General features: G+C 56.2%; 49 protein-coding genes (1 of these 49 running past the window's edge). 37 read left to right on the forward strand and 12 right to left on the reverse strand.

The annotated features are described in order from the left end of the window. Positions 1-541: 541 nt before the first annotated feature. Positions 542-1,078, forward strand: coding sequence for a hypoxanthine phosphoribosyltransferase (hpt, locus tag U869_RS0102655; protein ID WP_029988257.1), 537 nt, complete (start codon positions 542-544; stop codon positions 1,076-1,078). Between the two features lie 41 nt (positions 1,079-1,119). On the opposite strand, the gene can is transcribed toward hpt, so the two are convergent. Beyond that, entirely contained in the window at positions 1,120-1,779 is a 660-nt protein-coding gene (gene can / locus U869_RS0102660; protein WP_025123047.1) for a carbonate dehydratase, read from the reverse strand. Positions 1,780-1,978: 199 nt separating this feature from the next. On the opposite strand from can, the gene U869_RS0102665 reads away from it, so the two are divergent. From U869_RS0102665 to U869_RS0102675, 3 genes are all read left to right on the forward strand, one after another. Further along, a complete protein-coding gene (locus tag U869_RS0102665) occupies positions 1,979-2,902 on the forward strand; it encodes an ABC transporter ATP-binding protein (protein ID WP_025123048.1) in 924 nt (307 codons plus the stop codon). Then, positions 2,899-3,669 carry an ABC transporter permease gene (locus U869_RS0102670; RefSeq protein ID WP_025123049.1) on the forward strand — a complete coding sequence of 257 codons (771 nt, stop codon included), beginning with the start codon at positions 2,899-2,901 and terminating at the stop codon, positions 3,667-3,669. The genes U869_RS0102665 and U869_RS0102670 overlap by 4 nt, the downstream gene beginning before the upstream one ends. A 247-nt stretch (positions 3,670-3,916) precedes the next feature. Next, positions 3,917-5,209, forward strand: coding sequence for a polysaccharide deacetylase family protein (locus U869_RS0102675; RefSeq protein WP_025123050.1), 1,293 nt, complete (start codon positions 3,917-3,919; stop codon positions 5,207-5,209). Positions 5,210-5,354: 145 nt separating this feature from the next. On the opposite strand, the gene panD is transcribed toward U869_RS0102675, so the two are convergent. The 3 genes from panD to panB all read right to left on the reverse strand — a co-directional run bounded on the left by panD (position 5,355) and on the right by panB (position 7,586). Then, positions 5,355-5,735 (reverse strand): aspartate 1-decarboxylase, encoded by a 381-nt coding sequence (gene panD / locus U869_RS0102680; RefSeq protein WP_025123051.1) that lies wholly within the window; start codon positions 5,733-5,735, stop codon positions 5,355-5,357. 136 nt (positions 5,736-5,871) lie between these two features. Continuing rightward, the gene (panC, locus tag U869_RS0102685; protein WP_025123052.1) at positions 5,872-6,726 is read right to left on the reverse strand and encodes a pantoate--beta-alanine ligase; all 855 of its coding nucleotides are present in this window, start codon (positions 6,724-6,726) and stop codon (positions 5,872-5,874) included. Positions 6,727-6,791: 65 nt separating this feature from the next. Beyond that, positions 6,792-7,586: a 3-methyl-2-oxobutanoate hydroxymethyltransferase gene (panB, locus tag U869_RS0102690; RefSeq protein WP_025123053.1), complete on the reverse strand. Its 795-nt coding sequence runs from the start codon at positions 7,584-7,586 to the stop codon at positions 6,792-6,794. A 162-nt stretch (positions 7,587-7,748) separates the two neighbouring features. Between panB and qseB the strand changes: the two genes are divergently transcribed. Together qseB and qseC are read left to right on the forward strand one after the other, a co-directional pair. Further along, positions 7,749-8,411 carry a quorum sensing response regulator transcription factor QseB gene (qseB, locus tag U869_RS0102695; protein WP_025123054.1) on the forward strand — a complete coding sequence of 221 codons (663 nt, stop codon included), beginning with the start codon at positions 7,749-7,751 and terminating at the stop codon, positions 8,409-8,411. Beyond that, entirely contained in the window at positions 8,408-9,766 is a 1,359-nt protein-coding gene (qseC, locus tag U869_RS0102700; RefSeq protein WP_025123055.1) for a quorum sensing histidine kinase QseC, read from the forward strand. Before qseB ends, qseC begins: the two co-directional genes overlap by 4 nt. A gap of 24 nt (positions 9,767-9,790) precedes the next feature. Here qseC and folK read toward each other — a convergent pair whose 3' ends face one another. The 6 genes from folK to thpR form a co-directional block, all read right to left on the reverse strand. Further along, positions 9,791-10,285, reverse strand: a complete 495-nt coding sequence (gene folK, locus U869_RS0102705; RefSeq protein WP_025123056.1) for a 2-amino-4-hydroxy-6-hydroxymethyldihydropteridine diphosphokinase — start codon at positions 10,283-10,285, stop codon at positions 9,791-9,793. After that, a complete protein-coding gene (gene pcnB / locus U869_RS0102710) occupies positions 10,285-11,601 on the reverse strand; it encodes a polynucleotide adenylyltransferase PcnB (RefSeq protein ID WP_025123057.1) in 1,317 nt (438 codons plus the stop codon). Before pcnB ends, folK begins: the two co-directional genes overlap by 1 nt. Positions 11,602-11,883: 282 nt before the next feature. Then, positions 11,884-12,795 carry a tRNA glutamyl-Q(34) synthetase GluQRS gene (gene gluQRS, locus U869_RS29165; protein ID WP_025123058.1) on the reverse strand — a complete coding sequence of 304 codons (912 nt, stop codon included), beginning with the start codon at positions 12,793-12,795 and terminating at the stop codon, positions 11,884-11,886. A 74-nt stretch (positions 12,796-12,869) separates the two neighbouring features. Beyond that, a complete protein-coding gene (dksA, locus tag U869_RS0102720; protein WP_021179742.1) occupies positions 12,870-13,325 on the reverse strand; it encodes an RNA polymerase-binding protein DksA in 456 nt (151 codons plus the stop codon). A gap of 207 nt (positions 13,326-13,532) precedes the next feature. Then, the gene (sfsA, locus tag U869_RS0102725; protein ID WP_025123059.1) at positions 13,533-14,240 is read right to left on the reverse strand and encodes a DNA/RNA nuclease SfsA; all 708 of its coding nucleotides are present in this window, start codon (positions 14,238-14,240) and stop codon (positions 13,533-13,535) included. Continuing rightward, on the reverse strand, positions 14,237-14,779 hold the full coding sequence (gene thpR, locus U869_RS0102730) for an RNA 2',3'-cyclic phosphodiesterase (RefSeq protein ID WP_025123060.1): 543 nt from the start codon (positions 14,777-14,779) through the stop codon (positions 14,237-14,239). The genes sfsA and thpR overlap by 4 nt, the downstream gene beginning before the upstream one ends. Before the next feature lie 67 nt (positions 14,780-14,846). Between thpR and hrpB the strand changes: the two genes are divergently transcribed. From hrpB to fhuB, 6 genes are all read left to right on the forward strand, one after another. Further along, positions 14,847-17,297 (forward strand): ATP-dependent helicase HrpB, encoded by a 2,451-nt coding sequence (gene hrpB / locus U869_RS0102735; protein WP_198530710.1) that lies wholly within the window; start codon positions 14,847-14,849, stop codon positions 17,295-17,297. 225 nt (positions 17,298-17,522) lie between these two features. After that, entirely contained in the window at positions 17,523-20,024 is a 2,502-nt protein-coding gene (mrcB, locus tag U869_RS0102740; protein WP_025123062.1) for a bifunctional glycosyl transferase/transpeptidase, read from the forward strand. A 256-nt stretch (positions 20,025-20,280) separates the two neighbouring features. Then, positions 20,281-22,488, forward strand: coding sequence for a ferrichrome porin FhuA (gene fhuA, locus U869_RS0102745; protein ID WP_025123063.1), 2,208 nt, complete (start codon positions 20,281-20,283; stop codon positions 22,486-22,488). A 47-nt stretch (positions 22,489-22,535) separates the two neighbouring features. After that, positions 22,536-23,333 carry a Fe3+-hydroxamate ABC transporter ATP-binding protein FhuC gene (gene fhuC, locus U869_RS0102750; protein ID WP_025123064.1) on the forward strand — a complete coding sequence of 266 codons (798 nt, stop codon included), beginning with the start codon at positions 22,536-22,538 and terminating at the stop codon, positions 23,331-23,333. After that, positions 23,333-24,238: a Fe(3+)-hydroxamate ABC transporter substrate-binding protein FhuD gene (gene fhuD, locus U869_RS0102755; protein ID WP_025123065.1), complete on the forward strand. Its 906-nt coding sequence runs from the start codon at positions 23,333-23,335 to the stop codon at positions 24,236-24,238. Before fhuC ends, fhuD begins: the two co-directional genes overlap by 1 nt. Then, positions 24,235-26,223, forward strand: coding sequence for a Fe(3+)-hydroxamate ABC transporter permease FhuB (gene fhuB / locus U869_RS0102760; protein WP_025123066.1), 1,989 nt, complete (start codon positions 24,235-24,237; stop codon positions 26,221-26,223). Before fhuD ends, fhuB begins: the two co-directional genes overlap by 4 nt. Positions 26,224-26,346: 123 nt before the next feature. Here the strand turns inward: fhuB and metK are convergent, their stop codons facing one another. After that, complete coding sequence (metK, locus tag U869_RS0102765) at positions 26,347-27,501, reverse strand: methionine adenosyltransferase (protein WP_025123067.1); 1,155 nt, start codon at positions 27,499-27,501, stop codon at positions 26,347-26,349. 894 nt (positions 27,502-28,395) lie between these two features. Between metK and speA the strand changes: the two genes are divergently transcribed. From speA to U869_RS0102875, 21 genes are all read left to right on the forward strand, one after another. Continuing rightward, complete coding sequence (speA, locus tag U869_RS0102775) at positions 28,396-30,372, forward strand: biosynthetic arginine decarboxylase (RefSeq protein ID WP_025123068.1); 1,977 nt, start codon at positions 28,396-28,398, stop codon at positions 30,370-30,372. Between the two features lie 211 nt (positions 30,373-30,583). After that, positions 30,584-31,081: a peptide-methionine (R)-S-oxide reductase MsrB gene (gene msrB / locus U869_RS0102780; RefSeq protein WP_232785317.1), complete on the forward strand. Its 498-nt coding sequence runs from the start codon at positions 30,584-30,586 to the stop codon at positions 31,079-31,081. 8 nt (positions 31,082-31,089) lie between these two features. Then, complete coding sequence (msrA, locus tag U869_RS0102785) at positions 31,090-31,812, forward strand: peptide-methionine (S)-S-oxide reductase MsrA (protein ID WP_025123070.1); 723 nt, start codon at positions 31,090-31,092, stop codon at positions 31,810-31,812. Between the two features lie 266 nt (positions 31,813-32,078). Beyond that, positions 32,079-33,347: an HlyD family secretion protein gene (locus U869_RS0102790; RefSeq protein ID WP_025123071.1), complete on the forward strand. Its 1,269-nt coding sequence runs from the start codon at positions 32,079-32,081 to the stop codon at positions 33,345-33,347. Between the two features lie 2 nt (positions 33,348-33,349). Beyond that, complete coding sequence (locus U869_RS0102795) at positions 33,350-35,500, forward strand: peptidase domain-containing ABC transporter (RefSeq protein WP_025123072.1); 2,151 nt, start codon at positions 33,350-33,352, stop codon at positions 35,498-35,500. Between the two features lie 142 nt (positions 35,501-35,642). After that, positions 35,643-36,563, forward strand: coding sequence for an agmatinase (speB, locus tag U869_RS0102800; RefSeq protein ID WP_025123073.1), 921 nt, complete (start codon positions 35,643-35,645; stop codon positions 36,561-36,563). A 97-nt stretch (positions 36,564-36,660) separates the two neighbouring features. Further along, positions 36,661-37,527, forward strand: a complete 867-nt coding sequence (gene rluF, locus U869_RS0102805) for a 23S rRNA pseudouridine(2604) synthase RluF (RefSeq protein WP_025123074.1) — start codon at positions 36,661-36,663, stop codon at positions 37,525-37,527. 428 nt (positions 37,528-37,955) lie between these two features. Then, positions 37,956-38,273 (forward strand): non-heme iron oxygenase ferredoxin subunit, encoded by a 318-nt coding sequence (locus U869_RS0102810; RefSeq protein ID WP_025123075.1) that lies wholly within the window; start codon positions 37,956-37,958, stop codon positions 38,271-38,273. 2 nt (positions 38,274-38,275) lie between these two features. Next, on the forward strand, positions 38,276-38,584 hold the full coding sequence (locus U869_RS0102815; protein WP_025123076.1) for a recombinase-like helix-turn-helix domain-containing protein: 309 nt from the start codon (positions 38,276-38,278) through the stop codon (positions 38,582-38,584). A 20-nt stretch (positions 38,585-38,604) separates the two neighbouring features. Beyond that, positions 38,605-39,648: an aromatic ring-hydroxylating dioxygenase subunit alpha gene (locus U869_RS0102820; RefSeq protein ID WP_025123077.1), complete on the forward strand. Its 1,044-nt coding sequence runs from the start codon at positions 38,605-38,607 to the stop codon at positions 39,646-39,648. Continuing rightward, complete coding sequence (locus U869_RS0102825) at positions 39,645-40,400, forward strand: SDR family oxidoreductase (protein ID WP_025123078.1); 756 nt, start codon at positions 39,645-39,647, stop codon at positions 40,398-40,400. Before U869_RS0102820 ends, U869_RS0102825 begins: the two co-directional genes overlap by 4 nt. 36 nt (positions 40,401-40,436) lie before the next feature. Then, positions 40,437-41,231, forward strand: a complete 795-nt coding sequence (locus U869_RS0102830) for an IclR family transcriptional regulator (RefSeq protein WP_025123079.1) — start codon at positions 40,437-40,439, stop codon at positions 41,229-41,231. Positions 41,232-41,359: 128 nt separating this feature from the next. Beyond that, complete coding sequence (locus U869_RS0102835) at positions 41,360-42,301, forward strand: VOC family protein (RefSeq protein ID WP_025123080.1); 942 nt, start codon at positions 41,360-41,362, stop codon at positions 42,299-42,301. Further along, positions 42,298-43,509: an NAD(P)/FAD-dependent oxidoreductase gene (locus tag U869_RS0102840; protein WP_025123081.1), complete on the forward strand. Its 1,212-nt coding sequence runs from the start codon at positions 42,298-42,300 to the stop codon at positions 43,507-43,509. Before U869_RS0102835 ends, U869_RS0102840 begins: the two co-directional genes overlap by 4 nt. Positions 43,510-43,533: 24 nt before the next feature. Beyond that, on the forward strand, positions 43,534-44,796 hold the full coding sequence (locus U869_RS0102845; protein ID WP_025123082.1) for an MFS transporter: 1,263 nt from the start codon (positions 43,534-43,536) through the stop codon (positions 44,794-44,796). Positions 44,797-44,816: 20 nt separating this feature from the next. Then, positions 44,817-45,341: a cupin domain-containing protein gene (locus U869_RS0102850; RefSeq protein ID WP_025123083.1), complete on the forward strand. Its 525-nt coding sequence runs from the start codon at positions 44,817-44,819 to the stop codon at positions 45,339-45,341. After that, a complete protein-coding gene (locus U869_RS0102855) occupies positions 45,341-46,159 on the forward strand; it encodes an alpha/beta fold hydrolase (RefSeq protein ID WP_025123084.1) in 819 nt (272 codons plus the stop codon). The genes U869_RS0102850 and U869_RS0102855 overlap by 1 nt, the downstream gene beginning before the upstream one ends. Further along, positions 46,156-46,950 (forward strand): SDR family oxidoreductase, encoded by a 795-nt coding sequence (locus tag U869_RS0102860; RefSeq protein ID WP_025123085.1) that lies wholly within the window; start codon positions 46,156-46,158, stop codon positions 46,948-46,950. The genes U869_RS0102855 and U869_RS0102860 overlap by 4 nt, the downstream gene beginning before the upstream one ends. Positions 46,951-46,963: 13 nt before the next feature. Continuing rightward, positions 46,964-47,758 (forward strand): aspartate dehydrogenase, encoded by a 795-nt coding sequence (locus tag U869_RS0102865; protein ID WP_025123086.1) that lies wholly within the window; start codon positions 46,964-46,966, stop codon positions 47,756-47,758. A 16-nt stretch (positions 47,759-47,774) separates the two neighbouring features. Continuing rightward, positions 47,775-49,244, forward strand: coding sequence for an aldehyde dehydrogenase (locus U869_RS0102870; protein WP_025123087.1), 1,470 nt, complete (start codon positions 47,775-47,777; stop codon positions 49,242-49,244). A 32-nt stretch (positions 49,245-49,276) separates the two neighbouring features. Beyond that, the gene (locus U869_RS0102875; RefSeq protein WP_025123088.1) at positions 49,277-50,914 is read left to right on the forward strand and encodes a thiamine pyrophosphate-binding protein; all 1,638 of its coding nucleotides are present in this window, start codon (positions 49,277-49,279) and stop codon (positions 50,912-50,914) included. Positions 50,915-50,960: 46 nt separating this feature from the next. On the opposite strand, the gene U869_RS0102880 is transcribed toward U869_RS0102875, so the two are convergent. Beyond that, positions 50,961-51,713, reverse strand: a complete 753-nt coding sequence (locus U869_RS0102880; protein ID WP_025123089.1) for a M48 family metallopeptidase — start codon at positions 51,711-51,713, stop codon at positions 50,961-50,963. Positions 51,714-51,950: 237 nt separating this feature from the next. Here U869_RS0102880 and tkt point away from each other — a divergent pair, with 237 nt between their 5' ends. The 4 genes from tkt to U869_RS0102900 all read left to right on the forward strand — a co-directional run. After that, positions 51,951-53,945, forward strand: coding sequence for a transketolase (gene tkt / locus U869_RS0102885; RefSeq protein WP_025123090.1), 1,995 nt, complete (start codon positions 51,951-51,953; stop codon positions 53,943-53,945). A gap of 254 nt (positions 53,946-54,199) precedes the next feature. Next, positions 54,200-55,288, forward strand: coding sequence for an ABC transporter substrate-binding protein (locus U869_RS0102890; RefSeq protein WP_025123091.1), 1,089 nt, complete (start codon positions 54,200-54,202; stop codon positions 55,286-55,288). Between the two features lie 289 nt (positions 55,289-55,577). Next, a complete protein-coding gene (locus U869_RS0102895; RefSeq protein ID WP_025123092.1) occupies positions 55,578-57,347 on the forward strand; it encodes an iron ABC transporter permease in 1,770 nt (589 codons plus the stop codon). Continuing rightward, on the forward strand, positions 57,340-57,671 hold the 5' portion of the coding sequence (locus tag U869_RS0102900; protein WP_025123093.1) for an ABC transporter ATP-binding protein. It continues 739 nt past the right edge of the window; the window shows 332 of its 1,071 coding nt (coding positions 1-332); the start codon lies at positions 57,340-57,342; the stop codon falls past the right edge of the window. The genes U869_RS0102895 and U869_RS0102900 overlap by 8 nt, the downstream gene beginning before the upstream one ends.

Consider the following 57,671-nt stretch of genomic DNA (forward strand, 5'->3'; position numbering starts at 1 on the left):
ACACATTGAATACTTGACCGATAATTGAGCATAATGTGGGTAGATCCAACGCTTAATATTCAATGCTCCGTAATCAGGAGGCGGATTATAGGGAGGCAATCGGGGGGTGGTATATAGCATTGGGATTAAGTTTTTGCAGTCGATGGATTACCGCTGTCATCCTCCATTGTGGTTTAAATCGAATTATTAAGCCGTTGCCTAGGCGGTCAGAAAATACAATGGTGAGTCATGAACAGAAGCGGTAATGGCGTGTGTGAAACGCTTTATGAATGGAGGGTATCAACAAACAATGACAGTATTGTTCCACTCCTTTCACCTTGAGTCTATTCACACTGCGGATTTACCTGGTGACATTGATATTGTATGTTTTTACCATCAGGTGAAATCTGGTCTTGATGCGAGTACAATCCACCACCTTGTCCACAGCGGTCTGGTGCATGCGTATTTGTGCGGTAATCCGTATATCACTCGGTGTATCAACGTTAACCGGTTCGCATGATTAAATGTGAAATTTACCTAAAATCATATAGATAGACGCATTATGAAACACACTGTAGAAGTAATGATTTCCGAGCAGGAAGTTAAGACCCGTATTGCTGAACTTGGCCGCCAGATCACCGAAGATTACCGCGATAGCGGCAGTGACATGGTGCTGGTTGGGCTGCTGCGCGGTTCTTTCATGTTTATGGCTGACCTGTGCCGCACCATTGAGGTGTCGCATGAGGTCGATTTTATGACCGCCTCCAGCTACGGCAGCGGCATGTCTACCACCCGCGACGTGAAAATCCTTAAAGATCTGGATGAAGACATCCGGGGTAAGGACGTGTTGATCGTGGAAGACATTATCGATTCCGGCAACACCCTGAACAAGGTGCGCGAGATCCTGGCGCTGCGTGGGCCGAAGTCTCTGGCGATTTGTACGCTGCTGGACAAGCCTGAGCGCCGTGAAGTTGAAGTGCCGGTGGAATACGTCGGCTTCCCGATCCCGGATGAGTTCGTGGTGGGTTATGGCATCGATTACGCCCAACGTTATCGCCATCTGCCTTACATCGGCAAAGTCGTGATGCTGGACGAATAATCCGGCCGGGGTTCAGCAGGGTGCTGAACCCCGAACGGGCGCTAGAACAGGCCTTTTTCCTGCTGCAATGTGGCTATCGCTTTGCGGTAGCCCATCTCCAGGCTTTCACGGCTGGTGGCGGTGACTTCCAGATCGTGCAGACGACCGTCCTGGATACCGTAGACCCAACCGTGGATCATCACTTTCTGGCCACGTTTCCAGGCAGACTGCATGATGGTTGAGTGGCCCAGGTTATACACCTGCTCAATCACGTTAATCTCGCACAACACATCCAGGCGTTGTTCCGGTTCCAGCTCGCCGAGCAGGGAGCTGTGCTTGTACCACAGATCGCGAATGTGCAGCAGCCAGTTGTTAATCAGCCCCAGTTCCGGGTTCTCCACCGCCGCTTCAACACCACCGCAGCCCAGGTGGCCACAGATGATGATATGTTCCACCTCTAGCACGTCGACGGCATATTGCACCACAGACAGGCAGTTCAAATCGGTATGGATCACCAGGTTGGCGACGTTACGGTGAACGAACAGCTCACCCGGCTCCAGGCCGGTCAGGCGTTCGGCGGGGACGCGGCTGTCTGAGCAGCCGATCCATAAGAATCGCGGTTTTTGCGCTTGAGCCAAACGTTCAAAAAAGCCGGGATCTTCCTGGTTGATGTTAGCGGACCAGGCTTGGTTGTTGGCGATAAGCCTTTCGATTTCTTTCATGGCGGTTATTGGCCTGTTATGAACGAATTGCGTTGATGTAATATATGGCAAGCGTCACAATTTGGAAATCGGAACAGTTAAGCAATTTTCTGATCGCTGGATTGAGCACGGATTCAACTCGGTAATCAGACCACTGATGATAAACTTCCTGTCAAACAAGTTCGGCAGCCAACGCCATCACAAGGTACTCTCATAACTTATGAATTTTGCACTGGAAATAGCGCAGCTGACCAAAACCTACGCCGGTGGCGTCAAGGCATTGCGCGGTATCGATCTGAACGTGGAGGCGGGGGACTTTTATGCCCTGCTGGGGCCTAACGGCGCCGGGAAATCCACCACCATCGGCATTATCAGTTCGCTGGTCAACAAGTCCTCGGGCAGCGTGCGGGTGTTTGGTTACGATATCGATAAAGACATCGTCAACGCCAAGCGCCAGCTCGGGCTGGTGCCGCAGGAGTTCAACTTTAACCCGTTTGAGACCGTGTTACAGATTGTGGTCAACCAGGCCGGTTACTACGGCGTTGAACGCCGTGAGGCGATGGCACGGGCAGAGAAGTACCTCAACCAGCTCGATCTGTGGGGGAAACGCAATGAGCGGGCACGCATGCTGTCCGGCGGCATGAAACGTCGTCTGATGATTGCCCGTGCGCTGATGCATCAGCCTAAACTGCTGATCCTCGATGAACCGACCGCCGGGGTGGATATCGAGCTGCGTCGCTCGATGTGGGGTTTCCTCAAAGAGCTGAATGCCCAAGGCACCACCATCATTCTAACCACCCACTATCTGGAAGAGGCTGAAATGCTGTGCCGCAATATCGGTATCATCCAGAACGGTGAGCTGGTCGAAAATACCTCGATGAAGGGGCTGTTGGCCAAGCTGAAGTCCGAAACCTTCATCCTCGATCTGGCGGCGAAAAGCCCATTGCCTCATCTTGAGGGCTACCACAGCCGCTTGACGGATACCTCTACGCTGGAAGTGGAAGTGATGCGGGAGCAAGGGCTGAACGGCCTGTTTACCCAACTGAGTGCGCAGGGGATCCAGGTCCTGAGTATGCGTAACAAGGCCAACCGGCTGGAAGAGCTGTTCGTTAACCTGGTGAACGGCAACGGAGAACAAGCATGATGCATCTGTATTGGGTGGCCTTGAAAAGCATCTGGGCCAAAGAGATCAATCGCTTTGCCCGCATCTGGATCCAGACGCTGGTACCGCCAGTGATCACCATGACCCTGTATTTCATCATCTTTGGCAACCTGATTGGGTCGCGCATTGGTGAAATGCACGGTTTTGATTATATGCAGTTTATCGTGCCCGGCCTGATCATGATGGCGGTGATCACCAACTCCTACGCCAACGTGGCGGCGTCGTTCTTCAGCGCCAAATTCCAACGCAATATCGAAGAGTTGCTGGTGGCACCGGTGCCGACGCACGTGGTCATTGCTGGCTATGTTGGCGGTGGTGTGGCGCGGGGGATCTGCGTGGGGATCCTGGTAACGGTGATCTCGCTGTTCTTCGTTCCCTTGGTGGTCCATTCCTGGTGGGTGATCGCGGTGACGCTGCTGTTGACGGCGATCCTGTTCTCGCTGGGCGGCTTGCTCAATGCCGTATTTGCCAACACCTTTGACGATATCAGCCTGATCCCGACCTTTGTGCTGACGCCGCTGACCTATCTGGGCGGGGTATTTTACTCGCTGACGCTGTTACCGCCGTTCTGGCAGGCGGTGTCCAAACTGAACCCGATCGTCTATATGATCAGCGGCTTCCGCTTCGGCTTCCTGGGCATCTCCGACGTGCCGTTAGCGTTGACCATGCTGGTGCTGGTGGCGTTTATTGCGGTGTTCTACGCGCTGGCCTGGTATCTGATTGAGCGTGGGCGCGGCTTGCGTTCCTGATGCCTCCCCCCTCACCCTAACCCTCTCCCACAGGGAGAGGGGACTGAATGTGCCACAGATTAGCCCCCGCGTCTGACCTTTGCACGGGCGCAGCATGCAGCCCCCTACGCAGTAACTACCTACGACATAGGGGGAGGGGACTAGAATTACGGTAATAAGCCCTTTCTACCGGCGATTTAAATTGTGCTATGCTGGCCCTCCACATTTTCTTCATTTTTCCATCACGCACTCGTAAGCAGAACAAACCATGCAGCCTCAACATAAGATAGCAGCAGGGCTACTCGGCATAATTATGTCGTTGTTGGCACCGGCAGCGTTGGCGGATTTGCTGTCGCAGGACAGCGCGGTTCAAGCCGAATACATGGAAGTGCAGCGTAACAGCGAAGTCTATTCGTTGATCGGTGAACATGTCATACCGGTGGGCGAAGTGAAAAAAGGGCAACTGCTCCAGATGTTCCCGGCAGATGCGGAATATTACGAGCTTAAGTTTGGCTATGGCACCGGCTTTATCGATAAAGACGATGTTCGCGCCATCAGTAAGACCCGTAAGGTGAAGGACGATCTGGGGGATTTGAACAAGCCGCTGACCAATCAGAATCTGATCACTCAGCGTGCCATCAACGTCTACACGGCGGCCGATAACAAAAGCGAAATCTTTGGCGTACTGGAAGAGAACCTGCGCTATCCGATTATCGGCAAGCTGAAAGATCGGCTGAATAACACCTGGTATGAGGTCAATATCGGCGATCGTCTGGGATTTGTCAGCGATCTGGACTGTGAGATCGATAACGGCATTCCGGTGCTGACCTATCATCACCTGCTGAAAAACGAAGAAAATAAACGTTTCCGCAATACCTCGACGACCACCTCGGACGTGGCTTTCAGCAACCAGATGACCTACCTGAAGCAGACGGGCTACGACACCATCTCGATGTACCAGCTGGAAGCCTACCTGAATAATCAGATCAACCTGCCGGGCAAGGTGGTGCTGCTGACCTTTGATGATGGGCTGAAGTCGGTCTATCGTTATGCGTATCCGGTGCTGAAGGATTACGGATTCCGCGCCACGGCGTTTATTATCTCTTCACGCATTAAACGTCATCCGCAAAAGTGGAATCCGGACTCGTTGCAGTTTATGAGCATTTCGGAGCTGAAAGAAATCCAGGATGTGTTTGACGTCCAGTCACATACCCATTTCCTGCATCGTACCGATGGCAACCGCCAGCCGATCCTGCTCAGCCGTTCGCTGCATAATATCGAATTTGATTTTGAGCACTCGAGACGCGCGCTGGAGCAGTTTAATCCCCACGTGTTGTACCTTTCCTATCCGTTTGGCGGTTATAACCAAAAGGCGATCCAGGCGGCGAAAGATGCCGGGTTGCATATGGCCGTGACCACGGTGCAGGGGAAAGTGAAACCGGGGGATAATCCCTATACCTTGAAGCGGCTGTATATCCTGCGTACCGACTCCATTCCGACCATGGCGGAACGTATAGCCAACAAGTCAGGTGCGGTGCCAGGTGCAACGGTGACAGAATAACCCCTCTCCCAAAGGAGAGGGGACCGAACGTGCCACAGTTTAACACTTGCACCCGAATACGGCTCAGGACTAGCTCCCTCTCCCCCAAACAAGTGCTCATGAGATCACCGGTCTATACCGTGGGAGAGGGTTGGGGTGAGGGGCGTCAGGCAACCTGAACGGGCACGGCTTTTGCCTTGCGTTGCAGCTGGTTTTCGCCTTCGAAGTAGGCCACTTTCGGATGGTGCTGGCGGGCATCGGCATCGCTCATCTGTACGTAAGAACAGATGATCAGTTTGTCGCCCACGCAGGCACAGCGGGCGGCTGCACCGTTGACCGAGATAATGCGCGAACCGCGTTCGGCAGCGATGGCATAGGTGGAGAAACGTTGGCCGTTATCCACGTTATAAATATCGATTGCTTCATATTCCAGGATCCCGGCGGCTTCCAGGAAGTCCTGGTCAATGGCGCAGGAACCTTCATAGTGCAGGTCAGCCTGAGTCACTTTCACCCGATGCAGCTTGCCTTGCAACATAGTACGTATCATAGCGTTACCTAACTGAATATCGGCCTTTTCAGGCGGCTGAGTAAGAGCTGCATCCTTGCAATAATCATCATCACCGAAAACCCGATTAGTCTACCGCCAACCGGGTAAAAACGGCAACGACTGTACAACAAATGACTTACTGTGTCAGATCGACCTGCTGATTGTCGATCAGGCGGGCCTTGCCCAACCAGGCGGCCATCAGCACTACGGCACGGCGGCTTTCTACACTCAGCGGTTGCAGCGTGTCTGCATCGCGGATAAACAGCTCGTCCGGGGTGAAACCTGCCGCTTGCAGCTTCTCGGCCGTTTGCGTCAGCAGCTCTTCGATCTGGCGTTCGCCATTACCGAGCTGTTCTGCCAAGGCGTTCATGATTTTGCTCAACTGCGGCGCGATCTTGCGCTCTTCTGCGGTGAGATAACCGTTACGCGAGCTAAGCGCCAACCCGTCTTTGGCCCGTACCGTCGGCACGCCGACAATATCAATGTCATAGCCCATATCCGCCACCATTTTGCGGATCAACGCCAGTTGCTGATAATCCTTCTCGCCAAAGCAGGCCAGATCCGGTTGGATCAGGTTAAACAGTTTGCTGACGATAGTGGAGACACCACGGAAGTGGCCCGGGCGGCTGGCGCCTTCCAGCATGGTGGAGATCACCGGCACGTCGACGCTGGTGTGCTCATCCAGGCCTTTGGGATAAATTTCTGCCGGGGCAGGGGCGAAGACCAAATCGACATTGCGGCGATTCAGTTTCTCGCAGTCTTCTTGCAAGGTGCGTGGATAGCGCTCCAGATCGTCTGCGCGTTCGAACTGCAGCGGGTTAACGAAAATACTCACTACCACGACGTCGGCACGGGCGCGAGCTTCTTCGACCAGCGTCATATGGCCTTCATGCAGATTGCCCATGGTGGGTACCAGCGCGACGCGTTTGCCTTCTTGCCGCCAGCGGCGGATCTGTTGGCGCAGCAGTGGCAGGGTTTCGATAATTACCATTCCATAACTCCTCGGTGTCTCCCTCGGTATTCAGTCGTGAGGGATTATCAATCGTGGCCGATCACTCAGTTGAACGAGTGCGCTTCGTCGGGATAAATGCCTTGCTCGACTTCCTGGATATACAGCTGTACGGCACTGCGGATATCCCCGCTTTGCGCCAGAAAGTTCTTGGCAAACTTAGGGGTATGGCCGCCGGTGATCCCCAGGGCGTCATGCATCACCAATATCTGACCATCGGTGGCATTACCGGCACCAATACCGATCACCGGGATCGACAAGGCTTCCGTGACCTGGCGTGCCAATTCGGTCGGTACACATTCCAGCACCAGCAATTGCATACCGGCCAGTTCCAGATTCTGGGCGTCGATCAGCAGCTGCTTGGCCGCCAACTCATCACGGCCCTGCACCTTGTAGCCACCAAATACGTTGACGGATTGTGGTGTGAGACCCAGATGGCCACAAACGGGCACGGCGCGCTCCGCGAGCATTTTCACCGTTTCGCACAGCCAACTGCCGCCTTCCAGTTTGACCATGTTGGCCCCGGCGCGCATCAGCTCAGCCGAACTCTGGCAGGCTTGCTCAGGCGTGGCGTAACTCATGAAGGGCAGATCGGCCAACAGCAGGCAGGCTGGGGCACCACGGCGTACCGCGCGTGTGTGATAGGCCACGTCGGCAACGGTGACCGGGAGCGTTGAGTCATGCCCTTGCAGCGTCATCCCCAGCGAGTCTCCGACCAGCAGCACTTTAATACCTTGTTCTTCAAACAACTGGGCAAAGCTGGCATCGTAGGCGGTAATAGTCGCAAACTTGCGTTGTTCCTGTTTCCACTGGCGTAAATGGCTCACGGTGGTGGGTTTCATGACAACCTCTCCTGGAGTTACCGCGCGGTCTGAAGCTGTAGCACGGAGGTAAAAAGTGCTGTCATTCTACTGTAACCCTTCGGGGGTGGGTAGCTCCGATGCCGATGGTTAAGATGTTCTTAAGAAGCTTGTGATTTAATGGTCGACCTAAAGGGAGTGCACATGAGAATTCTGTTGATTGAAGACGATAAACTGATCGGCGATGGCATCAAGGCGGGCTTGACCAAACTGGGATTTAACCTCGATTGGTTCACCGATGGCATCGTCGGTAAGAACGCCCTGGATAGCGCGCCTTATGATGCGGTGATCCTCGATCTCAGCCTGCCGGGTTTGGATGGGTTGGATCTGCTGCGCCAGTGGCGTCAGGCCGGGCAGGACGTGCCGGTGTTGATCCTGACCGCGCGTGATGCGTTGGAACAGCGCGTCAGCGGATTGCAGAGCGGTGCCGATGACTATCTGTGTAAACCCTTTGCTCTGACAGAAGTGGCCGCACGCTTGCAGGCATTGATCCGCCGCCGCCACGGTCAGCTTACGCCTCAATTGGTTCATGGCAACGTCGTGTTTGATGCCGCGTCCCGTAGCGTGAGCTGTGGCGGTGAACCGGTTACGCTGACCCCGCGTGAGCTGGCAGTGCTGGAACTGTTTTTACACAACAAGGGGCGCGTACTGGCACGGCCGTTGATCCAGGAAAAGTTGTATAACTGGGACGATGACGTCAGCAGTAACGCAGTGGAGGTCCATATCCATCATCTGCGGCGCAAACTGGGTAACGGTTTTATCCGTACCGTACATGGCGTGGGCTACACGCTGGGGGATGAGCCGTGAGGCAGTTGAGTTTACGGTTGCGGCTGATCCTGATCTTCAGCCTGCTGGCATTGCTGACCTGGTGTTCCGCCAGCGTGGTGGCGTGGATGATGACGCGCCACAATATCAACGAAGTGTTCGACACCCAGCAGATGCTGTTTGCCAAGCGGTTGGCGACTACCGATCTGGGGGATTTGCTGGCTAATCAGCAGGCACGCAGTCTGCCGAAAACCAAGAAGATGCTCGACCACGGCAAACGCGGTGAACAGGAAGATGATGCGTTGGCGTTCGCCATCTTTTCCCACGATGGACGCATGCTGCTCAACGATGGTGAGAACGGCGAAGATTTTCTGTTTGACGGCGAGCGGCAAGGCTTTGTCGACGGTAAACGTAAAGGGGATAAAGACAGTTGGCGGCTGGTGTGGCTGACCAGCCCTGATGGGCGCTATCGCATTGTGGTCGGTCAGGAATGGGACTATCGCCACGATATGGCGCTGGGGATGGTCACCGGGCAGTTGGTGCCATGGTTGATTACGTTGCCCATTTTAATGTTGTTGATCGCCCTGATGGTGGGGCGAGAGCTAAAACCGTTGCGCGAAGTCGCCGCAAGCCTACGAAAACGAGCTCCAGACGACGCTACGCCACTCAATACCCGACAGGTACCCAGTGAGGTGCGTCCGTTGGTGGACGCGCTGAATACGCTGTTTACGCGCATTAATAGCCTGTTGGTGCGCGAGCGGCGTTTTACTTCGGATGCCGCGCATGAGTTACGCAGCCCGTTGGCCGCATTGCGGGTGCAGACCGAAGTGGTGCAACTGGCAGGGGACGATGTACCGATGCGCGAGCATGCGCTAAACAATCTGACGTTGGGTATCGATCGCGCGACGCGGCTGGTAGATCAACTGCTCACCTTGTCCCGGTTGGATTCGCTTGCCGATCTGCACGACCTGACCCAGGTCGATTGGTGCCAACTGGTGCCGACAGCCTTGGCAGAGTTGGATCGACAGGCGCACAGCTCCGGGATCACGCTGCGTTATCAACAGCAGGGCGAACCTCCTGCGTTAGCGGGCCAGCAATTGCTATTGTCGCTGTTAGTACGCAATCTGGTGGACAACGCGATACGTTATACGCCAGCCGGTGGCACGGTGACTGTCACGCTCAACCAGCGGCAACTTACGGTGGAGGACGATGGCCCTGGCGTGACGGCCGAGCATTTGGGCAGGTTGGGGGAACGTTTCTATCGCCCACCGGGGCAGGAGCAGACGGGGAGCGGGTTAGGCTTGTCGATTGTGCAACGGATTGCCAGCCTGCACGGGTTGCGGGTGAGTTTTGCCAATCGGCCAGAGGGCGGGTTTGTTGCTACGGTAGCTCTGTAGGGGCGCTGCATGCTGCGCCCGGGTTCAGACCTTGGGTTGATGCCATAGCGTCATGCCGTTCTTTGGCACGCGTTGCAGGCATTCCGTCAGGGTTTCGCCGTCTGGGAACACCAGGTCTGGGGCAATATCCGCCAGCGGGTAGAGCATGAATTCACGTTGTTTCAGGCCGTAATGGGGAACGGTGAGACGATCGGTGTCGATCACGCGATCGCCGTACAGCATCATATCCAGATCCAGCGTGCGTGGGCCCCAGCGTTCATCTTTGCGTACTCGGCCCTGGTTACGTTCTATCGCCTGGGTGTGATCGAGCAGCTGTTCCGGTGGCAACTGGGTATCCAGCGCCACCACCGCGTTGAGATAATCCGGCTGGTTCTGTGGCCCCAGCGGTTTGGTGCGGTACAGCGGTGAACAAACGATCAGACGGGTGCGTGGGATATGCTCCAACGCCTCCAGCGCGGTATTCACCTGTTGCAAAGGTTGCGCCAGATTGCTACCCAGCGCGATATAAACGCGGATCATTATGCCCCTTCGTTATTAGGAGTCCTGCGGCGTGGGCGGCGCTGACGTGCCCGACGCGGTGCCGGATCTTCGCCTAGCGTGCTCAACATGTTTTTCTGGCGGGCCGCGGTAGCGACCTGGAACTCATCCCACCATTCGGCAAGACGCAGCATTTCCGGGTTATTTTCCACTTCGGCACGCAGTGCCAGCAAATCATACGCTGCACGGAATTTAGGGTGTTCCATCAGCTTGTGCGCACGCTTGCCCTGACGACGGGACAGGCGTAACTGCAATTGCCAGATATCACGTACCAGTGTAGTGATTCGTTTAGGGATTGCCAGTGAACGGCACTCTTCGTCCAGCACGTCGTTCATTGCCAGGGCAAAGGCATCGTAATAGGCCAGGCCGCTTTCTTGCGCCAACTTCTGTGCGTGCTCCAGCAGCGGGTACCACAGCATGGCGGAGAACAGGAATGCCGGGTTGACGCGCTTATCGTTTTGCAGACGGTGGTCGGTATTTTTCAGTACCTGCACCAGAATGCGTTCCATCGGCGTGTCGTGATTCGGCGTGAAGTTACGTGCGATCAGCGGGAACAGCGGTTGGAACAGCTGGTATTCACACAGCTTCAGGTAGGTCTGATAACCGTAACCGGCTTGCAGTAGTTTCAGGGCTTCTTCAAACAGACGAGCCGGTGGAATTTCGTGCAGCAGCGAGGCCAGGCGTGGAATTGGCTCGGCGGTTTCTTCGCTGATGGTCATATCCAGCTTGGCGGCAAAGCGCACCGCGCGCAGCATCCGCACCGGATCTTCGCGGTAACGGGTTTCCGGATCGCCGATCAGGCGGATCACGCCCTGTTGCAGATCGCGCAAGCCACCGACGTAATCACGCAGGGCAAAGTCGGCCACGCCGTAATACAGGCTGTTGATGGTGAAATCGCGGCGCTGGGCATCGTCTTCGATGGTGCCGAAGATGTTATCGCGCAGCAACATGCCGTTCTGGGCCTGCTGGGAGGAGTTCTTGTCCGATTCCGGGTTCTGTTCGTGATGGCCACGGAAGGTGGCAACCTCGATGATTTCCGGCCCGAACATCACGTGTGCCAGCCTGAAACGGCGGCCTACCAAGCGGCAGTTGCGGAACAGTTTACGCACCTGTTCTGGCGTGGCGTTGGTGGTAATGTCGAAATCTTTCGGCTTTTTGCCAAGCAACAGATCGCGGACACCGCCACCGACCAGATAGGCCTCGTAGCCGGACTTATTCAGGCGATATAGTACTTTCAGCGCATTTTCGCTGATATCTTTGCGCGAGATTGAATGTTGGTCGCGGGGGATAACGGTCATTGAGCGCGTTCCCTCTGCGGCTGCAACTGGTGGGCGTTTACGCGGCGCCGGACGGCGGGCAGGAGCTTCCCTGCCGCTCTCGGTCGAGCGCGGTGGCGTGGTTGCTAACGGTTCTGCAGGCGCGCTTTCTTCGCGGACTTCGTTTTTATCGCTGGCCGGCGCATCATCGCGGGTCAACTTGTCATCGCGGATTAGTACCTTACGGCAGAAATTGGCTACTCGGGTAAAAATGGTACACCTCGATAGTGACGGATAAAAATGGCGCTAACAAAAAAATAGCGGCTAATCATAGCTCACCCCAGCTGTTTTGAGAATGCCGTTGTGGGGGATCGCCTGTTGACGCGGCACATTTTCCAATTGCCAATGCTCAACCGCCCAGTTCAATAATAACGACAGATCAAGATCTTGCCAGCTTTCTGGCAGCGGTTGGTGCAGAAACTTCAGGGCAGCAACCAGTACCGGCCGCGGATCGCCAGTGGGTAGCGCGGGGGCATGATTTTGCTTCGACAGTTTAATGCCATTGTCTCCCAACGCCAGCGGCAAATGCACATAGGTTGGCACTGCTGCCTGTAATTGCTGGTACAACGCAATCTGGCGCACCGTGGATTCGATCAGATCGGCACCGCGCACGATTTCGGTTACGCTCTGAAAATGATCGTCGATCACTACGGCCAGATTGTAGGCAAACAGACCATCACGGCGGCGGATGATGAAATCTTCCTGGGCCAGCGCGGGATCGGCCCGTAGCTCGCCCTGCAACCGATCGTGGAAGGCATAGACCGGGTTTGATTGACGCAAGCGGATCGCGGCACCCTGTGGACCAAGCCGCAGCTGGCGGCAGTGACCATCGTACAAACCGCCAATCTGCTGAATGCGGCTACGGGTACAGGTGCAGTAATAGCTGAGATCCTGGCGTTGCAGCCATTCAAGGGTTGCGCGGTAAGCTTCGGAGCGTTGGGATTGATAGATGACCTGGCCGTCCCAGTGGAGACCATAGTGTTCGAGTGCGGATAAGATACGCCCGGCTGCTCCGGCGACTTCGCGCGGAGGGTCGATATCTTCAATACGTACCAGCCATTGCCCGCGTTGAGCACGAGCCTGGAGATAGCTTCCCAGAGCGGCAATCAGCGAACCGAAATGCAGATCCCCGGAAGGCGATGGAGCAAAGCGCCCCACATAGTGACTTGCTAACATATCAGAAGGGATGACTTCCCTTTACTCTATGCGGCGCGCGTTATTGGCACGCGCCGCAGGAGGTAACAACTGCTTTAGCCGGCCATCTGCTTTTCGCGGATTTCGGCCAACGTCTTGCAGTCGATGCACAAATCGGCAGTCGGACGCGCTTCGAGGCGACGAATGCCAATCTCCACGCCGCAAGACTCGCAGAAGCCGAAATCATCGTCCTCTACTTTCTTCAGCGTTTTCTCGATCTTTTTGATCAGTTTGCGCTCACGGTCACGGTTACGCAGTTCAAGGCTGAACTCTTCTTCCTGAGTGGCACGGTCTGCCGGATCAGGGAAGTTGGCGGCCTCTTCTTGCATATGCGACACAGTACGGTCGACTTCGTCCCTGAGTTGGTTACGCCATGCTTCAAGGATGCGCCTGAAATGCGTCAACTGGGCGTCGTTCATGTACTCTTCGCCCGGTTTCTCTTGATACGGCTCCACCCCAGCGATGGCGAGAATGCTCAAGGACGAGGTTTTACGGGTTTGCCCTTCTTGCATATTGCTTCTCCTACATACACACGCACTATACCCTTTAATGCTAGTAGGGTATGTCGAATCCCCAATACGGGGGAAAAACAGGCCGCTATAAATAACAGAAGGGAAGAGGGATGGCAATTATTCCTGTCGCCTGCTTGACAATGGTGTGAAGGAAGGCGTATTTGGCGAAGCAATATCCGGTTGTCGATTTATTTGTGCCCGGAACGGCTAGCCGATAAAAAACGGTAACCTGCCGCTTAGCGAGATACCGTCAGGTGATAATTTAGCCCCATAACAAACCACTTCCACTCCCAACTGCTGAACCTGCGCTAGTAGTGCCGCATAATGCTGATCTATATGATTTGCCGGGGAAACACTGCCGATACCGCTGTGTAACACGGCAAACAACAGCACCGCCCGCTGCCCTTGTTCAACCACGTTTTGCAACTCACGCAGATGCTTTTGCCCTCTCAGCGTTACCGCATCAGGGAAGTAGCCTTGTTGATGTTGCAACAGTGTGACTGACTTAACTTCAATATAGCAGTCAACCCGGTTTTCTGCCTGTAATAACAAATCGATACGGCTGTTTTCTCCGCCATACTTTACTTCGCCGCTGATTTTACTGTAACCGGATAATTCACTGATTATATTCTGTTCAATTGCCTCACGCACCAAGGTGTTGGCACGCAGGGTATTGACGCAGATCCAGTCACCCGCCTGGGTATGGGTCAGCTCCCAGCTGTGGGCATATTTGCGTTTGGCGTTATCCGAAGTGGAGTACCAAACGGTGTCCCCTGGCGTCGCACAGCCGGTCATGGCGCCGGTGTTGGCACAGTGCAGGGTGAAGGTTTCGCCTTCTGGGGTGATGACGTCGGCCAGAAAACGCTTGTAGCGTTTGATGAGCGTGGCTGATTTCAGCGGCGGGTCAAAGATCATGGTTTGTCCTGTGGGCCAAGTGGCCATTGCTCTAATTGGTGATAACGGGTGCGGCCCTGCTCAAACGATGATTGGTATAGCGAAAAATGGCTGGCGTGGAACGGCCAACCCGGGGTGGCCGGAGGGATGGCGACCGGTTGGGTGGCGGCGCGTAATAACGTGATATGGGGGTGAAACGGCATCGGGCTTTGATAACAGCCGCTACGAGCCGCCTGCGAACGCAGCAACTCTGCCAGTTGCAACAGCGCACGTGGAGGGCGTTTGCTACCCAGCCACACCACTCCGGGGCGCGGCCAGTGGCCAAGATCGTCCAGGTCCAGGCTAAACCCCGCCTGCGCAATACGCCCAGCCTGCGTCTTCAAGGCTAATTCTTTTTGTGCGCTGACTTCGCCGAGAAACGCCAACGTCAGATGCAGATTCGCGGCGGCCACCGGGCGGCCATCTTCGGGTTTAAACGCATCGGCACGCCAGCGGATCACCTTCTGCTGCAAGGCATCGGGTAACGACAAGGCGAAAAACAGGCGGCGCGAACTGGACATGGAACCCCGGTAAATGAATGAAAATCTGGGCGTAATGCTACAATGTGTGCTGCCCATTAACTACCCCATGGAGAGTTTTGTGTCCTCATTGCCCGTCAGCGCGGTTCTTGATGAGCTGCTTGCCGCACTGCAATCTGCCTCGCAGGTGTTGTTGCATGCCCCGACCGGTGCCGGTAAATCCACCTGGCTACCGTTGCAGATCCTGGCAAAAGCCGGGCTGCCGGGGCGTATCATCATGCTGGAGCCACGGCGGCTGGCGGCGAAAAACGTTGCGTATCGGTTGGCGCAACAGCTGGGTGAGGAACCGGGCCAGACCGTGGGCTATCGCATGCGTGCCGAGAGCAAAAGCGGACCGCAAACGCGACTGGAGGTGGTGACCGAGGGCATTCTCACCCGTATGTTGCAGCAGGATGCCGAATTACAAGGCATCTCGCTGATTATTCTTGATGAATTTCACGAACGCAGTCTGCAAGCCGATCTGGCTCTGGCCCTGCTGCTGGATGTGCAACAAGGGCTGCGCGACGATCTGAAACTGCTGATCATGTCGGCAACGCTGGATAATGCGCGCCTGTCGCAACTGCTGCCGCTGGCACCGGTAGTGGTGTCGGAAGGGCGCAGCTATCCGGTCGATCGCCAATACCAGCCGCTGCCAAGTCACCAGCGCCTGGAGGATGGCGTGGCTTCTGCGGTGAAGCGCCTGCTGTCTGAACAATCAGGTTCGCTGCTGTTATTCCTGCCCGGCGTGGCGGAGATCAACCGCGTGCAGGAACGGCTGATGGGTGAGGTGCCAGCAGATACCGATCTCTGCCCGCTGTATGGCGCATTGCCGTTGGCACAACAGCAAAAAGCGATCCAACCGGCGTTGCAGGGGCGGCGCAAAGTGGTGCTGGCGACCAATATTGCTGAAACCAGTTTGACCATTGAAGGTATCCGTCTGGTGGTCGATAGCGGGTTGGAGCGAGTGGCGCGTTATGACGTACGCAATGGCCTGACACGGTTGGTGACCCAGCGTATCAGCCAGGCTTCAATGATCCAACGGGCAGGGCGTGCCGGACGTTTGGCGCCGGGGATTTGCTGGCATCTGTTTGCCAAAGAGCAGGCTGAGCGCGCAGCGGAACATGCCGAGCCGGAGATCCTGCAAAGCGACTTGGCCAGTTTTTGGCTAGAGCTACTGCAATGGGGTTGTGTGGATGCCGGGCAACTTACCTGGCTCGATCGGCCTCCGTTGGCCGCATTGGCTGCCGCCCGCCGTTTATTGCATACCCTGGCCGCTATTGATGAGGGGGAGAAACTCACTGCTATTGGGCGTCAAATGGCCGGATTGGGTTGCGATCCCAGACTGGCGGCCATGCTGTGTGCCGGAGCCAGGATGGGGGCCGACGGATTAGCCACAGCGGCGATGTTGGCCGCCTTGCTGGAAGAACCTCCCCGCAGCGGGCAGATGGATATCAGCTATTGGTTGAGTCGCCCTCAAGCGCATTGGCAGCGCCGGGCAGGCCAGTTGAGCAAGCGTTTACCGCAAAAAAGCGGGCAGATTGATATCGATCTGGCTGCTCCTCTGCTGGCGCAGGCTTTTGCCGATCGCATCGCCCAGCGTCGCGGGCAGGATGGACGCTATTTACTGGCTAACGGCCTGGGGGCGGCGATGGATCAGGACGAAGCCCTTTCCAGAGCGCCCTGGTTGATTATTCCCAACCTGTTGCAAGGCCATAACAGCCCGGATGCGCGAATTCTGCTGGCGCTACCGATCGACATTGATGCGCTGGTGGCTCGGCTGCCCGAGATTGTCAGCAGCCAGACCGCCGTTGAGTGGGATGAAGAGAAGGGTTCCTTGCGAGCCTGGAAGCGTCAGCAGATTGGCCGCTTGACGTTGCGTGCTCAGCCGCTAGCCAAACCGGCGGAGGAGGAGCTGCAACAGGCTCTGATAAACTGGGTGCGCGCCCAGGGGTTGGCGGTGCTGAATTGGGACACTGCCGCCGAGCAGTTGCGCCTGCGTTTACACTGTGCCCAGCGTTGGTTGCCAGAGGCCGCCTGGCCGCCGGTGGACGACGAAACGTTACTCGACACCTTGGAAAGCTGGTTGTTGCCGTCGTTGAGCGGCGTGCGCGATCTGCGTGGCTTAAAGCAGGTGAATATCGCCGAAGCCCTGGCCCGTAGGTTGGACTGGCAGCAAAAGCAGCGGCTGGATAATGCGCTACCTACTCATTATGCTGTACCAACCGGCAGCCGCTTACCGATCCGCTACGACGCCGATAAACCACCGGCATTAGCGGTGCGTTTACAGGAAATGTTTGGCGAACAGCGTAGCCCAATGTTGGCAGAGGGTCGCATCCCGGTGGTGCTTGAGTTACTCTCTCCGGCGCACCGGCCATTGCAGATCACTGGCGATCTGGCCGCCTTCTGGCAAGGGGCGTACCGCGAGGTGCAAAAAGAGATGAAGGGGCGTTATCCCAAACACATATGGCCAGACGATCCGGCCAATACCGCGCCCACCAGACGCACCAAGAAATACCAGTAATGAATTCAGATGTTTCTTCTGTTCAGCCAGATGGCTTAGGGACAGATTAAGCGACAAAAAATAACGGCCATACCCGTCGTCTTTCAAGTTGTAGCGTTGTTACCTGCGCTTACTCACCCCAGTCACTTACAATAGTAAGCTCCTGGGGATGAGTAAGCTTGTCGCCTAGCTACAACTTGAAATTCATAGGGTATCGAGTGCCGCAAAGCGTGGAGAAGAACCGCAATGGCTGGTGATGACCGCGAGCCCATCGGGCGCAAAGGCAAACAACCAAAACGTAATGTGCCGCGCAAACCGGCGCGTCGTCAACGTGACGACGATTATGAAGAAGAAGACTATCAGGATGAGTATGACGATGATGAGTACGATGACGACGAAGAGGAACAGCGCATGCCGCCCAAGGTAAAAGCGAAGTCGCCCCGTAAAAAGCGCCGTTGGCTTGGCCTGCTGATCAAACTGTTGCTGGTGATTGCCGTGTTGCTGGCAATCTACGGCGTATATCTGGACTCCCAGATCCGCAGCCGCATTGATGGCAAGGTCTGGCAGCTACCGGCGGCGGTGTATGGTCGCATGGTCAACCTTGAACCGGGTATGCCGTACAGCAAAAAGGAAATGATCGCCTTGCTGGAAGGGATGCAATACCGCCAGGTCAGCCGTATGACCCGGCCTGGGGAGTTTACCGTGCAGGCCAACAGCATCGAGATGCTGCGCCGCCCGTTTGATTTCCCGGATGGTAAAGAAGGCCAGATCCATGCCCGCCTCGATTTCCAGAACAATGGCCTGGCGAAGATCGTCAACATGGAGAATCAGCGCAACTTTGGCTTCTTCCGCCTCGATCCGCGCCTGATCACCATGCTGCAATCGCCGAATGGCGAGCAACGGCTGTTCGTGCCGCGCTCTGGTTTCCCGGACCTGCTGGTCGACACGTTGATCGCCACCGAAGACCGTCATTTCTACGAGCATGATGGCATCAGCCCTTACTCCATCGGCCGTGCGGTGCTGGCTAACCTGACCGCCGGGCGTGCGGTGCAGGGCGGTAGTACCTTGACTCAGCAATTGGTAAAAAACCTGTTCCTGACCAACGAACGTTCGCTGTGGCGTAAGGCCAATGAAGCCTACATGGCCTTGCTGGTGGATTACCGTTATAGCAAAGACCGTATTCTGGAGCTGTATCTGAACGAGGTGTATCTCGGCCAGAGTGGCAGCGATCAGATCCGTGGCTTCCCGCTGGCCAGCCTGTACTACTTTGGTCGCCCGGTCGATGAACTGAGTCTGGACCAACAGGCGCTGTTGGTAGGCATGGTGAAAGGGGCTTCGCTGTATAACCCTTGGCGTAACCCAACGCTGGCGCTGGAACGCCGTAACCTGGTGCTGAAGCTGTTGCAGAACCAGGGTGTGATCGACGCTGAGCTGTATAACATGCTGAGTGCTCGTCCGCTGGGCGTACAACCAAAAGGCGGGGTGATTTCACCACAGCCAGCATTTATGCAGTTGGTGCGTCAGGAGTTGCAGGCCAAGCTGGGTGACAAGGTTAACGACCTTTCCGGCGTGAAGATCTTCACCACGCTGGATCCGGTTTCGCAGGATGCGGCCGAAAAAGCGGTGGAAGACGGCATCCCGGCGCTGCGTGCCGCGCGCCATCTGAACGATCTGGAAGCGGCAATGGTGATCGTCGATCGCTTTACCGGGGAAGTTCGTGCCATGGTGGGTGGGGCTAACCCACAGTTTGCCGGCTTTAACCGTGCGATGCAGGCACGCCGTTTGGTGGGGTCATTGGCCAAACCGCCAACTTATCTGACCGCGCTGTCGGAACCGGATAAGTATCGACTCAATACCTGGCTGGCCGATCAGCCGCTGTCGATCAAACTGTCTAATGGCAGCTCATGGCAGCCGAACAACTACGATCGCCAGTTCCGTGGCCGGGTGATGCTGGTGGATGCGTTAGCCAACTCGCTCAACGTACCAACGGTTAACCTGGGGATGTCGGTGGGGCTGGGTCAGATCAGCGCGACTCTGCAAAAGCTGGGTATTCCTAAATCGGCGATCAATCCGGTGCCAGCCATGTTGCTGGGGGCCATCGGCCTGACGCCGATGGAAGTGGCACAGGAATATCAGACCATTGCCAGCGGGGGCAACCGAGCGCCACTGTCTGCGGTGCGCTCGGTGATTGCCGAAGACGGCTCGGCGCTATATCAGAGCTTCCCACAGGCGGAACGTATGGTGCCCGCGCAGGCGGCTTACCTGACGCTGTATGCGATGCAGCAGGGCGTGGCACGCGGGACTTCCCGTTCGCTGTCGGTCAAGTTCCCCAACTACAATCTGGCAGCGAAGACCGGTACCACCAACGATCTGCGTGACAGCTGGTTTGCCGGTATCGACGGTAAGGAAGTAGCGATTGCCTGGGTTGGGCGTGACAATAACGGCCCGGCCAAGCTGACCGGTGCCAACGGTGCCTTGACGCTGTATCGCCGCTATCTGGAAAACCAGACGCCGCTGGTGCTGAAGCTGCAACAACCGGAAGGCATTAGCCAAATGGGTATTGATTCCGCCGGTAACTTTATCTGTGGCGGCGGTAGCGCGCGCACAATCCCGGTGTGGACAGAAAACCCGCAAGGGCTATGCCAGGCCAGTCAGGCAGCACAGCAGCAAACTGAGCAGCAGCAAGCCGGCGAACAGAAAGATGCCGACGGTGTGGCTGGCTGGATAAAAGATATGTTTGGCAAATAAATCCTGGCGGTAATGTTAAGCGTTTTTATCATTTTATTTTAATGTGTTATCAAGCCCGCAGCGTTCTGTTGCGGGCTTCCCTCTGTTTACCGTTTATTTTATTTCCACGCGGTTAATGCGGCTATCGCACCAATCCCACAGGGGTTTTCCGGCTGAAATACGCTTGCAGTTCCGATCGCCTTCTGCATAAAATGCCGCGCTTATAATAATTATTATCGTTCACATTCGTTATCAATCCACATCAGAGAAACCAGACATGCCGACCAAGCGCCACTCCTCATCACCGGCCAAACCAGGCTTTTTCCCCGTTAGCGTATTGGCTGCAACCATCGCGGCTACGCTAACCTTGCCTGCGGTTGCGGTTGCGGCTCCGACGACCGCAGCTGCGGATGCAGATACTATTACGGTGGTCGGGGGCGGCAGCGGTGGTGCTGCACAGGAAAGCGCATGGGGGCCGGTTGGCACCATCGTGGCGAAACGTAGCGCTACCGGTACCAAAACCGATACGCCGTTGGTGAAGACTCCTCAATCGGTGTCTGTGGTCACGCGTGAACAGATGGACATGATGCAACCTTCCTCAGTGAAAGAAGCGTTAGGCTTCACTCCTGGTGTGATGGTGGGCAGCCGCGGCAGCTCTAACGTCTATGATGCGGTTTATATTCGTGGTTTTGGCTCGGTTAACCAGAATATCTATCTGGACGGTTTGAAGCTGCAAGGCGACTATTTTAACGAAGCCGTGATTGACCCTTACTTCCTTGAACGTGCAGAGGTTTTACGTGGGCCTTCTTCCGTGCTGTACGGTAAAAGCAGCCCGGGTGGGATTGTCTCGCTGATCAGCAAGCGCCCGACCACGGAACCGCTGAAGGAAATTCAGTTCAAAATGGGGACAGACAATCTGTTCCAGACGGGTTTTGATTTCAGCAATGCGATTGATGATGACGGTAAGTATTCATTCCGTCTGACCGGGTTGGCGAAAGACGCCGACGCTCAGCAGGAGATGGCCAAAGAAAAACGTTATGCCATTGCGCCTTCATTCAGCTGGCAGCCCGATGAGCATACCAACCTGACGCTGTATTCTTACCTGCAAAACGATCCTAACCTTGGCTACTACGGCTGGTTGCCGATGCAGGGCACGGTGCAAAACGCGCCTTATGGCAAACTGCCAACCAATTTCAACGAAGGCGAAAAGAGTAACTTCTATTCGCGCCAGACGCGTATGTTTGGCTACAGCTTCTCCCATGATTTCGATGATACCTGGACCGTGCGTCAGAACCTGCGTTATATGCAACTGCATACCAACCAGAACAATATCTATGGCACTGGCGTCAATGCCGACAACACGACCCTGAACCGGAACTATATCGCTTCGGATGAGCGCCTGAATAACTTCAGCGTCGATACCCAGGGCCAGGCCAAATTTGCTACTGACCGAGTGGATCATACGTTGCTGGCTGGCGTAGATTTTATGCGCATGAGTAACGACATCCAGGGGGGCTGGGGTCTCGCCAGCCCTCTGGATCTGGCCAATCCGCAGTTTGGTAATGACAGCAGAGGGGCATTAAACCCAACCAGTAAAGTCAACGGTCAGCAGCAGGTGGGGATTTACTTACAGGAACAGGCCGAGTGGAACCAGTGGATCCTGACTGCCGGTACGCGCTACGACTGGGCCAAGAGCACTGTAGAAGATCGTACCGAAGCGGCCACTGTTCCTTACAGCGAGCAGAAAGATCATCAGTCAACTAATCGCATCGGCTTGAACTACCTGTTCGACAATGGCATTTCACCTTATGTCAGCTATGCACAATCTTTCGAGCCGAATGTAGGGGCGGGTTATAACGGCAAGGCCTTCGTTCCTTCCAAAGGTGAACAGTATGAAGCTGGCGTCAAGTACATGCCGAAAGATAAGCCTGTCTCTGCGACCATTGCCATCTATCAACTGACCAAGTCCAATAACCTGGTGACGGATGTTGAGCACGCCGATAAAGGTTGGTTCCAGCAACAAACGGGCGAGATCCGCTCTCGCGGCGTAGAATTGGAAGGCAAGGCGGCACTGACGGCTAACATCAACCTCCTTGCGACCTATACCTATACCGACGCTGAATACACCGAAGACACCACCAACCAGGGCAATACGCCAGCGATCATACCTAAGCATATGGCCTCGTTGTGGGGGGATTATACCTTCCATGAAACCGCGTTGAGTGGCCTGACGCTGGGCGCGGGTGTGCGCTATACCGGTTCAACCTATGGTGATGAAGCCAACACCTTCAAAGTGCCGGACTACACCGTGTGGAATACCGTGCTGAAATATGATTTGGCACGCTTCAACCTGCCGGGCTCTTCCGTCGCGCTGAACGTCAACAACCTGTTTGATAAAGAGTACGTGTCCAGCTGCTTCGCGACCTATGGCTGCTTCTGGGGTGCAGAACGTCAAGTGGTCGCTACGGCAACCTTCAGTTTCTAATCGGCTAACGGGGACGACTTTTGGTCGCCCTCTGCCAAGCAGGGCCTATGCAGGATAAACACCTTAATCGCGATGCTACGTTCCAGCTTGATGGCGTGAGCTTTGCCGTTCCAGGGCGGGTGCTGTTACAGCCGCTGTCATTGACGTTTCCCCAAGGCCAAGTGTGTGGGTTGATCGGCCATAATGGCTCCGGCAAATCCACGTTGCTGAAAATTCTCGGCCGCCACCAAAATCCTACCTCCGGTCAGGCACTGCTTAATGGGCAACCGCTGGGGCAATGGGACAGCAAAGCCTTTGCTCGCCAAGTGGCCTACCTGCCACAGCAATTGCCCGCAGCGGAAGGGATGACGGTGCGTGAACTGGTCGCTATTGGCCGTTACCCCTGGCACGGCGCATTAGGCCGCTTCAAGGTTGGCGATCGCGAGTTGGTGGAAGAAGCGATCGGGTTGGTGGGGCTGAAGCCTTTTGCCAACCGCTTGGTTGACAGCCTCTCCGGTGGTGAGCGCCAACGGGCCTGGCTGGCGATGATGGTTGCGCAGGATAGCCGCTGCCTGCTGCTGGATGAACCGACCTCGGCACTGGATATTGCCCATCAGGTTGAAGTGTTGGCCTTGATCCAACGCCTGAGCCATGAGCGTGGCTTGACGGTGATTGCGGTACTGCATGACATCAACATGGCGGCTCGTTACTGCGATCATCTGGTGGCATTACGCGGTGGCGAGATGATCGCCCAAGGGTCATCACTCGAGCTGATGCAAGGGCCAGTGCTGGAACAGATCTACGGTATTCCGATGGGTATCTTGCCGCATCCGAGTGGCGGTGCACCTGTGAGCTTCGTTTATTAATGCCTACCTCTGCCGATTTTCATCATGACCCGCTGCGCCGACGCTTATTAACGGCGCTGGCATTATCGCCACTGCTGTTTTCTTTACCGTCACGTGCGACAGGCTTGCCCGATATCACCCGTATTGCGGCGTTGGAATGGTTACCGATCGAGCTGCTGATTGCGCTGGGCGTCATGCCCCAGGCGGTTGCCGATGTTCATAACTACAACCTGTGGGTACAAGAGCCCCGGTTGCCGGATTCGGTGATTGACGTGGGCCAACGAACCGAACCTAATCTGGAACTGCTGCAACAGCTCAAACCTTCTCTGATCCTGCTCTCCAAAGGCTATGGCCCTTCGCCGCAAAAATTGCAGCCGATCGGCCCGACCATGGAGTTTGGCTTTAACGATGGCAGCGGTAAACCGCTCACCGTCGGCAAAAACTCGCTGCAGCAGTTGGCACAGCGAATAGGGTTGGAAGCTCGGGCTACCCAGCATCTGCAACAGTTTGATGCTTTCATGCTGGAGGCGCGTAACCGTCTGGCGGGGTATCGGCAACAGCCGCTACTGCTGTTCTCCTTGCTCGATCCTCGGCACGTGTTGGTGATCGGCCAGAAGAGCCTGTTTCAGGAAGTGATGGATCAGCTAGGCATCGAGAATGCCTGGCAGGGAGAAACCAACTTCTGGGGCACCTCGGTGGTTGGGATCGAACGTCTGGCGTCGATAAAAAATGCCCGGGCGATTTATCTCGATCACGGCAATCAGGCGATGATGGATAAAGTCAGCCAGACGCCGCTGTGGCAGGCTTTACCGTTTATCCGCCAGGGTCAACTGCGGCAGATGCCTGCGGTGTGGTTCTATGGTGCCACGCTGTCGGCCATGCGCTTTTGCCGCTTGCTGGAGCAGGCGCAGGAGGCTCGCTCATGAGTGCACGCCTGCGTATCTTGCCGATAGCGCTGATTATGTTATTGCTGGCCGTAGCGAGTGGCCTGACGCTATTCAACCTGCTGCATCAATTGCCGTGGGATCAGTGGTCACAGGGGTTGTTACGGCCCGATATCGACAATGTCGATCAGATGCTGTTCCACTATAGCCTGTTGCCACGCCTGTCGGTGTCGCTGTTGGTGGGCGCAGGGCTAGGATTGGTTGGCGTGCTGTTCCAGCAGGTATTACGCAATCCGCTGGCGGAACCTGCCACGCTCGGCGTTTCTGCTGGTGCTCAGCTAGGGTTAACGATTGCCACGTTGTGGATGCTGCCTGGGGGCGAATTGACCCGACAGCTAGCGGCGATGACGGGTGCCATTGTGGTCGGCGGGTTGGTATTTGGCGTTGCCTGGGGCAAGCGGATGTCACCCGTGACGCTAATTCTGGCCGGCCTGGTACTTGGGTTGTACTGCGGCGCGGTCAATAGCCTGCTGGCGCTGTTCAATTACGATCAGCTACAAGGCCTGTTCCTGTGGAGCACCGGTGCGCTCAATCAGCAGGATTGGGGAACGGTGCAGTTTATCCTGCCACGCTTGCTGTTGGTTGCCGTGCTGGCTGCGCTATTAATCCGGCCATTAACGTTGCTAGGGCTGGATGACGGTGTGGCGCGTAATCTGGGCCTTGGTCTGGCAATGTCGCGCTTTGCTGCGTTAGCGCTGGCGATAGTATTCAGCGCCATGCTGGTAAACGCTGTCGGCGTAATCGGTTTTATCGGCTTGTTTGCCCCATTGATGGCCAAAATGCTGGGAGCTCGCCGTCTGGCGCACCGCATGATGCTGGCTCCGCTATTGGGGGCATTGCTGCTGTGGTTGACCGATCAGGTAATGATCTGGCTGACGCTGTTCTGGCGTGAAATCCCGACCGGTGCGGCCACGGCCTTGTTTGGTGCACCGTTGTTGCTGTGGTTGCTGCCACGCCTGCGCAGCAGCGCAACCCCGCCGCCGATGGATCTGGGTGATAAAGTGCCTGTCGAACGAGGCAACTTGCCGATATGGGTGCTGCTGGGGAGCGTTATATTATTGGCTGGGATTACGGTGGCGCTGATGTTTGGCCAAAACGCCCACGGCTGGCAGTGGAGCGTAGGCAGTGAATTGCAGGCGCTGATGCCTTGGCGCTGGCCACGAGTCGTTTCTGCCCTGGCGGCCGGGATGATGCTGGCGGTAGCCGGTACCCTGATCCAGAAGCTGACCGGCAACCCGATGTCCAGCCCGGAGGTGTTAGGCATCAGCTCCGGTGCGGCCTTCGGTGTGGTGGTGATGCTGTTTATCGTACCTGGTGATGCCTTTGTGTGGCTGCTGCCCGCCGGGAGCCTAGGGGCTGCGGCAACGCTGTTGATCATCATGATGGCGGCAGGGCGCGGCGGATTTTCTACCGAACGCATGCTGCTGGCGGGTATCGCTCTCAGTACCGCTTTCACTACGACCATTTTCCTGCTGCTGGCCAGTGGCGATCCGCGTATGGGCGGGTTGTTGGTGTGGATCTCGGGCTCTACCTATTCGGTGGATGCGCCGCAGGCAATACGTACGGCGGTGATTGCTGGTGTGTTGATCGTGTTGGCACCGCTGTGTCGGCGTTGGCTGACGATCTTGCCGTTGAGTGGTGCAACAGCACGTTCAGTAGGGATCGCACTGACGCCGACGCGGTTGACCATTTTGCTGCTGGCGGCGACGCTGACGGCAATGGCAACCCTGACCGTTGGGCCGCTGAGCTTTATCGGCCTGATGGCACCACATATGGCCCGTATGTTGGGATTCCGTAGGGCGCTGCCGCAGATGGTGATTGCTGCGCTACTAGGCGGTCTGCTGATGGTGTTTGCGGACTGGTGTGGTCGGATGGTGATGTTCCCTTACCAAATCCCTGCGGGGCTGCTGGCGACCTTTATTGGCGCGCCGTACTTCGTCTATCTGCTGCGTAAACAGACGTCGTAGACCTTCTTGGGTTAGCATCGTTGCCACCAAGGGCTCAGCATTGCTGGGCCCTTGGTTTTTCAGGTTTCCACAAACAAAAACGGCGAGCCTCAGGCTCGCCGTTTTTATGTCTAACGCTCAGGCTTATTTCAAACCAGCGGCGTCGCGCAGCAGGGCAGCCTTGTCGGTCGCTTCCCAAGGGAAGTGCTCGCGACCAAAGTGGCCGTAGGCTGCGGTTTCACGGTAGATCGGTTGCAGCAGATCCATCATCTGGATCAGGCCGTATGGGCGCAGATCGAAGAACTCACGCACCAACAGGGTCAACTGCTCGGTCGAGATTTTCTCGGTACCGAAGGTTTCCACCATGATGGAGGTTGGCTCTGCTACGCCGATAGCGTAGGACACCTGGATCTCACAGCGATCTGCCAGGCCCGCGGCAACGATATTTTTTGCCACATAACGCGCCGCATAGGCCGCAGAGCGGTCAACCTTGGAAGGATCCTTGCCGGAGAACGCGCCGCCACCGTGACGAGCCATGCCGCCGTAGGTATCAACGATGATTTTACGGCCGGTCAGGCCGCAGTCACCCATTGGGCCACCGATAACAAAACGGCCGGTTGGGTTGATGTGGAATTTAGTGCCCGCCGTCAGCCACTCGGCTGGCAGCACCGGCTTGATGATCTCTTCCATCACCGCTTCTTGCAGGTCTTTCAGCGCGATATCTTCGGAATGCTGGGTGGAAAGCACTACGGCATCGATACCGACGATTTTGCCATCGTCATACTGGAAGGTGACCTGGCTTTTGGCATCTGGGCGCAGCCAAGGCAGGGTGCCATTTTTACGCACTTCGGCCTGGCGTTGAACCAAGCGGTGAGCATAAGTGATTGGCGCAGGCATCAACACGTCGGTTTCATTGGAGGCATAACCAAACATCAGGCCCTGATCCCCAGCACCTTGCTCCAGCGGATCGCTACGGTCTACGCCCTGGTTGATATCCGGTGATTGTTTACCGATGGCGCTCAATACGGCACAGGAATTGGCATCAAAGCCCATGTCTGAATGGACGTAGCCAATTTCGCGCACGGTTTGGCGGGTGATCTCTTCGATATCAACCCAGGCGCTGGTGGTGATCTCGCCGCCAACCAGCACCATGCCGGTTTTCACGTAGGTTTCGCAGGCTACGCGGGCTTTTGGATCCTGTTCCAGAATGGCATCCAGAACGGCATCGGAGATCTGATCGGCAATTTTATCCGGATGTCCTTCGGAGACAGACTCGGACGTGAAGAGGTGTTTAGCCATGGTGTTCTTTACCTTGCAAAAGACGGGTTGGAAATTACTGCACAGCGCTGGAGATCCGGGCATCAAAGCGAAGGGTCTTCCGCTGATGGCGAGATGCATCCTGCAACGCCCCTCAGGCAAAGCCGTTAAGCAGTTTCTCAGTTAATCGGTATAGATGGATTAACATCTGGACGTCTATTTTAGGTCAGCCTTTAGCCGGATTGCCAGTAATTTTTTGCGCTAACGCTCTTTTGGGCAAACCGCTTGCCGCCATTTTCATCGCTTGAAACAGTTTCTGGCGAATTTTCATTTTGCATTTTGCCCGGGGGTCCGGTATAAACTGCGCGCGCGGCTCATTTGGTGCACAGCGTGTTACAGAAAATCGTTACCTTCTGTAAAACCCGGCAGTGCCGTGCCAAGACCAGCCGTAGGTACCCCATCAGGGGGCCGCCGCTTCATTGAACGTTCATGTTCTTACACTATATAGAGGCTTTGTCGTTCTTTGTGGGCGGCATGCGTGGAGGTGGTTGGATTAATGATCCGTTGTCTACTGGTTGTTGGTTCTCAACAGCAGTGCCGTTCTGGCGCGCATTCTTCTGCTATTTCCCGTCTTGTCTCTACACCATCTACCCGATGTTACACACATCTGGGCGCTACTCAGGATGCTCGGGCCGGTTAACGGCTGTCTGAAGCACTGAACAAGGGTAGCCTACAGCCTTCTGTGGGATGATTCTTTACCCGATTCACGAGGTTTGAACAGGGTGTCTTACAAAAAATCTATTGGGTATAAACCGATCGCTGACCACGAACGGCAGGTGAATTCACTGCTAAAATGGGGTGTTTCCGGGTTGTTCTCGCGGGTTGTAGCTGCGATAGTGGCTGACTATATCGTCAGTATGCAAGGTGAGGCGAGTAATGTCTGATGATATGCAGATCCAACGCCCGTCAGTAGCGGGTGAAAATGTCTCTTTACGCTCCATGCAGGAGGTTGCCATGAATGATCGTAATGCCAGCAAGATGCTGCGCACTTATAACGTCGCCTACTGGGGCAACAATTACTTTGACGTCAATGAGCTGGGCCACATCAGCGTGTGCCCGGACCCCGACGTCCCGCATGCGCGTGTCGATCTTGCAGAGTTGGTGAAAGAACGCCAGAAAGATGGCCAGCGCCTGCCTGCCTTGTTCTGCTTCCCGCAGATCTTGCAGCATCGCCTGCGTTCGATTAACGCCGCGTTCAAACGTGCGCGTGAATCCTTCGGCTATGAAGGTGGCTACTTCCTGGTTTACCCGATCAAGGTTAACCAACACCGCCGGGTGATTGAATCACTGGTCAACTCCGGCGAACCATTGGGGCTGGAAGCGGGCTCCAAGGCGGAACTGATGGCGGTGCTGGCCCATGCCGGTATGACCCGTTCGGTGATCGTCTGTAACGGCTACAAAGACCGTGAATATGTTCGTCTGGCGCTGATCGGTGAAAAACTGGGGCACAAAGTGTATCTGGTGATCGAAAAGATGTCGGAAATCCAGATGGTGCTGGAAGAAGCCGAGCGCCTGAATGTGGTACCACGTCTGGGTGTCCGTGCCCGCCTGGCATCACAAGGGGCAGGTAAATGGCAGTCGAGCGGTGGCGAAAAATCCAAGTTCGGTTTGGCAGCCATTCAGGTCCTGAAGCTGGTGGAAACCCTGCGTGAAGCGGGCCGCCTGGACAGCCTGCAACTGCTGCACTTCCACCTGGGTTCTCAACTGGCCAACATTCGCGATATCGCCACCGGCGTACGTGAATCCGCCCGTTTCTATGTGGAATTACACAAGCTCGGCGTCAACATTCAATGTTTCGACGTGGGTGGTGGCCTGGGTGTGGATTATGAAGGCACTCGTTCGCAGTCCGACTGCTCGGTCAACTATGGCCTGAATGAATACGCCAACAACGTGATTTGGGGGATCGGTGATGCCTGTAATGAGCATGGCCTGCCGCATCCAACGGTGATCACCGAGTCTGGCCGTGCTGTTACCGCTCACCACACGGTGCTGGTTTCCAACGTCATTGGCGTGGAGCGCAACGAATTCTGTGAGCCGGTTCCCCCGGTTGAAGATGCGCCGCGCGCGTTGGAAAGCATGTGGGAAACCTGGCAGGAAATGAACGAGCCGGAAAACCGCCGTTCGCTGCGTGAATGGCTGCACGATAGCCAGATGGATCTGCATGATGTACATACCCAGTATGCACACGGCATGTTGGATCTGACCAAGCGTGCCTATGCCGAGCAGCTGTATCTGAACATCTGCAACAAGATCCAGCAGCAGCTCGATCCGAGCAACCGTGCACACCGGCCAATCATCGATGAGTTACAGGAGCGGATGGCAGACAAGTTCTACGTCAACTTCTCGCTGTTCCAATCGATGCCGGATGCCTGGGGTATCGACCAACTGTTCCCGGTACTGCCGCTGGAAGGGTTGGACAAGCCGCCGGAAGGCCGTGCGGTGCTGCTGGACATCACCTGTGACTCCGATGGCACCATCGACCACTACATTGATGGTGACGGCGTCGCCACCACCATGCCGATGCCGCCGTACGATCCGGAAAACCCGCCTCTGTTAGGGTTCTTTATGGTCGGGGCCTATCAGGAAATCCTGGGCAATATGCACAACCTGTTTGGCGATACCGCGTCGGTGGATGTGTTTGTATTCCCGGATGGCAGCATCGAAACCGAGCTGTCTGATGAAGGTGATAGCGTGGCCGATATGCTGGAATACGTGCAGCTCGATCCGATCGCGTTGCTGGCTAAATTCCGCGATCAGGTGAAAGAAACCGATCTGGACGGCGAGTTGCAGGCGCAATTTGTCGAAGAGTTTGAAGCCGGTTTATATGGCTACACTTATTTAGAAGATGAATAAGCTACCCCAATAAACTGACCAGGAGCGTGGCGTAGGCTGCGCTCCTTTTTTATTTCCCCGTATCCCATCCCCGCCTGATGTAGGGGCACTGCATGCTGCGCCCGTTAGCACCGTTTTCCCAGTTATCACAAATTTGTGAACTCTCCGTGAGGATTTGGTCAGAATTTTTCCGCTAAGTTGTCATCATCGGTCGATAGCACCAGAGGTAACGATGATGATCAACAGACGGCATTTTATTCTGAGCGGTGGGGCGATTTCTGTTGCCTACGCCGTGGGCCTGCTGCCCACACTCTTTCCTCGTTCGGCGTTGGCGGAGTCATTTGCCATCAGCTATACCGAAGAGCAATGGCGGCAACGGCTTTCAGCCAGCCAATATGCGGTTTTGCGAGAGGAGGGGACGGAACCGCCTTACAGCAGTCCGCTTAACGATGAGCATCGTGCTGGTCAGTTTTCCTGTGCAGGTTGCGATCTGGCGCTTTTTTCTTCCCGTACCAAGTTTGACAGCCACACCGGTTGGCCCAGCTTCTGGCAACCGCTTGAGCAGGCAGTGGCTACGCGTAAGGACCGAACGTTAGGCATGCTGCGAGAAGAGGTACATTGCAGCCGCTGCGGCGGTCATCTGGGGCATGTGTTTGACGATGGTCCACCACCGACAGGCCTTCGCTATTGCATGAATGGTTTAGCCATGATCTTTACGCCACAGCAGTGAGGGATAAGATGAGAAACGTAGATAAAGCGATGTCATCGCTACGCAAGTGCGGAATATGGGGCGTGGCATTGGTTGCCGCCGTGTTCTGTTTGCAAAGCGTTGCCTGGCCACTCAGCGATGTGGAAACAGCGGTAGCGATCCCTGCACCGGCAAAAGATGAAGCGCCGACGGCATCACACACGGAAACCGCGATATTTGCTGGCGGGTGTTTCTGGGGCGTACAAGGGGTGTTCCAACATGTTAAAGGGGTGACTAACGCGGTATCGGGTTATACCGGTGGTGCGGCGCAAACGGCCACTTACGATAGCGTGAGTGGGGGCAATACCGGCCACGCGGAATCCGTACAGGTCACTTTTGATCCCCAGCAGATCTCTTATGGCCAACTGCTGCAAATCTACTTTTCGGTGGCTCATAACCCAACGGAATTGAATCGTCAGGGGCCAGACAGCGGCACGCAATACCGCTCTGCGATTTTCCCGTTAACGGCCTCGCAACAGCAGGTCGCCCAAGCTTATATTGCTCAACTGAATGCCAGTAAACGCTTTGCCAAACCACTGGCTACCACCCTTGAGGACAACGGGCACTTTTATCCTGCTGAAGCTTATCACCAAAACTATCTCACCCTTAATCCGGAACAACCCTATATCGTGGTGAATGATTTACCGAAGATAAAACAGTTACAGCAACTGTTTCCAACGCAATATCGTGCAGAACCCGTCTTGGTTAAATAACCTGTTCCCCTGTTACTGCGCACGATAGTTATTAATTATTTGTGTTACCTATATTAGGCTGCCTCAGCGAGGTGGCCTTTACTTATTTAGTTAACGTTATGATGTAATTAATAATTATTGGCTGTGCAGTTGAGTTGTCAGATTTATTTTGATAAGTTTTTCAGGCTATAAAAAACGCCGTTAGCAAATCAATACGGTCTCACTAGTGAATGAATAACGAAGAATAAAAATTCGGTTGGCAATCATGGAAGGTATACCGGTTGGTTATGCAGCATAGTTCCCATCGCCTCTACCGTCAGGCATATTTTACCGCTCAGGCTACGCGGGCCGAAGGGGGGATCTTGATTTCCCCCAACCCGAATATGACGCTGTATGCCTGCGCCAGCGTACTCTTGGTGGCTGCATTGATCGCTTTTTTAATTGGCGGTGAATATACCCGTAAGGCACGTCTGGAAGGCGTCGTGATGCCTTCTACCGGGGTTGTTAAGGTCGTTGCGCGTACGCAAGGGCGGGTTGAAGCCTTGCTGATTAAGGAAGGCGATGAGGTGACGGCCGGCCAACTACTTTATCGGTTGAGCGGTGAGCGTTATGACGGCAAGGGTATGGCCACTTTGGCGATGCTGAAAAACTCCCTGGTGCAGCAGTATCAGATGTTGGTACAGCAACAGCATCAGGAAACTGTCGCCAATACCCTGCAGCTACAGGGACTAAGCCTGCGGGCTGAACAACTGAAAGATGAGCTGCGCAGCGCCGATGAAGCACTGAAACTGATGCTGCGTCAGGCGATGTTGACCCGCTCGATGATGGAGCGCTATCAACGCCTGGTCCGGCAGAAGTATGTTTCCGAGCTTGAGTTTCAGCAAAAGCAGGTCGAACTGGCCGCCGTGGAAGGCTATGTCGAAAACCAGCGGCAGGTACAGCAACGTCTGAAGCGTGAGTTGACCGCGGTTGAAACGGATCGGGGCAGCTTGTTGCAGCAGGGGCAAAGCCGCCGGGCGGAGCTGGATCGGCTACTGCAAGGGATCCGTCAGCAACAGATAGAGCTGCAATCGCAGGAAGAAAGCACGCTGGCCGCCCCGGTGGCAGGGCGTATAGCCGCGGTGCTGGTCAAGGCTGGGCAAACGGTCAACCAGAATGAGCTACTGCTAACGCTGGTGCCGCAGGCGGCCCAATTGCAGATTGAACTGTATGCGCCGAGTAAGTCGGTGGGATTTATCAAGCCTCATCAGCGGGTCGGGTTGCGTTTCGCGGCCTATCCCTATGAGAAATTTGGCGTGCAGTATGGGACGACGCGCGAAGTGACCCGCATCAGCCTTAGCCCGACCGATGTCATGCCGCATAACCCGGTGGTATGGAAAGAAAATGAGGGCCATTACCGGGTGATTGTCGTACCGGATAAACCCAGCGTCACCGTGTATGGCCGTCAGGAATTACTGCGTACCGGGATGGTGGTGGCCGCAGATATCGAACTGGACAAGCGGCGGCTGTACGAATGGCTGCTGGAACCGTTATGGAGCCTGCAAGGAAAAATTTAGCCATGGAATGGACCGAACATCTGCAGCTGAATTTGCATTGGCACCGCCGCTTGCCGTTGATCCGCCAAACCGAGTCGGCGGAATGTGGCGTGGCTTGCCTGGCAATGGTCGCCGGTTGGCACGGTTACCGTATTGACCTCCCCAGTCTGCGGGCAAGATTCAACGTATCAACGCAAGGCATGACATTCGTGCACCTGATGGAGAGCGCTCAGATCCTGAAACTGACCGGGCGTGCGGTACGTTTAGAGTTGGAAGAACTCGACCAACTGGCCGTACCCTGCATTCTGCACTGGGATCTCAACCACTTTGTGGTGCTTAAACGGGTCCGGGGTAATGACATCGAATTACACGATCCGGCCCGTGGGGCGGTGAAAATGTCGTTGGTACAGGCTAACCGCCACTTTACCGGGGTCGCGCTGGAACTGACGCCAACCCATGATTTTGAACAGCGTGATGAGCGCCAGAAAGTACGGCTGAGTGAATTGGTCGGCAAGACGGTAGGGTTGAAGGCCGCGTTGGCGCGTATTTTCTGTTTTGCTCTGGCGTTGGAAGTGCTGGCGCTGCTGAGCCCGTTGATCAATCAGATCGTGATCGATGAAGTTCTGGTCGCGTTGGATGACAGCCTGCTGGTGCTGATTGTTATTGCCATGTTGTTGATGAGTGCCACCCAGACGCTGATTGGGTTGGCCCGGCAATGGGCCACCATCACCATGGCCGTCAATTTCAATATGCAGTGGACGGCCAACGTGTTCCACCACCTGCTGCGCCTGCCGATTGACTGGTTTGAAAAGCGTGACATTGGCAATATCAGCGCCAAGTTTGATGCGGTCGATACCATTCAGGATACGCTCACCACCAGTATCCTGGAGGCTCTGCTGGACGTATTGCTGGTGGTTGGCACCTTGGGCATGATGCTGCTCTACAGCGTGTCGCTGTCTATGCTGGCGCTGGGGGCGGCACTGATTTACGGCTTATTGCGTGTGCTATGGTTTCGAACCTTGCGCCGGGCGGCAGAGGATAGTTGGACGGCAGGAACTCTGGAATCAAGCCACTTTCTGGAAACGTTGCATGGCATGCTCAGCCTGCGGGTTAATGGGGCGTTGGCCCAGCGGGAGTCGGCCTGGCGCAACCTGAATATCGCCAGGCGTAATAGCCAACTGCGTGAGAATAAGCTGGCCATCGGCTATGACATCATTAATCAGGTTATTGGTAGCCTGGTGGGCGCGGCGGTGCTGTGGTTTGGTGCCAATGCGGTATTGTCTGGCTCATTCTCCATCGGCATGCTGGTGGCGTATATGTCGTTTCAAGGGCGCTTTTCCGCCAGTATCAATGGCCTGATCGATAAGGTGTTTGCCTGGCGAATGTTGGATGTCTATAACGAACGGCTGGCAGATATTGTGCTGACGCCGAAGGAGGGCGGTGCTCAGGCAACTGAATCTCTTGGAGTAGTTTTCCCTGAGCAAAGAGAGGATCGCCCGGTCGTGGAACTGGAAAATATCGTTTTCAGCTATGGTCAGGGAACTAACACTATCCTGGCTGGTGCGGTGTTACGTATCATGCGGGGGGAGGTTGTCGCGCTGGTAGGCCGCTCTGGCTGCGGGAAAACCACTTTGGCGAAGATCTTGCTGGGGTTATATCAGCCATCGGCCGGACGACTGCGGGTGTTTGGCATTGAACATCATCACGCGGGATATGGGCAGGTTCGCCAAATGATCGGTGCGGTGATGCAGGAGGATCGGCTATTCCGTGGATCAATACTCGACAACATCACCTTTTTCTCCCAGCACAGCGATCTGGATTGGGCGCAACACTGTGCTCAGTTGGCACAGTTGCATGAGGATATCATCGTGTTACCTATGGGCTACCAGACGCTGATTGGGGAAATGGGGAATTCGCTGTCGGGGGGACAAAAGCAGCGGCTGCTGTTGGCGCGGGCATTATATAAACGCCCACGCTTACTGATCCTGGACGAAGCCACCAGCCATCTTGATGTCACTAATGAAATCCTGATCAGCAGCACCTTGCGCAATCTGGGCTTAACTATCCTGCTGATCGCTCACCGGCCAGAGACGATCGCCTCTGCCGATCGCATCGTCGAACTTGACGCGGGTAGACTGGTCGCATCTGCTGATGACAGGCACCTTGAAGAGTGAACCAAATGCGGCGATAATCTACCCATTGAAACAGACATCGAATAAATCCCTTTCTCGTCGGGCTAACGACGCGGGAGGGATTTTTTTTTGCTACCGCCCAAGCGTCCGGCTACGGGCGAACCGTTGAAAAATGAGGGTAAATATGAGTACCTTAGGCCATCAGCCCGATAATTCCTTAGTGTCCAACGCCTTTGGTTTCCTGCGCTTTCCGCTGAACTTTATGCCTTACGACAGCGATGCAGAGTGGGTGATCACCGGTGTTCCCTTCGATATGGCGACCTCTGGCCGTGCCGGTGGGCGTCACGGTCCTGCCGCTATCCGCCAGGTCTCTACCAATCTGGCCTGGGAAGGGGCGCGTTGGCCGTGGGGCTTTGATCTGCGCGAACGCCTGAACGTGGTCGATTGTGGTGACGTCGTATTCAACTTTGGCGACGCCCAGGATATGAGCGACAAGCTGCAGGCGCACGCAGAAAAACTGCTGGCAGCCGGTAAGCGCATGCTCTCTTTCGGCGGCGATCACTTTGTTACGCTGCCGCTGTTGCGCGCGCATGCCAAACATTTTGGTAAAATGGCACTGGTGCATTTCGATGCCCATACCGATACCTACGCCAACGGCAGCCAGTTTGACCACGGCACCATGTTCTTCCATGCGCCGAACGAAGGCCTGATCGATCCAAACCATTCCGTGCAGATCGGGATCCGTACCGAGTTCGATCGTGACAACGGCTTCACCGTGCTGGATGCTGCCCAGGTCAACGATCGTGGTGTGGACGATCTGCTGACGCAGATCAAACAGATCGTCGGCGATATGCCAGTTTATCTGACCTTTGATATCGACTGCCTGGATCCGGCTTTCGCTCCTGGTACCGGCACCCCGGTGATCGGCGGCCTGACCTCCGGTCGTGCGCTGAAACTGGTGCGTGGCATGCAGTCGCTGAACATCGTCGGCATGGATGTGGTAGAAGTGGCTCCGGCATACGACCAGTCAGAGATCACTGCGCTGGCCGCAGCGACGCTAGGTCTGGAAATGCTGTATCTACAAGCTGCGAAAAAGCAGGCTTAAACCTTAAAAAGCCAGACGTAGGGGCGCTGCATGCTGCGCCCGTCCAGAGCCCCTACATGACGAGCCTTTAAAGTAATTTCGCGTTTACGGAGGAACCGTGCTGACTGAATCATCTATACGCCTCAACAAATATATTAGCGAAAGCGGCATTTGTTCACGCCGTGATGCCGATCGTTATATCGAACAGGGTAATGTCTTTATCAATGGTAAGCGTGCAGGGCTTGGCGATCGGGTTTCCTCAGGGGACGTCGTCAAGGTTAACGGGCAACTTATCGAACCACGTAATGAAGACAACCTGATCTTTATCGCGCTGAACAAGCCGGTCGGTATCGTCAGCACCACGGAAGACGGCGAGAAAGACAATATTGTCGATTTCGTCAACCACAGCACCCGCGTCTTCCCGATCGGGCGGTTGGATAAAGACTCTCAAGGGTTGATCTTCCTGACCAACCACGGCGATCTGGTCAACAAGATCCTGCGTGCCGGTAACGATCACGAGAAAGAATACCTGGTTACGGTCAACAAGCCGGTGACTGACGACTTTATCCGTGGTTTAGGTGCCGGAGTGCCGATGCTGGGCACGGTGACCAAAAAATGTAAGGTCAAGAAAGAAGCGCCTTTTGTGTTCCGTATTGTGTTGGTGCAGGGGCTTAACCGCCAGATCCGCCGCATGTGTGAACATTTTGGTTACGAGGTGACCAAGTTGGAGCGCACCCGTATCATGAACGTTGGCCTGTCTGGGCTGCCGTTAGGCGAATGGCGTGATTTGACGGACGACGAGTTGGTCGAGCTGTTTAAATTGATTGAAGACTCCTCCTCAGAAGCCAAACCGGCCAAGAAAGCCGCCAAACCTGCGGTGAAAAAACCGGCCAGCAGCGGGCAGAAAGCTGCGGATAAACCAAGCAGTAACGCCCCGGCGCGTAAGCGTTTTGCTCAACCGGGACGTAAAAAGAAAGGGCGTTAAGCTGCCCCTCACCCTAACCCTCTCCCACAGGAGAGGGATAGAATGTGCCACATGTTAACTAGTGCATTCGTGCTCGGCATTAATCCTGCTACATATCACCTCCGTACCTGAATCCGACTCCGGGCTAGCCCCCTCTCCCCGAATCCATGCTCATGAAATCCCTCATCTTTGCATCGGGAGAGGGTTGGGATGAGGGGAAACCATGACCGTCTCATTAATGCGCGCTAAGCCGGTTCCAGTCTCTTTTTCTTGGTTTCACCCCTAGTGCATTTTTTCGTGATCCACTCCGCAGTTGTAACTTTAAAATAACCAATAATTAACATTCTGCCCGTTGCTGACTTGACGAAAGATTCGCCATACCTATAGTGACTGTATTAAATAAGAAACTGAGTTTCATATATGAAACAATCAGATAGAGGACAGAAGCAATGAGCTGGAAGAACGTGTGCGAAGTGTCTCAGGTTAAAGAAGATTTTCCTTTCTCCGCCAACGTTGAGGGAAAAGAGGTCGGCGTTTATTTGATCGACGGTCAATATTACGCGCTGGAAGACGTCTGCCCGCATGCCTATGCCTTGCTCAGCCAGGGGTTTGTTGATGACGGAAAAGTGGAATGTCCACTGCACGAAGCGGTGTTCGATGTGCGTAGCGGCCAATGCTTGCGCGAACCCGGTGGCCGTGATCTGCAAACCTACCCTACCCGGGTGATCGATAACCAAATCCAAATCACCTTTATCGCGGAGGAATAAGCATGCAGCACATTACCGATTTCAACCCTTGGCTGCCGGATACCCAACAGGTGATCCCGGCGCGTGAAGGCGGCAACGGCCAGATCCACCAACCTGGCCAGTTTCAGAATGTGATCTGGCAAACCCGGGCGCGCGTGCCGGACGGGTTTGAAAGCGCGCTGGTGGCCGCGCTGGAAGAGATCTTCGAACAGGGAGCGGAAGAGCTGGATCAGGTGGTTAGCGCGCTTAATCAGCGCCGCCTGTTCGATCGTAGCGGCCAGCCCTGGAATGAAGCCGCATTCCGCGAATTCCTACACGTTAACGGTTTCTGAGCCGCACAGGGAGAAGGACAATGACAGCAAATACAACATCCTCCGCGCAGACAGTACAGGATTATCTGGATCAGGGCCTGCGCGGCATGTGGTATCCGGTATTAGCCAGTTGGGAAGTAGGTAATAACCCGGTCGGTATCACCCGCCTGGAGCAACAGATCGTGGTGTGGCGCGATAAAACAGGGGCGATCCATGCGCTGGAAGATCGTTGCCCGCATCGCGGTGCGCGCCTGTCGATGGGCTGGAACCTGGGCGATCGCATTGCCTGCTGGTATCACGGCGTTGAAGTGGGTGGCGATGGCGAGGTTAAAGATGTTCCGGCGGTAGACCGCTGCCCGTTGGTGGGGCAAAAATGCCTGCAATCTTACCCGGCCAAAGAAGCTTATGGTGCAGTGTTCCTTTATTTCGGCGTCACCGCCGATGAACAGCCTGCCGAACTGACTTTCCCGCAGGAACTGGCGAACGAGGCTGATTACAGCAACTTCCTGTGCACCGCCAGCTGGGACTGCAACTATCAATACGCATTGGAAAACGTGATGGATCCGATGCATGGCACCTACCTGCACTCCTCATCGCATTCGATGGCGGAAGGGGATCGCAAGGCCGATATGGCGCTGGAACCCACCGACAGCGGGTTTATCTTTAAAAAGAACGGCCAGATCGGCGTCAACTTTGACTGGGTAGAGTTTGGCAGCAGCGGTGCCTACTGGATGCGCCTGTCGATCCCTTACAAAAAACGCTTTGGGCCGGGCGGTCACTTCTGGATCATCGGCATGGTGGTACCGGAAGACAAAGATCACTGCCGGGTATTCTTCTGGCGTATCCGTAAAGTGAAAGACTGGCAGCGTGATGCGTGGCGCTTTATGTACCGCAACCGCCTGGAAGAACTGCACTGGGACGTACTGGAACAGGATCGCATCGTGCTGGAGAACATGGCACCGAACGCGCGCGGCCGTGAATACCTGTATCAGCATGACGTGGGCCTTTCCCGCCTACGCCGCATGATGCAGAAAGAAGCTCAGAAACAGCTGGCGACGATCCGCGAGCTGGAGGCGGCACAGTGAACGGCTTGCTGACAGGCAAACGCATCGTTGTCACCGGAGCGGCGCGTGGGCTGGGGCGCAGCTTTGCCGCTGCGGTGGCACAGGCCGGGGCCAGCGTGGTGATGTGCGATATTCTGGCGGAGGAGTTACAGGACAGCGCCGCCAGCCTGCGTGAGCAGGGAGCACAGGTCGAGGCTCAGGTTATCGATCTGGCGTCACCGCAATCCATCTCTGCGGCATTCAGTGCGATAGCACAAGGTGGCGCGATCGACGGGCTGGTGAATAATGCCGCGTTGGCGACCGGTGTCGGCGGCAAGACCATGATGGAATACGACATTGACCTGTGGGACAAGGTCATGCAGGTCAATGTGCGCGGTACCTGGCTGGTGAGTCAGGCGGCTGTGCCGCTATTGGCGCAAACGCCCCATGCCAAAATCGTCAACGTTGCTTCGGATACCGCTCTGTGGGGGGCTCCAAGATTGATGGCTTACGTAGCCAGCAAGGGCGCGATCATCTCGATGACCCGTTCCATGGCGCGCGAACTGGGGCCACAAGGGATATGCGTCAATGCCATTGCACCGGGCCTGACGCGCGTTGAGGCTACTGAGTACGTCCCGGCCGAGCGGCATCAGTTGTACGAGCAGGGCCGTGCGCTGGCAGGGGCTCAGCATCCGGACGATGTGACCGGCAGCGTGCTCTATCTGCTGTCACCGCTGGCGGATTTTGTCACCGGCCAACTGATACCGGTCAACGGTGGTTTTGTGTTTAACTGACCGCCTGACGGATAGGCAAACATTTAGGAGCAGCACATGGCAGACGATCAAGCGTGTAAATATCTGATCCCGGGGTTGGATCGCGGGTTACAACTGCTGCTGGCCTTCGGCGAGCAGCATAAGGAAATGACCTTTGCAGAATTACATCGCCTGGTCGATATGCCGAAGGCGACCGCTTACCGAGTGGTGCAAACGCTGGAACACCTGGGCTTCCTGGAGCGCAATCCGCGTACCAACACCTTTGCGTTGGGGATCAAAGTGCTGCGTCTGGGCTTTGAATATATCGCCTCGCTGGACGTTGCTCAGGCTGGTCAGCCGGTGATCGAGCAACTGCGCGATCGCAGTCAGTGCAGCAGCCATCTGGCGATCCGTGATGGGCATGACGTGATCTATATTGCCCGCGTCAGCGCCGCGGGATCGCAGATCAATCAGGTCAGCGTGGGCACCCGTTTACCGGCACATCGCACTTCGCTTGGCCGCATGCTGCTGACCAGCACCAGCCGGGAAGAGTTTGAACGCCTGTTCCCACATGATGCTTTACCCGATGCGGCACCGGGGACACCGGCCAATCGCGAAGCGTTGTGGCAGATGGTGCAGCAGGACAAGGCGCGCGGCTATGTGATTGGCGAATCCTTCTTCCGCCATGGCATTTCCTCGATCGTCTATCCGATCTTTAACCGCGAACAGCGGGTGGAGGCGGTGATCAGCATTATGGTGCCGTCTGATGAGATCCCGAAGGAGGATCGCGAACGGTTACGCATGGAAGTCCGGGATGCCGCAGTGAAAATTTCCGGGCTGCTGGGTGCGCCACCGCAGGCTAACGTCGGCTAACTTTGTTGTCTGGGCGAAGCTACTCGCCCTTTACCCATTAACTCAGGCAGGGATAAAACCCATGAAATTCATGGGCCGGGGTCGATCATGCCTGAAAAACGCATTCAGCGAAAACGTGAGGCACAATAATGAGCATAACCGGAATCGAAAAGCTGGAATTTGGCGTTGAAGATCTGCCAACGTGCGAAAAGTTTATGCAGGACTTCGGCCTGCAACCGACGCTGCAACATTGGGGTGAGCCGCGTCGCGAATTTACCACCTTGAGTGGCGCTAGCGTGGTGCTATATCCGCAGGACAGCGAGGTCTTACCGGCTGCGTTTGAAGCGGGTTCAACCCTACGCCGCATGACCTGGGCGGTAGAAAGCCCAGCCGCGCTGGCTGCGTTGCAACCGAAGTTGGCGCAGATGCCCGGTTTCCGCCAGGTAGGCGAAGAGCTGGAATGCCGCGATCCCAACGGCATGACGCTGCGCTTTGTCGTCAGCGCACAACGGGCGGTGGATCTGCCGGTTTCACCGATCAACCAATGGGGCGATGTGCGCCGTATCGATCAGCCTAGCCCGGTTTATGCCAAGGCTGAGCCGGTCAATATCGGCCACGTGGTGTTCTTCGTTGAGGATCTGGCCGCTACCGAGCGTTTCTACTGTGATCTACTCGGTTTCCAGGTTTCCGATCGCTATATCGATCGTGCCGTGTTCCTGCGAACCCAGGCGCGCGGCGGCCATCACAACCTGTTCCTGCTGAAGCTGCCTAATCGCCCACGGGGTCTGAACCACGTTGCCTTCACCGTGCGCGATATCCATGAAGTGATCGGCGGCGGCATCGCGATGAATAAAGAGCACTGGAGCACCTTTATTGGCCCGGGCCGTCACCCGATCTCCTCGGCCTATTTCTGGTACGTCAACAGCCCGACCGGCGGCGCCTTTGAGTACTACACCAACGATGATTACCTGACGGGAAACTGGCAGCCGCGTGAGCTGGAGCATTCGCTGGTGTCGTTTACCGAATGGGCGGTCGAAGGGGGCATCGATCACGATACCCGCCGTCAGCATAAGAAACCGGGGGCGGTATGAGCCAACCAACCCGTGCAGGGATTGTCATTATCGGCGGCGGTCAGGCCGGGGGATGGGCGGCGAAAACGCTGCGTGACCGTGGTTACACCGGCAAGCTGACGGTGGTCAGTGACGAACCTTATGATTTTTACGAACGCCCACCGCTTTCCAAGGCGGCACTGCTGGATGGCAATGCGCCACTCAGCCGTCTGTTCAGCGAAGACGTTGTTGCCGCCATGAATATCGATTGGCATCGCCCGCTGCGTGCTGAGGCCATCGACGGGCAACAACAGATCGTCACGCTCAGCGACGGCAGCCAGTTGCAGTTCGATCAACTGCTGATCGCTACAGGCGGTCGGCCACGCCTGCCGGATGCCAACTGGGCCAAGCACCCGCGAGTGATGACTTTGCGATCCTGGGATGATGCAGCCCGCCTGCGCCAGAGCTTACAGCAATGCCGCAAACTGGCGATCGTCGGTGGCGGCTGGATCGGGCTGGAGATCGCCGCCTCGGCCCGCAAGCTGGGTGTCGAAGTGACGGTGTTTGAACGTCAACCCGCATTGTGCATGCGCAGCGTAGGGGCTGACGTTTCCCAGGCGTTGTTGGAATTACATCAGCAACAAGGCGTCACCGTGCATTGCGACTGCGGCGACATCACGCTCGAAGATCGTAATGGTGAAACCTGGATTAGCAGCACCAGCAGCGTCGCACAACCCTTCGGTCTGGTGGTCGTCGGCATTGGCGTTGAACTGAATCTGGAACTGGCACACAGCGCCGGGCTGCGCCTTGAAGGCGGCATTGTCGTCGATGGGCAAGGTCGCACCAGCCATCCGGCCATTTTTGCCGCGGGCGATGTCGCGCGCCATCCCACTCTCGGCCTGTGCCTGCAATCCTGGGCTTACGCACAGAATCAGGCAATCAGCACCGCCTGCGCGATGTTGGATGCGTTTGCCGCGCCTTACGATGATGTGGCCTGGCTGTGGTCGGATCAATACGACGCCAATATCCAAATCCTCGGTGTCCCTACCGGCGGTGTTCATCAAATCGTGCGCCGCACACCGCAGTCACAGCTGTTCTTCACCCTGAATGCCGATCGGCAACTGGTGCAATTGGTGGCATTTAACGATGCCCGCACCATCAAGCTGGGCAAACGCTGGCTGGCCAGCGGCCGGGTACTGGATCCGCAGCAGCTGGCGGATGTGGAATTTTCTCTGATGGCGTTGAAATAACGCCCGACCTGAAGGGAGCGTTTTATGACTACGCAAGATATTGACGCCCGCAGCGGTCGGGTGGGGGAGGCTGTTGCCGAAAATTCGCCGACCAGCGTGCGTTGGTCGGTGCCGGCAGCCCTGTTTGCCTGCGTGTTGCTGGCGTTTTTCGACAAGATCAGCATCGCTGCACTGTTTTCCGACCACGAGTTTCAGCAGGCGATGGGCATCGGTTTTGATCCCACTCGGCTCGGGTTGCTGATGAGTGCTTTTCTGTTTTCCTACGGCTTCTCTTCGATGTTGCTGAGCGGCATCGGTGATCGGCTCAATCCGGTCAAAGTGCTGATTGGCATGATGGTGACCTGGGGCGTGCTGATGGTGCTGATGGGCATGACGCGTTCTTATCACACCATGATGACGCTGCGTATCCTGTTGGGCATCGCCGAAGGGCCGCTGCTGCCAATGGCTTATGCCATCGTACGCCAGGCTTTCCCGCAGCGTCTCCAGGCGCGGGCTACCATGCTGTGGCTGTTGGGAACGCCGATTGGCGCGGCGCTGGGCTTCCCGGTCACGCTGTTCATCCTCAGCCGCTTTAACTGGGAAACCACCTTCTTCTTTATGGCATTCCTGACCGTGCCGGTAATGCTGCTGGTGCTGTTTGGCATGCGTCACCTCAACATCGCGCGTCCAGCGGCCAGCACGACCAGTAAACCGGCGGTAGCCGAGCGCAAGCAGCTACGTCGTGAGCTGTTCCGTACCCCGCACTTCTGGATGATTTGCCTGTTTAACATCGCGTTTCTCACCTATCTGTGGGGAATGAACGGTTGGCTACCGAGCTATCTGATCGAAGGTAAAGGTATTCATCTGGAGCACGCCGGATACCTGTCGTCACTGCCGTTTATTGCCATGTTACTTGGTGAGGTGGTGGGGGCGTGGCTGTCGGACAAAATGGATCGTCGTGCGCTGGCTTGCTTTATCTCGCTATGCGGTGCCGGGATCGGCTTGGCGGTGGTGCTGCATATGCAAGGCACCTACAGCGTGATTGCCGCCATGTCCTTCAGCACCTTCATGTGGGGAGCTGGGGCACCAAACATCTTCGCGCTGCTGGCCAAAGCAACCAGTAGCCGGGTGAGTGCCACCGCTGGCGGGGTATTTAACGGATTGGGTAATTTTGCCGGCGCGTTGGCACCGGTGCTGATGGGGGCGTTGATCGCCGCCACCGGCAATATGGATAACGGTTTGCTGTTCCTGGTGGTGATGGCCTTTGTCGGCTGCGCCATTCTGCTGCCGTTACTGAAGAAGTATTGATGCAACGAAGGAGAGACAACATGTCCCAGGTTGAGAATAAAGCCGGCATCAAGCCGCAGGATCTGACGATGGAAAAGTGGGTGGAATCGCGTATCGCCCGTTTTGAAGGCCGTAAATATGACTGGAACGCGCTGAAGTTCCAGGCCGATTACGATCCGAAGTACCGCCGTGCGCAGATGCGCTATATCGGCACCGGTGCTACCGGCGTGGTGAGCGACACCAACACCATTCCGGCGGGGAACTTTACCTTCTCCACCATGGTGCTGCCGTCGAAATGTGAGGGGCCGCTGCACCTGCATGACGACGTGGAAGAAGTGTTCTTCATGCTGAAAGGCAAAATCACGCTGATGATCCAGGACGGTGAAGAGTATTACGAAACCATCCTGAAAGAGCGCGACCTGATTTCGGTTCCGGCCGGGATTTATCGTGGCCTGTTCAATCACGGTGAAGAAGAAGCCCTGATGTGCGTGATGCTCGGCACCGCCAAGCCGGAAACCCCGACCTACCCGGCCGATCATCCGCTGTCGAAAGTGAAACGCAACTGATGAACGGCTTACCGGAACGCCAGCAGGCAGAGTGTGGAGGCCAGCGGCTGAGTTGGCGCGAGGCTGGGCATGGCCGGGCGGTGGTGCTGCTGCATGGCATCAGTTCCGGTTCCGCTTCGTGGGTGAAGCAGTTCAGCGATCGCGCCCTGACCGACGGCCACCGCCTGATTGCCTGGGATGCTCCGGGCTACGGCGGCAGCGCACCGTTGGCACAGTCAGAGCCAGATGCAGCCGCTTATGCCAAGGCGCTGGCGGCGCTGATCGCCGAACTGCGATTACAACAACCGCTGATCGTGGGGCACTCGCTCGGCGCGTTGATCGGCAGCGCTTATGCTGCCGCCAATCCGGATGGGCTGAGTGGCCTGGTGCTGGCCGATCCGGCGCAGGGCTATGCCACGGCACCACTGGAGAAACGCCAGCAAGTCTACGGTCAGCGCAAGCAAATGATTGAAACGCTTGGCCCGCAGGGCTACGGCGAACAGCGCGCGGCGGCACTGCTGCGTGAAGGTGCGGATCCGCAGGATATTGCTTGGGTACGCAGTGGCATGCAGCAACTCAATCCGGCCGGTTTTCTCAGTGCCGCCTGGATGCTGGCCAATGACGATATCAGCCGCTACCTGTTGCGCTATCACGGCCCGTTGCAGGTGTGGTGTGGCAGTGACGATCGCATTACGCCGCCGCAGGGGGCCGAAACGTTGGCGCAACAGCAGGATGCAACGATGCGCCTGATTGACGCGGCGGGGCATGCCAGCTATCTCGATGCACCAGCGCTGTTTAACCGTTATTTGCAGGACTTTACGGGGGCAATCCAACCATGAATTTTCAGATTGAGCGGCGGGTGGCGGTGGTCACCGGTGGATCTTCGGGGATCGGTTTTGAAACGTTGCGCTTGCTGCTGGGGGAGGGGGCGAAAGTCGCCTTCTGCGGTCGCAATCAGGACAAACTCGCCAGCGCCGAGGCCAGCCTGCGTGAAGAGTTCCCACAGGCGGAGATCTTGGCGTTGCGTTGCGACGTGCTGGATGCCGAGCAGGTTGCCAAGTTTGCCGAGCAGGTCAGCGCGCATTTTGGCGCGGTGGATATGTTGATCAACAACGCCGGACAGGGCTTTGTCGCGCATTTCGATCAGACGCCGCGTGAAGCCTGGTTACACGAAGCGGAGCTAAAACTGTTCGGAGTAATCAACCCGGTGCAGGCCTTTTTACCGGCCCTGGAGCGTTCGGATATCGCTTCAATCACCTGCGTTAACTCATTGCTGGCCCTGCAACCGGAGGAGCACATGATCGCCACCTCGGCGGCTCGTGCGGCGTTGCTCAATATGACGCTGACCTTATCCAAAGAGCTGGTGAGTAAAGGGATCCGCGTCAATTCCATCCTGCTGGGTATGGTGGAGTCAGGTCAATGGCGGCGGCGTTTTGCCGAGCGTCAGGATCAACAACAGAGCTGGGAGCAGTGGACAGCCGCGATTGCTGAACGGCGCGGTATCCCGATGGGGCGGTTGGGCAAACCGCAGGAACCGGCACGGGCGTTGCTGTTTTTAGCCTCCCCTATGGCTTCCTTCACCACCGGTGCGGCGCTGGATGTTTCCGGCGGTTTCAATCGCCATCTCTGACAGGACGAAAAAGATGAAGAAGATCATGATGATTGGCTATGGCGCGATGGCGAAAGAGGTGCTGGCGCGCCTGCCGGAAGGCGTGGAGGCCGGTTGGATCGTGGCACGGGAAAAGCACCATGCCGAGATTGAGGCCGCGTTTTCCGGGCAGGTGCAGGCATTGACTCATCCTGATCAGTGCGCGGATCAGCCTGATTTGGTGCTGGAGTGTGCCAGCCAGCAGGCGGTTGCCGAGTTTGGTGAGGCGATCGTTAAACGTGGCTGGTGGCTGGCAGTGATCTCGACGGGGGCATTGGCTGATGCCGCGTTGCAACTGCGCTTGCAGCAGGCCTGTGTTCGCCATCATGGGCGGTTGATCGTACTGTCTGGCGCGGTAGCCGGTATGGATGGTCTGGCCTCGGCGCGTGAAGGCGGGCTGGACAGCGTGACCTATCAATCCAGCAAAAGCCCGGCCAGTTGGCGTGGTAGCCAGGCGGAAAAACTGATCGATCTGGATGCCGTCAGCGAAGCAAGGGTGTTCTTTGAAGGCTCGGCCCGTGAAGCCGCACGCATGTTCCCAGCCAACGCCAACGTGGCGGCCACCATTGCGCTGCATGGCCTGGGGATGGATGCCACGCGGGTGCGTTTGCAGGTCGATCCCCATACGCAACGTAATACTCATCGCATTCAGGTATGCGGCCAGTTTGGCGAATTCAAGATTGAGCTGTGCGGCAATCCGCTGGCCAGCAACCCGAAAACGTCCACGCTGGCGGCGCTGAGTGCGGTGCAAGCCTGCCGCAGTCTGGTAGACGGTGGTTTTATTGCCTGAAAGGCAGGAGCAAAGCATGGAAACGTTAAAGATTTTTCTTGCCGGCCGCTGGTGCGAAGGGCGCGGTGAAGAGATGAGTTCGGTTTTCCCGGCGGATGGTAGCGTGAATGCTCGCCTGCGAGCGGCCAACGTCGAGGATGTGAATGAAGCGGTTGCGGCGGCAGAACAAGCCTGGCGCGCCCCTTCCTGGCGTGGATTGGTGCCACATCAGCGCGCGGCGATCCTGCATCGCGTCAGCGATTTGATTACTGAACAGGTCGATGCTCTGGCGCAGCTGCAAACCCGTGACAACGGTAAACCGCTGGCGGAAACCCGTGGTCTGGTCATGAGCGCGGCTGCTACTGCACGCTATTTTGCCGCTGCCTGCGAGGTGTTGGAGGGCGAACTGCCCACCCAGCGTAATCGTGATGTGATGACGCTGAGCCAGTATCAGCCGTTGGGCGTCATAGCGGCGATCACTCCGTGGAACTCACCGATTGCCAGTGAAATGCAGAAGGTGGCTCCGGCGTTGGCGGCAGGGAATGCGGTGGTGCTGAAACCCGCAGAGGCTACGCCACTGATGGCACTGAAACTGGCCGAACTGTTTGAACAGGCCGGTTTGCCCGCCGGACTGCTCAGCGTATTGCCGGGCAAAGGTTCGGTGATTGGTGAAGCATTGGCTCGCCATCCGTTGGTGAAAAAGATCTCTTTCACCGGCGGGACTTCCACCGGTCGTCATTTGGCCCATATCGCCGCAGAGAAACTGATCCCCACCTCGCTGGAACTGGGGGGCAAGTCGCCCACTATCGTGCTGGAAGATGCGGATCTGGAACAGGCGGCGCGTGGCATCTGTTACGGCATTTTCAGCTCGGCCGGGCAGGCATGTATCGCCGGTTCACGGCTGTTTGTACACCGCTCTCTGTACCAACCGTTACTGGCCCGTTTATGCGAGCTGACCGCCGGATTGCGTATCGGTGATCCGTTGCAGGCCGGCGTCCATCTCGGTCCGCTGATCAGCCATAAGCATCGCCAAAGCGTGGCGGATTACGTGGCCTTGGCCCAGCAGGAAGGCGGCCGGGTGTTGATTGGTGGCGAAGCGCCAGCCGATCCACAACTTGCCCAAGGCAGCTATTACCTGCCGACCATTATCGAAGGGTTGAGCAACAGCGCCCGTACCTGCCAGGAAGAGATCTTTGGCCCGGTGCTGGTGGTACTGCCGTTTGATGACGAGGCACAACTGATCGAACAGGCCAATGATTCGATCTACGGTTTGGCTGCCGGGATCTGGAGCCGTGATTTTACCCGTGCGATGGCGCTGGCGGAACAACTGGAAACCGGCACCGTCTGGATCAACACCTACAAGACATTCTCGATTTCTACCCCGTTTGGCGGTTTTAAACAAAGCGGCCTGGGGCGCGAAAAGGGCCTGCATGGTATCCAGGCCTATATGCAGCAAAAGAGTTTGTACCTGTCCCTTAGCAATCAGCCTAACCGCTGGAGCGACTAACGCACGCAACAAGACAAATAAGAAGGCAGACGATGAGCGATAAAATTACGGTTGGTGAGGCGATAGCCCGAACTCTGGAACAGTACGAAGTAGCGGCGATGTACGGCATCATCTCGATCCATAATCTGCCGATTGCCGATGCCGTTGGGCAACGCGGCGCGATCCGCTTTGTGCCAGCGCGCGGTGAGGCGGGAGCGGTGACCATGGCTGATGCCCACGGGCGTTTCTCTGGTCTGGGGGTGGCACTGACCAGCACCGGTGCCGGGGCCGGTAACGCGGTCGGTGCGATGATTGAGGCACTGAATGCCAACACGCCGCTGTTGCATATCACCGGACAGGTTGAGAAAGCCTATCTGGATGCTGATGCCGGGTTTATCCACGAAACCAAGGATCAGCTTGGCTTTTTACGTGCCTGTTCGAAACAGGCTTACCGGGTGAACTCGCCGGAGCAGGCAGTGGCGGTGATCCAACGCGCTATTCTGGATGCGCAGACCGTGCCTTATGGCCCGGTGGCAGTAGAGATCCCGATCGATATTCAGAACAGCCTGATCCCGGCCAACCTGGTAGGGAAGGTTGTGGCACCTCCAGCGCTGCCTGCTGCCGATGCTGCTGCGGTTGAACGTTTATATCAACTGGTGAAACGTGCCAAACGTCCACTGCTATGGGTGGGGGGCGGAGCGTTGGCCTGCCGTGAGGCGGTTAAACAGTTGGCGGATGCCGGTGTGGTGGTGATTTCCAGCACCCATGGGCGTGGGATTTTACCGGATAGCCATCCGCGCAGCCTGCGGGCTTTCCATAACTCGCCAAGCGTTGAAGCGATCCTGACGCAGTGTGATTTGACGCTGGTGGCCGGTTCCCGCCTGCGGAGTAATGAAACCCGCACCTGGTCGCTGCCTCTGCCACGCCCGCTGGTGCAGATTGATATCGATCCGGCGGCGGCCAACCGTAATTATCTGGCGGATGAACAGGTTTATGGCGACTGTTCCGCCTTGCTGAGCGCGTTGGCGGCACGTCTGGCACCTGGTGAGAAGGTTAATGCCGAGTGGGATGCCGAGATTGGCCGTGCGGTACAACTGGCGGAAACGGCGCTGCGCCAGCAGTCGGGTGAATACGCCAAACTGAACGACGCTATCGCCGCTGCGCTGCCGCAGGATGGCTTGTTGGTGCGTGATATCACCGTTTCTGGCAGCGTGTGGGGCAGCCGTCTGTTCCGGGCTATCTCGCCTTTATGCAATATTCACTCGTTGGCCGGGGCCATCGGCATGGGTTTACCGATGGCGATCGGCACGGCCATTGCCAACCCACAGCGTAAAGTGGTTGGTCTGGTTGGGGACGGCGGTTTGGCGCTTGGCCTGGGGGAATTGGCCACTATGGCGCAGGAGCAGGCCAATATCATCTTGCTGATCATGAACGACGGAGGTTATGGCGTGATGCGTGGCATTCAGGATAAGTATTTCGCCGGACGCCAGTACTATAACGAATTGCACACCCCGGCATTCTGCCAGGTGGCCGAAGCCATGGGCCTGAAAGCCTGGAAAGTGAGTGATGCTGCGCAGTTTGGCGGCGTGCTGGCGGAGGCAATAAATTACCCGGGGCCATCGGTAGTTGAAGTTGATATGAAAAGCGTCGGGCCATTAACCTTTGCTGGCCCGCCGCAGAAGCTGTACTGATTGCTTACTGTAATACCCTCTCTCTGTGGAGAGAGGGCATCAAGACTTACTTCCCTGCCGCGATACGATCGCGAATGTGCTTGGCACGGGCTTCAGAAGTTGGGTGGCTGTCAAACATGCTGCTTTCGCGGCCCGCGTCCAATTTCGCCAGTTTATCGAAACTGGTGGCCAGGCCCGCTGGATTGATACCGCGTTTTTTCAGCAGCTCGAACGAATAATCGTCCGCATCGCTTTCCTGTTTCTGTGAGAACTGGGCATTAACCAGTTTTTCACCCAGATCGGCCAACTGTGACTGGGACAGTGAAGCCGCTACGCCGCCAGCCGAAGCTGCTGCGGTACGTACCGCTACGGTGCCGTAGGCAACCTGCATGGCTTTACGCGTGTGGCCCAACGCCACGTGGCCCATTTCATGGCCCAGCACGCCTTCGACTTCGTTATCGTCCATCATGTCCATCAGGCCGCTGTATACGCGGATGCAGCCGTTGGCCATCGCCCAGGCGTTGACATCTTTGGTCAGGTAGACCTTGTAGTTTGCAGGGGTTCCGTTGATATTATCACCCAGTGCCGCGGCAATTTTGTTCAGACGTTTGGTATAGTCGCTGCTTGCCGGTGCGATTTGTTCCTGGCTATCCACTTCTGCACAGGATTTATCACTCAGGGCCTTGACGTCGTTATCGCTCAGCGTGGCCGCTTGGTATGCCTGGGCGCCAGATTGCAGTAGGGTATCGGTGTTGAGGTTCTGACAGCCGCTCAACAGAGCCGTAATACTTAATGCAATCAAGGTGGTACGGATTTTCATAAGTCTATCGTCCTGTGATAGTAAAGGGAGTTTGGTACTGTGGTCTGCTGCCAATAATTCCGTGCATAGCCTAGTGTACGACGGACTTGGTCGAAATAGCTATATTCCGAAATGTGTCCCGAACGTGCTCAATAGTGATGAACTCGCTCTCATTTGGTATTAGGGATTGCTGTTTCAATGCCGAGTCTGAGAAAATAGAAATCTTGATCGCTTTTTTAATCCGACCTGGAGTAAAACATGTCCTCTCGTAAAGAGCTTGCCAACGCCATCCGCGCACTCAGTATGGACGCCGTTCAAAAAGCAAATTCCGGCCACCCGGGCGCCCCTATGGGCATGGCAGATATCGCCGAAGTCCTGTGGCGTGACTACCTGAACCACAACCCTACCAACCCACACTGGGCCGATCGTGACCGTTTCGTACTGTCTAACGGCCATGGTTCCATGCTGATTTACAGCTTGCTGCACCTTACCGGTTACGATCTGCCGATGAGCGAGCTGGAAAACTTCCGCCAACTGCATTCCAAAACTCCGGGTCACCCGGAATACGGTTATACCCCAGGCGTGGAAACCACCACTGGCCCACTGGGTCAAGGTATCGCCAACGCCATCGGTTTTGCCATTGCCGAACGCACCCTGGCCGCGCAGTTCAACCGCCCAGGCCACGACATTGTTGACCACCATACCTACGCCTTTATGGGCGATGGCTGCATGATGGAAGGCATCTCTCACGAAGTCTGTTCCCTGGCCGGCACCATGAAGCTGGGCAAACTGACCGCGTTCTATGATGACAACGGCATCTCCATCGATGGCCACGTTGAAGGTTGGTTCACCGACGATACCGCCAAGCGTTTCGAAGCCTATGGCTGGCACGTGGTGCGTGGTGTTGACGGCCACAACAGCGACTCCATCAAAGCAGCGATCGAAGAAGCGCATAAAGTTACCGACAAACCTTCCCTGCTGATGTGCAAAACCGTGATTGGTTTTGGTTCTCCACACAAAGCGGGCACCCATGATTCCCACGGTGCACCACTGGGCGCAGCTGAAGTTGCGGCTACCCGTGAAGCGTTGGGCTGGAAATATGCTGCCTTCGAAATTCCACAGGACATCTATGCCCAGTGGGATGCCAAAGAAGCCGGTAAGGCCAAAGAAGCTGCCTGGAACGAGAAACTGGCTGCCTACGCCAAAGCCTTCCCAGAACTGGCCGCAGAGTTCAAACGCCGTATGAACGGTGAACTGCCAGCCAACTGGCAAGCGGAAGCGAAGAAATTCGTAGAGCAATTGCAGGCTAACCCGGCCAACATTGCCAGCCGTAAAGCATCACAGAACTCGCTGGAAGCCTTCGGCAAACTGCTGCCAGAATTCCTCGGCGGCTCTGCAGACCTGGCACCAAGCAACCTGACCATGTGGTCTGGCTCCAAGTCTCTGGGTGATGATCTGGCGGGTAACTATATCCACTACGGCGTGCGCGAATTCGGCATGACCGCCATCACCAATGGTATCGCGCTGCACGGTGGTTTCCTGCCGTACTCTGCGACCTTCCTGATGTTTGTGGAATACGCGCGTAACGCAGTGCGTATGGCTGCGCTGATGAAAATCCGCAACGTATTCGTCTACACCCACGACTCTATCGGTCTGGGCGAAGATGGCCCGACGCACCAGCCGGTTGAGCAGTTGGCCAGCCTGCGCGTGACCCCGAACATGAGCACCTGGCGTCCTTGTGACCAGGTCGAGTCGGCTATCGCCTGGCAGTACGGTATCGAACGCAACGATGGCCCAACCACGCTGGTGTTCTCCCGTCAGAACCTGACCCAGCAGCCGCGTACCGCCGAGCAACTGGCGAACGTCTATCGCGGTGGTTATGTGCTGAAAGACTGCGCAGGCACTCCGGACGTGATCCTGATTGCTACCGGTTCTGAAGTGGGCATCACCGTAGAAGCGGCCGACAAGCTGACCGCCGAAGGGCGTAAAGTCCGTGTGGTCTCCATGCCATCTACCGATGCTTTCGACAAACAAGATGCGGCCTACCGTGAATCTGTGCTGCCAGCGGCAGTTTCTGCTCGCGTAGCGGTGGAAGCGGGTATCGCCGATTACTGGTACAAGTATGTTGGCCTGAACGGCGCTATCGTGGGTATGACTACCTTCGGTGAGTCTGCTCCGGCAGAGCAATTGTTCAAAGAGTTCGGCTTCACCGTCGACAACGTGGTAGCCAAGGCTAACGCGCTGGTGAAATAAGTTCGCCACTCAGCTTTAACTGTAATAAGGGGCGATGAATCGCCCCTTATTTTTCCTCGCCCATAAACCTCTCTCTATCCACCGCTCATGCAACATTAAGAAATCCTTAATGATTGAATAATCATGGCAGTTATTGCCCAAAAATTGCCCAGCATCACAAAACAGCAACATAGCCAATTAACGGCGTTGCTTAACGCCCTTCATTGGCGATATGTTAATTTTTGGTTTTCTAAATGTAACCAGGAGTTAATGATATGTTTTTAAGGATTGGCGTATCCATGGCGGCCGCGGCCGTCTTCATCTCTGCTCCGGCGTTCGCGCAGTTCCCGGCAGGCTATCCGGCCGATTATCAAAAGATCGTCGATGCGGCGAAAAAAGAAGGCAAGGTGGTGGTGTATTCCACCACGGATACCAAAGCCGCAGGGCCACTGATCCAGGGGTTTGAAGCGCTGTACCCTGGCATTAAAGTGGAATACAACGATATGAACAGCACCGAGCTGTATAACCGCTATATCAGCGAGCAAGCGGCTGGCGGCACCAGTGGTGACGTGGTGTGGAGTTCCTCGATGGATACCGCGCTGAAGCTGGCCACCGATTATGCGCTGGAATATGCTTCGCCAGAGCTGGGGCAACTGCCGAAATGGGCGGTGTGGAAAGATAAGGCCTACGGCACGACCTATGAGCCGGTGGTGTTTATCTACAACAAGCGCCTGATCCCGCAAGGCGAGGTGCCGGATTCCCATGCTGCGTTGGCTAAACTGATCGCCAGCCAACCCGATAAATTCAAAAAGAAAGTGACCACCTATGACATAGAGAAGTCGGGCCTGGGCTTCATGCTCTCGGTGCAAGACTTCAAGGCCGATCCTAACTACTTCGCGACCTTGGCCGATGTCGCTAAAGGTGGGTTGGCGGTGCAGTCCTCAACCGGCACCATGATGGAGAGGGTCTCCTCTGGCGAAAACCTGATTGGCTTCAACATCCTGGGCTCTTATGCCGAGGCACGTGCCAAAACCGACCCTTCACTCGGTATCTCTTACCCTAAAGACTACACGCTGGTGCTGTCACGGGTGAGCTTTATCAGCCAGGAAGCGGCCAACAGCAATGCGGCCAAGCTGTGGTTGAACTATGTGTTGTCTGAGCAAGGGCAAAACATCCTGGCCAACAAGGCAGATATCCCCTCCATTCGTAACGATATCGAAGGCAAGAACGATATTGATGGCATGACTCAGATGTTGGGCAAGGCGTTGAAACCGATCCCGGTGGATGAAAGCCTGCTGGAATATCTGGAACCGACTAAACGCCTGGACTACATCAAACAGTGGCGCACCGCCGCTGCGAAGTAACAATTCCCCCTTACCCCAGCCCTCCCAAAGGGCGAGGGAGCCGATCGGTGTCGATGGCAGGCACTGTGTAGGGGCGCAGCATGCTGCGCCCGTGCAAAGGTCAAACGCGGGAGTTAGTCTGTAGCACATTCGGTCCCCTCTCCCTTTGGGAGAGGGTTAGGGTGAGGGGAATCGCAAATCTGCTGCATTCTCCTTCTGCATGATGCCAGTGGCTGGCTGTATTGCTTAAACAGGGAACTCTATCCCGGTGCATCTCGCGATGCAGGGGATATCACCATCGGGACTGACTATGAGAGAATTGCGCAACAAGTGGCAAAGTCTGCCGCGCGGTTTGGTGGTGCTGATAACCGCGCTGGTTATCTATGTACCGCTGTCGTTTATCGTGATCCAAAGCTTCCTTTCCGCACCGTTTTTCTCGCCTGCCAAGGTGTTCAGCCTTGAGGCCTTCCGGTTTATCTTTACCGATCCTGATTTCTACAAGGCGCTGAAAAGCGGATTTATTCTGGCATTTGGTCTGGTGGTTATCTCTATTCCATTAGGCGGTGTGCTGGCGTTTTTAATGGTAAGAACCGATCTGCCAGGCCGCCGCTTTATTGAGCCGCTGATCCTGGTGCCGATCTTTGTCTCGCCGATGGTGCTGGGTTTTGGCTACGTGGTGGCCGCTGGGCCAGTAGGTTTCTTCTCGCTGTGGGCGGAATCCTTGCTGGGCTTTGTGCCTTGGAATATCTATGCGATGGGCAGCATCGTGGTGATAGCCGGGTTGACGCACGTGCCCCACGCTTACCTTTATATTTCATCGGCACTGCGCAGCGTCGGCTCGGATGTTGAAGAGGCTGCCCGAACTGCCGGGGCTTCTCCGTTGCAGGTGATGACCGCGGTCAGCTTGCCAATGGTGCGTCCGTCGATCCTGTATGCCAGCGTCTTGCTGTTCTTCCTGGGGCTGGAAGTGTTCGGGCTGATGCTGGTGTTGGGCGATCCGGAAGGCAACCTGGTGTTGGCGACCTATCTGTATCAACTGACCAACAAGCTGGGCACGCCGTCTTACCATCTGATGGCGGCGGTGGCAGTGGTGTTGATCTGCATTACCATCCCGTTGGTGATGCTGCAACGGCGTCTGATGCGTACCGCCAACCGCTTTGTCACGGTCAAGGGCAAAGCCTCGCAGGCTCGTGCATTGCCTTTGGGGAAATGGCGTTGGGTTGCGGGCGGCGTGGTGGTCTTGTGGCTGACCGTTACCATCGGTGTTCCCCTGGTGGGCGTGGTGCTGCGTGCTTTTATCTCCAACTGGGGCGTCGGAGTGTCCATTTGGGATGAGTTGTCGCTCAACACCTTCCGTACCATCTGGCAGCAACCCAATCTGCTGCGGGCGATCGTCAACTCGATGGCGATTGGTGTGTTCGGCGGTGCGCTGGCGGTAGTGTGTTATCTGTTTATCGGCATCGCCATGCACCGTAAACCCGACGGTGTGACCCGTTTTCTGGATTACAGCGTGCTGGTGCCGCGTGCAGTGCCCGGTTTGCTGGCTGGTTTGGCCTTCCTGTGGGTGTTCCTGTTCCTGCCGATGTGGCTGGATAAATCGCTAAAAGCGGGTTGGCTCTCCGTACTGCCGATCGCCGAATGGCTGCGTGAAAACCTGGTGGTGTGGCTACGCTCGCTGCGCAGTACCATCTTCAGCGTCTGGTTGGCTTATACCGTGGTGTGGATGGCTTATGGTTTGCGGCTGATCTCGTCAACGCTGTTGCAGGTTGCGCCAGAATTGGAAGAAGCCGCACGCAGCACCGGTGCCTCTCGCGGTCAGATCACACGCCATGTGACGATCCCGCTCTCCCGTTATGGCCTGATTGGCTCCTGGCTGCTGATGTTCCTGATCTTCGAACGTGAGTATTCCACCGGGGTCTATCTGCTGTCACCGGGTACCGAAACCATCGGTTCCATGCTGGTTTCCCTGTGGGCGGCAGGGGCGATCGATATTGTGGCTGCACTGTCCTTCATTAACATTCTTCTGGTCGTGTTAGGACTAGGGATTGCCCTGCGATTTGGAGTGAAAATTCATGATTGAGCTATCAGTAGATAACCTGCACCTGACCTATGGTGATAACCCGGTATTGAAGGGCGTTTCCATGCAGCTCAAACGGGGGGAGGTCGTTTCACTGCTCGGGCCGTCAGGCAGTGGCAAAACCACGTTGCTGCGAGCTGTGGCCGGGTTGGAAAAGCCTACGCAAGGCAAAATCATCATTGGCAACAATACCGTCTATGACGGCACGGCCCGCAGCGAGATCCCGGCGGAAGAACGTAATCTGGGCCTGGTGTTTCAGTCCTATGCGTTATGGCCCCACAAAACGGTGTTTGATAACGTAGCCTATCCGCTGAAATTACGTAAAAC

Source organism: Serratia sp. H1w (assembly GCF_000633355.1).
Taxonomy (GTDB): Bacteria; Pseudomonadota; Gammaproteobacteria; order Enterobacterales; family Enterobacteriaceae; genus Chania.

Excerpts from the sequence above, each read along its gene's own strand:
- thpR (WP_025123060.1), bottom strand. The coding sequence starts at position 14,779 with ATGTCCAGTTCGCGCCGCCTGTTTTTCGCCTTGTCGTTACCCGATGCC.
- pcnB (WP_025123057.1), bottom strand. The coding sequence starts at position 11,601 with ATGACCGTTATCCCCCGCGACCAACATTCAATCTCGCGCAAAGATATC.
- gluQRS (WP_025123058.1), bottom strand. The coding sequence starts at position 12,795 with ATGTTAGCAAGTCACTATGTGGGGCGCTTTGCTCCATCGCCTTCCGGG.
- U869_RS0102675 (WP_025123050.1), top strand. The coding sequence starts at position 3,917 with ATGCAGCCTCAACATAAGATAGCAGCAGGGCTACTCGGCATAATTATG.
- U869_RS0102850 (WP_025123083.1), top strand. The coding sequence starts at position 44,817 with ATGTCCCAGGTTGAGAATAAAGCCGGCATCAAGCCGCAGGATCTGACG.
- hrpB (WP_198530710.1), top strand. The coding sequence starts at position 14,847 with ATGGAGAGTTTTGTGTCCTCATTGCCCGTCAGCGCGGTTCTTGATGAG.
- qseB (WP_025123054.1), top strand. The coding sequence starts at position 7,749 with ATGAGAATTCTGTTGATTGAAGACGATAAACTGATCGGCGATGGCATC.
- U869_RS0102820 (WP_025123077.1), top strand. The coding sequence starts at position 38,605 with ATGACAGCAAATACAACATCCTCCGCGCAGACAGTACAGGATTATCTG.
- fhuA (WP_025123063.1), top strand. The coding sequence starts at position 20,281 with ATGCCGACCAAGCGCCACTCCTCATCACCGGCCAAACCAGGCTTTTTC.
- U869_RS0102870 (WP_025123087.1), top strand. The coding sequence starts at position 47,775 with ATGGAAACGTTAAAGATTTTTCTTGCCGGCCGCTGGTGCGAAGGGCGC.
- U869_RS0102665 (WP_025123048.1), top strand. The coding sequence starts at position 1,979 with ATGAATTTTGCACTGGAAATAGCGCAGCTGACCAAAACCTACGCCGGT.
- speA (WP_025123068.1), top strand. The coding sequence starts at position 28,396 with ATGTCTGATGATATGCAGATCCAACGCCCGTCAGTAGCGGGTGAAAAT.
- speB (WP_025123073.1), top strand. The coding sequence starts at position 35,643 with ATGAGTACCTTAGGCCATCAGCCCGATAATTCCTTAGTGTCCAACGCC.
- panD (WP_025123051.1), bottom strand. The coding sequence starts at position 5,735 with ATGATACGTACTATGTTGCAAGGCAAGCTGCATCGGGTGAAAGTGACT.
- U869_RS0102670 (WP_025123049.1), top strand. The coding sequence starts at position 2,899 with ATGATGCATCTGTATTGGGTGGCCTTGAAAAGCATCTGGGCCAAAGAG.
- tkt (WP_025123090.1), top strand. The coding sequence starts at position 51,951 with ATGTCCTCTCGTAAAGAGCTTGCCAACGCCATCCGCGCACTCAGTATG.
- U869_RS0102795 (WP_025123072.1), top strand. The coding sequence starts at position 33,350 with ATGGAATGGACCGAACATCTGCAGCTGAATTTGCATTGGCACCGCCGC.
- U869_RS0102830 (WP_025123079.1), top strand. The coding sequence starts at position 40,437 with ATGGCAGACGATCAAGCGTGTAAATATCTGATCCCGGGGTTGGATCGC.
- fhuC (WP_025123064.1), top strand. The coding sequence starts at position 22,536 with ATGCAGGATAAACACCTTAATCGCGATGCTACGTTCCAGCTTGATGGC.
- panC (WP_025123052.1), bottom strand. The coding sequence starts at position 6,726 with ATGGTAATTATCGAAACCCTGCCACTGCTGCGCCAACAGATCCGCCGC.
- U869_RS0102855 (WP_025123084.1), top strand. The coding sequence starts at position 45,341 with ATGAACGGCTTACCGGAACGCCAGCAGGCAGAGTGTGGAGGCCAGCGG.
- fhuB (WP_025123066.1), top strand. The coding sequence starts at position 24,235 with ATGAGTGCACGCCTGCGTATCTTGCCGATAGCGCTGATTATGTTATTG.
- folK (WP_025123056.1), bottom strand. The coding sequence starts at position 10,285 with ATGATCCGCGTTTATATCGCGCTGGGTAGCAATCTGGCGCAACCTTTG.
- msrB (WP_232785317.1), top strand. The coding sequence starts at position 30,584 with ATGATGATCAACAGACGGCATTTTATTCTGAGCGGTGGGGCGATTTCT.
- U869_RS0102880 (WP_025123089.1), bottom strand. The coding sequence starts at position 51,713 with ATGAAAATCCGTACCACCTTGATTGCATTAAGTATTACGGCTCTGTTG.
- U869_RS0102845 (WP_025123082.1), top strand. The coding sequence starts at position 43,534 with ATGACTACGCAAGATATTGACGCCCGCAGCGGTCGGGTGGGGGAGGCT.
- U869_RS0102815 (WP_025123076.1), top strand. The coding sequence starts at position 38,276 with ATGCAGCACATTACCGATTTCAACCCTTGGCTGCCGGATACCCAACAG.
- panB (WP_025123053.1), bottom strand. The coding sequence starts at position 7,586 with ATGAAACCCACCACCGTGAGCCATTTACGCCAGTGGAAACAGGAACAA.
- U869_RS0102860 (WP_025123085.1), top strand. The coding sequence starts at position 46,156 with ATGAATTTTCAGATTGAGCGGCGGGTGGCGGTGGTCACCGGTGGATCT.
- U869_RS0102810 (WP_025123075.1), top strand. The coding sequence starts at position 37,956 with ATGAGCTGGAAGAACGTGTGCGAAGTGTCTCAGGTTAAAGAAGATTTT.
- U869_RS0102790 (WP_025123071.1), top strand. The coding sequence starts at position 32,079 with ATGCAGCATAGTTCCCATCGCCTCTACCGTCAGGCATATTTTACCGCT.
- U869_RS0102835 (WP_025123080.1), top strand. The coding sequence starts at position 41,360 with ATGAGCATAACCGGAATCGAAAAGCTGGAATTTGGCGTTGAAGATCTG.
- U869_RS0102890 (WP_025123091.1), top strand. The coding sequence starts at position 54,200 with ATGTTTTTAAGGATTGGCGTATCCATGGCGGCCGCGGCCGTCTTCATC.
- mrcB (WP_025123062.1), top strand. The coding sequence starts at position 17,523 with ATGGCTGGTGATGACCGCGAGCCCATCGGGCGCAAAGGCAAACAACCA.
- U869_RS0102895 (WP_025123092.1), top strand. The coding sequence starts at position 55,578 with ATGAGAGAATTGCGCAACAAGTGGCAAAGTCTGCCGCGCGGTTTGGTG.
- fhuD (WP_025123065.1), top strand. The coding sequence starts at position 23,333 with ATGCCTACCTCTGCCGATTTTCATCATGACCCGCTGCGCCGACGCTTA.
- hpt (WP_029988257.1), top strand. The coding sequence starts at position 542 with ATGAAACACACTGTAGAAGTAATGATTTCCGAGCAGGAAGTTAAGACC.
- sfsA (WP_025123059.1), bottom strand. The coding sequence starts at position 14,240 with ATGATCTTTGACCCGCCGCTGAAATCAGCCACGCTCATCAAACGCTAC.
- U869_RS0102865 (WP_025123086.1), top strand. The coding sequence starts at position 46,964 with ATGAAGAAGATCATGATGATTGGCTATGGCGCGATGGCGAAAGAGGTG.
- U869_RS0102840 (WP_025123081.1), top strand. The coding sequence starts at position 42,298 with ATGAGCCAACCAACCCGTGCAGGGATTGTCATTATCGGCGGCGGTCAG.
- metK (WP_025123067.1), bottom strand. The coding sequence starts at position 27,501 with ATGGCTAAACACCTCTTCACGTCCGAGTCTGTCTCCGAAGGACATCCG.
- U869_RS0102875 (WP_025123088.1), top strand. The coding sequence starts at position 49,277 with ATGAGCGATAAAATTACGGTTGGTGAGGCGATAGCCCGAACTCTGGAA.
- can (WP_025123047.1), bottom strand. The coding sequence starts at position 1,779 with ATGAAAGAAATCGAAAGGCTTATCGCCAACAACCAAGCCTGGTCCGCT.
- msrA (WP_025123070.1), top strand. The coding sequence starts at position 31,090 with ATGAGAAACGTAGATAAAGCGATGTCATCGCTACGCAAGTGCGGAATA.
- dksA (WP_021179742.1), bottom strand. The coding sequence starts at position 13,325 with ATGCAAGAAGGGCAAACCCGTAAAACCTCGTCCTTGAGCATTCTCGCC.